The 43,930-nt window shown below is 45.2% G+C and carries 42 protein-coding genes, 1 other RNA gene and 1 pseudogene; 6 read left to right on the forward strand and 38 right to left on the reverse strand.

Going from position 1 to position 43,930, the window contains the following annotated elements; all coding sequences use genetic code 11:
• The 27 genes and pseudogenes from dxs to GPK58_RS06915 all read right to left on the reverse strand — a co-directional run.
• Positions 1-1,375, reverse strand: a 1,375-nt coding sequence (dxs, locus tag GPK58_RS06785; RefSeq protein WP_215638396.1) for a 1-deoxy-D-xylulose-5-phosphate synthase, incomplete at its 3' end; no start/stop codon positions are given.
• Between the two features lie 22 nt (positions 1,376-1,397).
• On the reverse strand, positions 1,398-2,285 hold the full coding sequence (locus GPK58_RS06790) for a polyprenyl synthetase family protein (RefSeq protein ID WP_161208615.1): 888 nt from the start codon (positions 2,283-2,285) through the stop codon (positions 1,398-1,400).
• Entirely contained in the window at positions 2,275-2,493 is a 219-nt protein-coding gene (gene xseB, locus GPK58_RS06795) for an exodeoxyribonuclease VII small subunit (protein ID WP_021650691.1), read from the reverse strand. The genes GPK58_RS06790 and xseB overlap by 11 nt, the downstream gene beginning before the upstream one ends.
• Complete coding sequence (gene xseA / locus GPK58_RS06800; protein ID WP_059085482.1) at positions 2,493-3,698, reverse strand: exodeoxyribonuclease VII large subunit; 1,206 nt, start codon at positions 3,696-3,698, stop codon at positions 2,493-2,495. Before xseA ends, xseB begins: the two co-directional genes overlap by 1 nt.
• Positions 3,695-4,171 carry a transcription antitermination factor NusB gene (nusB, locus tag GPK58_RS06805; RefSeq protein ID WP_015524454.1) on the reverse strand — a complete coding sequence of 159 codons (477 nt, stop codon included), beginning with the start codon at positions 4,169-4,171 and terminating at the stop codon, positions 3,695-3,697. The genes xseA and nusB overlap by 4 nt, the downstream gene beginning before the upstream one ends.
• A 32-nt stretch (positions 4,172-4,203) precedes the next feature.
• Positions 4,204-4,590, reverse strand: a complete 387-nt coding sequence (locus GPK58_RS06810; RefSeq protein WP_015524453.1) for an Asp23/Gls24 family envelope stress response protein — start codon at positions 4,588-4,590, stop codon at positions 4,204-4,206.
• Positions 4,591-4,670: 80 nt separating this feature from the next.
• Positions 4,671-6,260, reverse strand: coding sequence for a peptide chain release factor 3 (locus GPK58_RS06815; RefSeq protein WP_173741009.1), 1,590 nt, complete (start codon positions 6,258-6,260; stop codon positions 4,671-4,673).
• 306 nt (positions 6,261-6,566) lie between these two features.
• A pseudogene (locus GPK58_RS06820) lies at positions 6,567-7,172 on the reverse strand (SpoIIIAH-like family protein); the annotation flags it as partial.
• 11 nt (positions 7,173-7,183) lie between these two features.
• Positions 7,184-7,549 (reverse strand): hypothetical protein, encoded by a 366-nt coding sequence (locus GPK58_RS06825; RefSeq protein WP_242872566.1) that lies wholly within the window; start codon positions 7,547-7,549, stop codon positions 7,184-7,186.
• A complete protein-coding gene (locus GPK58_RS06830; RefSeq protein WP_173741007.1) occupies positions 7,467-8,036 on the reverse strand; it encodes a stage III sporulation protein AF in 570 nt (189 codons plus the stop codon). The genes GPK58_RS06825 and GPK58_RS06830 overlap by 83 nt, the downstream gene beginning before the upstream one ends.
• Positions 8,033-9,175 (reverse strand): stage III sporulation protein AE, encoded by a 1,143-nt coding sequence (locus GPK58_RS06835; RefSeq protein ID WP_215638397.1) that lies wholly within the window; start codon positions 9,173-9,175, stop codon positions 8,033-8,035. The genes GPK58_RS06830 and GPK58_RS06835 overlap by 4 nt, the downstream gene beginning before the upstream one ends.
• Positions 9,172-9,558: a SpoIIIAC/SpoIIIAD family protein gene (locus GPK58_RS06840; RefSeq protein WP_021650699.1), complete on the reverse strand. Its 387-nt coding sequence runs from the start codon at positions 9,556-9,558 to the stop codon at positions 9,172-9,174. Before GPK58_RS06840 ends, GPK58_RS06835 begins: the two co-directional genes overlap by 4 nt.
• Before the next feature lie 16 nt (positions 9,559-9,574).
• Positions 9,575-9,769: a stage III sporulation protein AC gene (spoIIIAC, locus tag GPK58_RS06845; protein ID WP_021650700.1), complete on the reverse strand. Its 195-nt coding sequence runs from the start codon at positions 9,767-9,769 to the stop codon at positions 9,575-9,577.
• A gap of 58 nt (positions 9,770-9,827) precedes the next feature.
• Positions 9,828-10,346 (reverse strand): stage III sporulation protein AB, encoded by a 519-nt coding sequence (locus GPK58_RS06850; protein ID WP_215638399.1) that lies wholly within the window; start codon positions 10,344-10,346, stop codon positions 9,828-9,830.
• On the reverse strand, positions 10,331-11,263 hold the full coding sequence (spoIIIAA, locus tag GPK58_RS06855; RefSeq protein WP_015524435.1) for a stage III sporulation protein AA: 933 nt from the start codon (positions 11,261-11,263) through the stop codon (positions 10,331-10,333). Before spoIIIAA ends, GPK58_RS06850 begins: the two co-directional genes overlap by 16 nt.
• A gap of 84 nt (positions 11,264-11,347) precedes the next feature.
• On the reverse strand, positions 11,348-12,496 hold the full coding sequence (locus GPK58_RS06860; RefSeq protein ID WP_215638400.1) for a YncE family protein: 1,149 nt from the start codon (positions 12,494-12,496) through the stop codon (positions 11,348-11,350).
• Between the two features lie 17 nt (positions 12,497-12,513).
• Positions 12,514-13,062: a 4'-phosphopantetheinyl transferase family protein gene (locus GPK58_RS06865; protein WP_022426374.1), complete on the reverse strand. Its 549-nt coding sequence runs from the start codon at positions 13,060-13,062 to the stop codon at positions 12,514-12,516.
• Entirely contained in the window at positions 13,059-14,885 is a 1,827-nt protein-coding gene (locus GPK58_RS06870; RefSeq protein WP_129974469.1) for an ATP-dependent helicase, read from the reverse strand. Before GPK58_RS06870 ends, GPK58_RS06865 begins: the two co-directional genes overlap by 4 nt.
• A 22-nt stretch (positions 14,886-14,907) precedes the next feature.
• Positions 14,908-16,362, reverse strand: coding sequence for a glutamate--tRNA ligase (gene gltX, locus GPK58_RS06875; RefSeq protein ID WP_015524432.1), 1,455 nt, complete (start codon positions 16,360-16,362; stop codon positions 14,908-14,910).
• Between the two features lie 173 nt (positions 16,363-16,535).
• Positions 16,536-16,769 (reverse strand): acyl carrier protein, encoded by a 234-nt coding sequence (acpP, locus tag GPK58_RS06880; protein ID WP_015524431.1) that lies wholly within the window; start codon positions 16,767-16,769, stop codon positions 16,536-16,538.
• Positions 16,770-16,910: 141 nt separating this feature from the next.
• Positions 16,911-18,071, reverse strand: coding sequence for an FtsW/RodA/SpoVE family cell cycle protein (locus GPK58_RS06885; RefSeq protein WP_092070471.1), 1,161 nt, complete (start codon positions 18,069-18,071; stop codon positions 16,911-16,913).
• 116 nt (positions 18,072-18,187) lie between these two features.
• Positions 18,188-18,533: a transfer-messenger RNA gene (gene ssrA / locus GPK58_RS06890) on the reverse strand.
• A 260-nt stretch (positions 18,534-18,793) separates the two neighbouring features.
• Positions 18,794-19,351 (reverse strand): elongation factor P, encoded by a 558-nt coding sequence (gene efp / locus GPK58_RS06895; RefSeq protein ID WP_015524430.1) that lies wholly within the window; start codon positions 19,349-19,351, stop codon positions 18,794-18,796.
• 86 nt (positions 19,352-19,437) lie between these two features.
• Complete coding sequence (locus GPK58_RS06900) at positions 19,438-19,947, reverse strand: shikimate kinase (protein ID WP_015524429.1); 510 nt, start codon at positions 19,945-19,947, stop codon at positions 19,438-19,440.
• Complete coding sequence (locus tag GPK58_RS06905; protein ID WP_215638401.1) at positions 19,944-20,450, reverse strand: YqeG family HAD IIIA-type phosphatase; 507 nt, start codon at positions 20,448-20,450, stop codon at positions 19,944-19,946. Before GPK58_RS06905 ends, GPK58_RS06900 begins: the two co-directional genes overlap by 4 nt.
• 21 nt (positions 20,451-20,471) lie before the next feature.
• Positions 20,472-21,833, reverse strand: coding sequence for a citrate/2-methylcitrate synthase (locus GPK58_RS06910; RefSeq protein ID WP_173739532.1), 1,362 nt, complete (start codon positions 21,831-21,833; stop codon positions 20,472-20,474).
• Positions 21,834-22,080: 247 nt separating this feature from the next.
• Positions 22,081-23,298: an aminotransferase class I/II-fold pyridoxal phosphate-dependent enzyme gene (locus GPK58_RS06915; RefSeq protein WP_173739533.1), complete on the reverse strand. Its 1,218-nt coding sequence runs from the start codon at positions 23,296-23,298 to the stop codon at positions 22,081-22,083.
• A gap of 220 nt (positions 23,299-23,518) precedes the next feature.
• Here GPK58_RS06915 and gdhA point away from each other — a divergent pair, with 220 nt between their 5' ends.
• Positions 23,519-24,853 carry an NADP-specific glutamate dehydrogenase gene (gdhA, locus tag GPK58_RS06920; RefSeq protein ID WP_021650707.1) on the forward strand — a complete coding sequence of 445 codons (1,335 nt, stop codon included), beginning with the start codon at positions 23,519-23,521 and terminating at the stop codon, positions 24,851-24,853.
• A gap of 191 nt (positions 24,854-25,044) precedes the next feature.
• Here the strand turns inward: gdhA and nrdR are convergent, their stop codons facing one another.
• The gene (nrdR, locus tag GPK58_RS06925; RefSeq protein WP_021976805.1) at positions 25,045-25,494 is read right to left on the reverse strand and encodes a transcriptional regulator NrdR; all 450 of its coding nucleotides are present in this window, start codon (positions 25,492-25,494) and stop codon (positions 25,045-25,047) included.
• Between the two features lie 138 nt (positions 25,495-25,632).
• Here nrdR and GPK58_RS06930 point away from each other — a divergent pair, with 138 nt between their 5' ends.
• Both GPK58_RS06930 and sigG read left to right on the forward strand, forming a co-directional pair.
• Positions 25,633-25,887 (forward strand): YlmC/YmxH family sporulation protein, encoded by a 255-nt coding sequence (locus GPK58_RS06930; protein WP_015524424.1) that lies wholly within the window; start codon positions 25,633-25,635, stop codon positions 25,885-25,887.
• A gap of 113 nt (positions 25,888-26,000) precedes the next feature.
• Positions 26,001-26,780: an RNA polymerase sporulation sigma factor SigG gene (gene sigG, locus GPK58_RS06935; RefSeq protein WP_015524423.1), complete on the forward strand. Its 780-nt coding sequence runs from the start codon at positions 26,001-26,003 to the stop codon at positions 26,778-26,780.
• Positions 26,781-26,844: 64 nt separating this feature from the next.
• On the opposite strand, the gene pap is transcribed toward sigG, so the two are convergent.
• Positions 26,845-28,317 (reverse strand): polyphosphate:AMP phosphotransferase, encoded by a 1,473-nt coding sequence (gene pap / locus GPK58_RS06940; protein ID WP_129974468.1) that lies wholly within the window; start codon positions 28,315-28,317, stop codon positions 26,845-26,847.
• Between the two features lie 270 nt (positions 28,318-28,587).
• On the opposite strand from pap, the gene GPK58_RS06945 reads away from it, so the two are divergent.
• The gene (locus GPK58_RS06945) at positions 28,588-28,956 is read left to right on the forward strand and encodes a hypothetical protein (RefSeq protein ID WP_015524421.1); all 369 of its coding nucleotides are present in this window, start codon (positions 28,588-28,590) and stop codon (positions 28,954-28,956) included.
• Positions 28,957-28,976: 20 nt separating this feature from the next.
• Here GPK58_RS06945 and GPK58_RS06950 read toward each other — a convergent pair whose 3' ends face one another.
• On the reverse strand, positions 28,977-30,158 hold the full coding sequence (locus GPK58_RS06950; protein WP_173723194.1) for an ATP-binding protein: 1,182 nt from the start codon (positions 30,156-30,158) through the stop codon (positions 28,977-28,979).
• Positions 30,159-30,372: 214 nt separating this feature from the next.
• Between GPK58_RS06950 and GPK58_RS06955 the strand changes: the two genes are divergently transcribed.
• Entirely contained in the window at positions 30,373-32,505 is a 2,133-nt protein-coding gene (locus GPK58_RS06955; protein WP_215638402.1) for a glycogen debranching protein, read from the forward strand.
• A gap of 59 nt (positions 32,506-32,564) precedes the next feature.
• Positions 32,565-33,389, forward strand: a complete 825-nt coding sequence (gene eutJ, locus GPK58_RS06960) for an ethanolamine utilization protein EutJ (protein ID WP_015524418.1) — start codon at positions 32,565-32,567, stop codon at positions 33,387-33,389.
• On the opposite strand, the gene rlmD is transcribed toward eutJ, so the two are convergent.
• From rlmD to GPK58_RS07000, 8 genes are all read right to left on the reverse strand, one after another.
• Positions 33,386-34,558, reverse strand: a complete 1,173-nt coding sequence (gene rlmD / locus GPK58_RS06965; protein WP_195635168.1) for a 23S rRNA (uracil(1939)-C(5))-methyltransferase RlmD — start codon at positions 34,556-34,558, stop codon at positions 33,386-33,388. The two genes, eutJ and rlmD, sit on opposite strands and share 4 nt — an antisense overlap.
• 102 nt (positions 34,559-34,660) lie before the next feature.
• Complete coding sequence (locus GPK58_RS06970) at positions 34,661-35,506, reverse strand: class II fructose-bisphosphate aldolase (protein ID WP_215638403.1); 846 nt, start codon at positions 35,504-35,506, stop codon at positions 34,661-34,663.
• A 160-nt stretch (positions 35,507-35,666) separates the two neighbouring features.
• Entirely contained in the window at positions 35,667-36,566 is a 900-nt protein-coding gene (gene iolE / locus GPK58_RS06975; RefSeq protein WP_215638404.1) for a myo-inosose-2 dehydratase, read from the reverse strand.
• A 25-nt stretch (positions 36,567-36,591) separates the two neighbouring features.
• On the reverse strand, positions 36,592-37,605 hold the full coding sequence (iolG, locus tag GPK58_RS06980) for an inositol 2-dehydrogenase (protein ID WP_015524414.1): 1,014 nt from the start codon (positions 37,603-37,605) through the stop codon (positions 36,592-36,594).
• Between the two features lie 677 nt (positions 37,606-38,282).
• The gene (locus GPK58_RS06985; protein ID WP_215638405.1) at positions 38,283-39,326 is read right to left on the reverse strand and encodes a LacI family DNA-binding transcriptional regulator; all 1,044 of its coding nucleotides are present in this window, start codon (positions 39,324-39,326) and stop codon (positions 38,283-38,285) included.
• Positions 39,327-39,341: 15 nt separating this feature from the next.
• The gene (locus GPK58_RS06990; RefSeq protein WP_215638406.1) at positions 39,342-40,928 is read right to left on the reverse strand and encodes a response regulator transcription factor; all 1,587 of its coding nucleotides are present in this window, start codon (positions 40,926-40,928) and stop codon (positions 39,342-39,344) included.
• Positions 40,928-42,667 carry a cache domain-containing sensor histidine kinase gene (locus GPK58_RS06995; protein ID WP_215638407.1) on the reverse strand — a complete coding sequence of 580 codons (1,740 nt, stop codon included), beginning with the start codon at positions 42,665-42,667 and terminating at the stop codon, positions 40,928-40,930. Before GPK58_RS06995 ends, GPK58_RS06990 begins: the two co-directional genes overlap by 1 nt.
• A gap of 134 nt (positions 42,668-42,801) precedes the next feature.
• Positions 42,802-43,930, reverse strand: a 1,129-nt coding sequence (locus tag GPK58_RS07000) for an MFS transporter (RefSeq protein ID WP_215638408.1), incomplete at its 5' end; no start/stop codon positions are given.

The following is a 43,930-nucleotide window of genomic DNA, read 5'->3' on the forward strand; positions in this document are numbered from 1 at the left end:
CAAATTTCAACATCTCCTCAAGCTCTTTTCCATTCTTGGGAGCCATAACTGTCATATTGGGAATCATGGACAGATAGGATAAATCAAAGCATCCATGATGTGTTTCACCATCTGCTCCGACAAATCCTGCCCTGTCAATGGCAAAGATCACATGAAGATCCTGCATACATACATCGTGAAGGATCTGATCGATCCCTCTCTGCAGGAACGAAGAATATACCGCAAAAACCGGGATCATTCCCCCAAGTGCCATGCCTGCCGCAAAGGTTACTGCATGTTCTTCCGCAATACCCACATCAAAAAAACGCTCCGGGAATTTCTTCCGGAATCGGTTCAGTCCGGTTCCATCTGGCATAGCAGCTGTAATAGCAACTACTTTTTTGTTCTTCTCTGCCAAAGAACATATTGCACCGGAAAAATGATCCGTATATGTCGGCGCTGTTTTTGCTGCAAGAGGTCTGCCACTCTGGATGTCAAAAGGACCTGTTCCGTGAAAACGCTCCGGATGGGAAGATGCCGGTCCATAGCCTCTGCCTTTTTCTGTAAGGACATGGACAACAACCGGTCCCTCCACTCTCTTTGCCTCATTAAAAAGCTTCATCATCTGACGCATATTATGGCCATCTACCGGTCCCAGATAAGTCAGCCCCATATTTTCAAAAAGCATTCCGGGAATGATCAGCTGCTTGATGCTGCTCTTGGTCTTTCGGACCGTATCTACCACGGCGGTTCCAACATGGGGAATCTTTTTGAGTGTTTTTGTCACGCCGATCTTCATTCCTGTATAAGTCTCAGCTGTACGCAGAGCGCTTAAATAGGTGGACATTCCTCCTACGTTCTTGGAAATAGACATGTTATTATCATTGATGATAATAATAAAATTAGTCTTCAGTTCAGCCGCATTGTTCAATGCTTCATAAGCCATCCCACCGGTAAGCGCACCATCTCCGATCACGGAAACCACATGGTATTTCTCTCCCATCAGGTCTCTGGCACGGACATAGCCAAGTCCTGCGGAAATGGAATTGGAACTGTGTCCGGTATCAAACGAATCACAGTCACTTTCATTCCTTTTTGGAAAACCGCTTAAACCTCCTTCTTTACGAAGATCCTTAAAGCCGTCTTTTCTTCCTGTAAGGATTTTATGTGTATAAGCCTGATGTCCCACATCCCAGATCAGCTTATCCTGTGGAAGATCAAGCACATTATGCAGAGCAAGAGTCAGCTCCACCACACCCAGATTGGATGCCAGATGGCCACCTGTCTCACTTACACTCTGGATCAAAAAGCTCCTGATTTCCTCGGCAAGGCGCGGAAAATCCTCCAATGAAACTTTATGAATATCATTTGGCTTTTTAATTTTTTCCAGAATCATTTGTACCCTTCCTTTGTTCTTTCTATTTCCTGCGGCTGACAAGACTTTCCACAAGAAGATCCAGAAAGCCGTTCTTCCTGTCAAGGTCGTCTAAAAGTTCTACCGCATGGTCAGAAAGTTCTTTAACCCTGCTGGCTGCTGCCGGGGCTCCAACAAGGCTTACATAGGTAACCTTATTGTTTTTTTCATCACTGTGGATCGGTTTTCCCAGTTCCTCCTGGGTACTGGTCACATCAAGGATATCATCCTGGATCTGAAAAGCCAGCCCGATGTTTTCTGCAGCCTGCTCCACAATCTCAAGTTCTTTCTCAGATGCCCCTGCCAGCACAGCACCGGTCATCATGGAAGCCTCGATCAATGCGGAGGTCTTGTTTTTGTAAATATAATCCAGCATCTTGTGTTCCAGAGGTTTCCCATCATTCTCCACATCAACACTCTGTCCACCAAGCATACCGTTGATGCCGGTCTTATCTGCAATGATCCGCATGGCGGCTATCACACGGTCTTTATCCTCGGTCAGATCAAAGGCGGAAAGCATCACTTCATAAGCTCTGTTAAGGAGTGCCACACCGCTTAAAACGCCCATGGCCTCTCCGTATACTTTATGTGTGGTCAGCCTTCCCCTTCGGTAATCATCGTTATCCAGTGCAGGGAGATCATCATGAATCAACGAATGTGTATGGATCATCTCCATAGCCGCCATAAAAGGCTCACAAAGCTTATCCTTTCCTCCAAACAGCTCGTAGGTTTCCCTGATCAGGATCGGGCGGAGTCTCTTTCCACCTGCCGTCATACTGTAATTCATAGCCTCTGCCATGGTTTTTGCAAAACCGGATTCTTCCGGAAGATATTCCCGGATCACATGTTCTGCTTCTTCTGTTCTTCTTTTCAGTTCTTCTTTAAAATTCACGAAATGTCCCATCCTCATTCATCTGAAGCATCTTTTTTTCTACAGTATCCAGTCTTCCGTTCAGATCCTTTAGGAGCTCCATTCCCTGTCTGTAGAGGCGGAAAGACTCCTCAAGAGGTGTTTCTTTATCCTCCAGCTTCCGGGCAAGCAGATCAAGCTCCCCAAAAGTATCTTCTATGGATTTCTCTTCTTTCTTTGCTTCTGCCATTATCGCTCTTCCTTCCTGATGCGATCCGCAACTGCTTCTATGACTCCATCGGTTACTGCAATGGAGATCCTGTCACCTTTTTTTATCTGACTGATCTCTGTCACCGCATGTCCGCCTAAGTCGGACACAAATGCATATCCTCCATTTAGCTTTCTTAATGGAGAAAGTCCCTCAAACCGCTGGATCCATATTGCCAGTTCATGTCTTTTCTCTGTAAGCTTTTGTTCCATGGAAGAACGCAGGCATTCCTCCAGCTCCGATGCATACTGACGTTTTTCACGTAACATGGACTCCGGGCTCAGATACTGGAATCTGTTCTCATAGGCCTTAAGTTTTGCGGCAAAAAGTTCTGTCTTACTGTTCATGGCACGCTGCAGACGGTCTCCGTACATATGAAAGCTCTCCAGAACACTGCGAAAATCATCCACTGCCAGCTCTGCTGCAGCAGATGGTGTAGGTGCCCGCAGATCTGCTACAAAATCCGCAATGGTAAAATCCGTCTCATGTCCCACTGCCGAGATCACCGGTGTCCTGCACTCAAAAATAGCACGGGCAACGCTCTCCTCGTTAAAGGCCCAGAGATCTTCAATAGAGCCACCTCCACGGCCGACGATGATCACGTCCACCCCTGCTTCATCCAGCATCCGGATTCCCTTTACGATACTCTGCGCCGCTCCCTCTCCCTGCACAAGTGCCGGATAAAGGATCACCTGCAGATATGGATTCCTTCTGCCTGCAATATTGCGGATATCCTGTACTGCTGCACCAGTAGGTGCTGTCACCACGCCAAGGGTATGAATAAAATGAGGAATGGGCTGCTTATATTCCTGGGCAAACATCCCCATATCCTCAAGTTCCTGTTTCAGTGCCAGATACCGCTCATAGAGGGCACCAGCACCCTCCAGTGTGATCTCTTTTGCATAAAGCTGATAACGCCCGTCTCTCTCATATACGTCTACAATTCCGCCTGCAACTACCTTATCCCCGTCCTTCATGCGAAAAGCAAGACCCCTACGGTGTCCCGCAAACATCACACAGCTTAATGTGCCTGTTTCATCCTTCAGGGAAAAATAAATATGTCCGCTGGTATGGTATTTACAGTTGGATACCTCTCCCTTTACATAGACTTTCCGGAGAAAGTAATCCTGGGTAAACATATTTTTGACATAATGGTTTACCTGACCGACAGAATAGACATTTCTCATGCGTTCTCTTCCGGGGCTTCTGCTGCCTTCTCTTCTGTGTCAGCAGTCTCCTCCTCGTTTTTCTTTTCATCCTTCTCAGATGCGATCTTACCCAGTACTCCATTTACAAAGGAGCCGGAAGCATCTCCGCCAAATCTTTTGGCAAGTTCTACCGCTTCGTTGATAGCTACTCCTGTCGGTACGTCTGCATCATATTCCATCTCATATACTGCTAGACGAAGTGCCGCAAGATCCACACGGCTCATACGCTTTGTCTTCCATCCACGGCTTGCACTGTTCAGCTGTGCATCGATCTCTTCCAGATGTTCTTTCACATGTGCGTACTTCTTCTTCATATATTCCTGGTCCTGTTCTGAAAGTTCTCCAAGACCTTCAAAATAAAGAGAGAGCTGTTCTGTCATCTCTTCTTCTGAATTAAACTCTGTCATAAACATAAGTTTAAATACATGTTCTCTCTGTTCTCTTCTTCTCATAATTTCCTCCTAAGACGGAAAAAAGGAAAGGTTTACTTTCCTTTTTCGTTCTCCATATCCACGCTGGCAATATGAATATTTACATCTGCAACCTCAAGTCCTGTCATATTCTCAATAGCGGATTTAACCTTCTCCTGAACCTTCTTGCTTGTCTCAAGAATGTTTCTGCCATACTCGATATTCAGTGACAGATCCACGGTAACGACTCCTTCCAGAATGGTTACTCTCACGCCCTTGGACAGATTCTTCTTTCCAAGTTTACTTACCAGCTCATTGGTGATATTTCCTGCCATGGAAGCAACTCCATCCACATCTGTTGCTGCAAGTCCTGCAACGATCGCAACAACTTCATCTGCAATGTGAACTTCACCGATTCCGCCCAAATCCTGTATCTTATATGTTGTTCTTTTTTCTGCCATGGGAAACCCTCCTACGGATATAATATTTTTGTTCGTAATTTTATACTATTATATCAAAAAAAGTTATGAAATAAAAGGGCTTATTTACTGAATTCTGTCAGTACCAGATCAGGGTTTCTGTCCTCAACCATGCCAACACTCCATGCATTGACAAAGAGCAGCAACGGATTTCCCTTAAGGTCTGTGACTTTCTTCATATCAGAAGTTCCCACGATCTTGTCTACTTTTACAGTCTCCTTGTTGGCAATCCAGCGGATATGCTCATATGGAAGTGTTTCCAGGCGGATATCTACATTATACTCATTCTCCAGACGGTATTTCAGGACATCAAATTGCAGGATACCTACAACACCCACAATGATCTCTTCCATACCGGTGTTAAACTCCTGGAATATCTGGATTGCACCTTCCTGAGCGATCTGGTTGATACCTTTTACAAACTGTTTTCTCTTCATGGTATCGATCTGACGCACACGTGCGAAATGCTCCGGCGCGAAGGTCGGGATCCCCTCAAAGGCAAATTTCTTTCCAGGTGCGCAGATGGTATCTCCAATAGAAAAAATACCCGGGTCAAAGACACCGATGATATCACCTGCATAAGCCTCCTCCACAACATGACGGGCTTCTGCCATCATCTGCTGCGGCTGAAGAAGTCGCATCTTCTTGTCTCCCTGCACATGATAAACCTCTTTGGTCGCATCAAACTTGCCTGAACAGATCCTCATAAATGCGATACGGTCTCTGTGAGCCTTGTTCATATTCGCCTGGATCTTAAATACAAAGGCTGAAAAATCATCACTCATAGGATCTACCGGTCCGCAGTCTGCAGTTCTCGGAAGCGGAGAAGTGGTCATCTTCAGGAAATGCTCCAGAAATGTTTCCACACCAAAGTTGGTAAGAGCAGAACCGAAAAATACCGGTGTCAGCTGTCCTTTGCTGACCTCTTCCTGAGAAAACTCCGCACTTGCGCCATCCAGAAGCTCGATTTCTTCCATCAGCTGCTCTTTCTGCTCAGGATCCATGACCTCATCTGCACGGGGATCATTAATATCAATCTCTTCTATCACACCTTCCTTGGTGCCCTTCTGTGTATCGGAGAAGGTAAGAATCTTCTTTGTATTACGATCAAACACACCCCGGAATTTCTTACCGGAACCGATTGGCCAGTTGATCGGACAGGTTGCAATACCAAGCTCTTTTTCGATCTCATCCAGAAGATCAAAAGTATCGTTGGCATCTCTGTCCATCTTATTGATAAAAGTAAAGATCGGAATGTGTCTCATAACACAGACCTTGAAAAGCTTACGGGTCTGTGCCTCAACACCCTTGGATCCATCGATGACCATAACTGCTGAATCCGCAGCCATCAATGTACGGTAGGTATCCTCGGAGAAATCCTGATGTCCAGGTGTATCCAGAATGTTTATACAATATCCGTCATAATGGAACTGAAGAACGGATGAAGTAACGGAAATACCCCTTTCCTTCTCGATCTCCATCCAGTCTGATACTGCATGGCGGGCCGTAGCCTTACCCTTTACACTTCCGGCCAGATTGATGGCCCCTCCATACAGCAGAAATTTTTCTGTTAATGTTGTTTTACCAGCATCCGGATGAGAGATGATGGCAAATGTTCTTCTTTTTTCTATTTCTTTCGTATACTTCGACACGTGAGCCTCCTGTATATTCTCTGATATCTCTATTTTACTATAACCTTTCCTATTCTAGTATAGACAAGGCTTTGCTGTCAAGGCAATTCAGTCGTAAATTCCCTCTGTATCAATAGTCTGATCGTTCTGGATATCTGCAGCCGTCTCTGCGTCCTCAGATGTTTGATCCGCCGAATCGCTTTCCACAGATGCAGCGGTATCCTGCACCTCCTCACCTGTACTTTCCGCATTATCCTCTGCACCTCCCGTATTTTTTTCAGCTTCATCTGCAGTATTTATGACATCCGATGCATTTTTACTTTGACTCAGAGGCGTGATCACAATGCTCTCTGCTGCCACACCGGTTTTCCTCTTTACAATATCCTCGATCTGTGCACGTTTTGCATCCTCCAGATCTGCATCCGGCACCACAACATCCGCAGTTTCACCCGTTAGATTTACGATCACATTTTCAAAGCCCTTCGCCTCCAGAAGAAGCTCTGCAGCCGCCTCTTTTTCTGTAAGATCTGTCATGGAAACCATTGTGTTAATAGCATTCTGTTTTTCCTCTTCGCTGATGTCTTTATTACTGATGATCGCCTGCAGGTCCGCTTTGTTCTGGGAACGCACCTGCTCCCTGCTGACTTTTGCCTGTGCTGCAAAATCCGAAGCACCGGTAAGTACGGCCTCGCCCGGGGATGCGGTATCCATCACCTCCGACTGGGTTGTGCCATCTGCCCCGTTCTCATCCAGAAGGGCTGTTTCATCGGTCAGGTCATAATCCACGTCATCCAGGATACTGCTGCTGTCTGTACTCGTCTCCTTATCCTTAAATCCCAGATCCACATCTGCGAAATTCAGATATCCGGCCACAGCAATGAGAATGGCCAGCGAGGTGATGATTACCTGATTTTTCTTCATGATCTTTTTCACTTCTACTCTCCTCATTTCATTTTCATTATTCTAATTTTATTAGCGTCGATCTGAAATAATGCCATAATTGCCTGCTGAATATTCTGGACTGTCACTGCGCTGCCTGCTCCCTGGGCCGCCACCAGCACACCGGTAACTTCATTTTTGCTGCTTATGGAAAAGTTTTCCGTATTTCCCTCATCCCCGGTCATAATGATCACTTCCACTTCTCCGACTCCTTCCACATTGGAAAGCAGTTCCTCAAGGCGGCTCTCCAGGCGGGTTTTCTCCGCATTCTGATCCTCTGCTGTTTTACTATTCTTTCGGGTTACCGGAAGTCCTGCCACCAGAAGAAGGATTCCCAGAAGAAGGAAAACTCCCCACTCCTTCCATCCCATCCTCAGAAGCCAGGATCTGATACTGTCCTTTCCTGAGTCCGCAGATTCTTTCGAGCTCATTTTTCACCGCCTCCCTCTGTTTTTCTGTGACTGTTCCATAAAGTGTTATGGTCAGCTGAAGCTCTTTCTCCATATCTACTTCTGTTTTTGCCGAAAAAATCCCTTCTTTCCTGAGGATACCCTGAACCTGATCCTTCAGTTCCTGTTCATATGCTCCTTTAAGAAATGTTTCCCTTATTCCTTCTGCTTCTGTCTCCATACGTACCTGTTCTTCTCTCCCATAATTATTGCTGAATCCGGACAGAAGTTCTTCACTTTTTCCCACTACGGCAAATATAGGTGTACAGATCAAAAGCACCAACAGAAGCCCCATAAACAGCCGTATATACTGCTCATAACGCTTATCAGGCAGAATATGCAGAAGTGCTGTAGTAAGTACATGAAAAAAAGCCAGGCTTTTCATCCACTGATAAAGTTCTGTTCTCATCCCAAGCCTCCTCCTGCCATCAAGATCAGAAATGTAAGCATACATAAAATTTCCGCAGTAAACAGGATTCTCATCAGAAGTGCACATCCCTCTGCCATGGTGCCAAAGGCTTCTACCAGCCGTTTGTCTGATACAGGCTGCGCCGCAGCCGCCAGAAAGCGATAGGTCAGTGACAAAAGTCCATATCGGACCAACGGCCCCGCCCCCACCGCCAGGATCACCAGTAAAAGCGCAATGCCCAGACTGTTTCTTACAAGAACAGCTGTGGTAAGGACCAGTTCCGTAACTGCATTTACCGCGCTCCCGATCCCAGGAAGAGCACCTGCAGTTTTTCCTACAGCACTCCGCTTCAGAGAATCCATTACCGGAGCTACAAGCCCACGCACCACCTGCAGTCCTGCTGCCACTCCAAGTAATGTCCGAAGCCCCCAGGAGATCACAGTCTCGATCAGCTCAGCCATTTTTCCCAGCATTTCTTCCCTGGAAAGATGATTCACAAATCTCAGAAGAATATATAAACTCACTCCGGGAAGCAGTACTCGTTCCAGGATCCATTGAAAAAGCCACACCAGAAGCAGTACTCCCTGATAAAAAGCAGCTGCACTGGATGCACCTGACGCTGCTGCCACTGCCATAAAATACACCGGTGAGAGTTCCTTCATAAACTCCGTGATCCACGCAAGCATTGAAAGCAGTGATGCACTCAAACCGGAAAAACTGTTCATCAGAAGAGTAAAAACAAGAAGATACACCACATAAAAACTGATTTCTCCCACCTGCCCGTTATCAAAGGCACCGGCAAACCCGGAAAAAACGGCAGCAAACAACAGCAGAAGCAGCAACTTCACGATCAGCTCTTTTTCTCTTTCAATACCATAAAAAAGGAGACTGTGCAAAAATTCCCGCACACTCTCCTCCGAAAGCACCTCTTCCCCTGACAACAGTCTGTGAAACGCTTCTGTAACAGAAAATGTTTTTTCTCCAAGCATCTCATCTACCATGGACTGCAGGTCGGTAAGCTCCATCTGATCTGTGATCTGTTGTTCCGCCGAAGAAGCATAAACGATCACACCGCCAAAACAGTTTATAACTACAGCCAGAAACAGGGCTGCACAAATCTCTGACCAATATCTTTTCATGCAAGAAATCCCTGTATGGTATCCAACAGTGCCAGAAGAACCGGCATACTTAAGACCATTACAGATAACCGGCAGAACAGTTCGATCTGTGCACCAGTGGAGGAATATCCTGCATCTCTGCATATGCCGGATGAAAATTGTCCGATATAGGTGATCCCGATCATCTTCAGCAAAGTAGTGATATAGCTTCCATCAATCGGGAGACTCTGTTTCAGTCTCTCCAGGGACTGGAACAGATAGCTGATCTTCCCTACCGCTAATCCCAGTATCACAAGACCTATTCCCATCGTAACAAGGCTTACATACTCCGGTGCACGGTCTTTCAGAAGAATCCCCAGAAGAACCCCTGCCGCTCCCAGAACAGAAATCTTCAGAATATCCACGGTTCTTTCCCTCCCCCTACAGTACAAAAAGCTGCTGGATATTTTTAAAAAGCTCATAAATATACGGCACAATCCAGAACAGTACTAAAAGAAGTCCTGAAAAACTCACCAGAAAAGCCTGTTCCTCTCTTCCGCTATGTTTCAGGATCTGAGAAAGAACAGAGACCAGGATCCCTACTGCACCGATCTTAAATATGATACTGACCTCCAAATGATCCCTCCTTTTCTTCTGAAAGCCTGTCCTTCTTACTACTGTCTGATAAACAATACTATACCAGGAGAACCGCAAGCAGCAGGCCTCCAAGAATCCCAATTCCCTGGTACAGTTTTTTCTTTCCGGAAACCTCCGCTTTCCGCTTCAAGATCTCTGCTTCCAAATTATTTTCATACAGGGAAAGCTGTCGCATCTGCATTTCCAGATCCATGTAGCCCAGATATTCTCCGAAAGAAAAAAAAGCGTCCTTTTCCCCATGGGTAAGGCAGCTTTTTTTCAGGGCGTTTTCCGCACATTCCCTGCATATCTGTGAAAGTTTTTCTCCTGTTCCCGCTTTCATCCTGTCCGCGGCACTGATGAGAAACTCTCTGTATTTTCCATTCATTCTTCCTGCTGCTCCATAAAAAGCATCCGGCAGTGATGCATTCCCGCAGCGGATCTCGCCTTTCAGGCAGATCACCATCTGAAGCAGTTTTTCCAGTATACGAATCTGCTCCGAAAGTCTCATACTTCCGGAAAATCCCATTCCGGCTCCTGCCGCCACTACCAGAATACAGCCTACAATCCGGTACATAGGCATTTCCCATTTTCATCATAGATTCCTTCCACGATTCCTGCACGTTCATGCTTTCCCAGAAAAATATATCTCTGGAAAACCCGCGCTTCCCACAATTTCCGGAAAAACGGCTGGGATAATGTTTCTTCCATGGAAGCTCCATGTGCAGTTGCGATCAGACGACATCCACAGTGGATAACTGATTCCACAGCCTTGAAATCTTCTTCTTTTCCAAGTTCATCCACAGCAACCACAACCGGCGACATTGACCGGATCAGCATCTGCATCCCTTCTGCTTTCGGACAGCCGTCCAGGATATCCGTACGCATTCCAAGGTCATTCTGAGGGATCCCCTGATAGCATCCGGCCAGCTCACTGCGCTCATCGACTACTCCTACCGTAACACCGGAAATATTTCCCCATCCATTACTCATCTGCCGGATGATATCCCGAAGAAGCGTGGTCTTCCCACATCTGGGCGGAGAAACGATCAAGGTATGCATGATCTGCTCTCTTGTCTGGATATATGGCAGCACTTCTTCTGCACATCCCTGGATCTCATGTGCCAGACGGACATTGATGCAGGAAATATATTTCATCCCACGGATACGGTTTCCGTCCAGGATCACCTTTCCAGTAACTCCTACACGGTGCCCACCCTGTACACTCAAAAACCCCTGGCGAATCTCATCTTCATAAGCATACAGGGAATAGCCGCTGACATACTCCAGTGTTTCCTTAAGATCCTCCCGCGTAACCAGATAAGGTTCTGTATCTTTTTGCCGGAGGAAACATTCTCCCCCATCATAAGTGAGGAACAGAGGTCTTCCCACGCGGAGACGTATCTCATATAATTTATCATAATCAAGGTCTGCATCCACCAGAAGCTGGCGGACATTACTGGCAAACAGGTTCTGGATCTGGTTTGCGTCCATGTTTTCACCTCTTACACTTAAATATATTGCGGACATGCCGGATTTAGTACCTGTTGTCTTTTTTGATGCTCTCTCGTTTTTTCTTTATTCCGACAGAAAAAAAAGACTTTCTTCTTCGTCATAGGTCTCCATCTTCGAAAGATTCAGCTTCAGGACCCGATCCACAATATTTACGGAGGACGCACGGTATGCATAGGCACAGGATTCAAACATCACATAAAGGCTGTCACCTTCCACCACGATCTGTTCCAGTCGTTCCGGAAAACGATATGTTCTGGCAGAATTCTCGTTTACATACAAACGCTTATCGGATTGTTCATAAAACACCAGCCTGGATGGCAGGATTCCAAAAGAATGAGAGATCAAAAGCTTATCATTATAAAAAGCAATTCCCTGAACCTGCTCCGATATGGTGGAATAATCCAACGGAACTGCCATTTCAAAATCCATGCCCAGTTTCTCGTCCATGGTATTGATCAGTTTTCCCTCTTCGTCAACTCCGTATCGTGCAATTACACTTTCGTTATATTTTTCAAAGCAGCCTACATACAGACACCCCTTATAAAAGGTCATAAAAGAGTCTCTCACGATCCCATAAAGACTGACTATCTGGAAAGTATCCACCGGCAGATGGCTGTCATCATAATCGTAGGCTTCTATTGTATCCATCTTTATACTCACTGCCTGTGCAATCCCGTTGATATTGGAGGAATACCATAATAACTTATGCTCCGGGTCATAGGCAAGTCCTCCCACATGAGGCTGTCCAGGCAGTATCACTTCTTTAATAAAATTATGATTTTCCTTATCGATCACATAAATGACCGAATTATGTTTCTGTGTGCTGCAGTAAGCGCTGACCAGCACATAATCCTCTGTAACCGCCAGTCCCTGAGGCGTCATGGATGTACACATGGCAGGAGTGGCACCCTTTTTTGTGAGCAGCGTCCTGGTATTCTTCAGCCCGGGAATGACATATGTTCCATATTCCTTCTCTTTTTCTCTCCCATCAAAGGCAAAATAAGAAAAATCCTCTTTCTGGGAAAGCATCTGTTTCTGTCCCCGCAGTGTATACACTGCAGCACCTCGATTTGTCACCACAGCTTTTGTGGGCAGCTCCGTTTTTGCACGGTAAACAAATGCATATAAAAAATAACATATGCACAGCACAAAAACAACTGCCAGGATCTTCAGAATGAAAATCCTGAAGCTGCGTTTCATCTCTTTGTTCATTTCATCGTCTCTATTTGCTATTTCAAAATGATGTCTTCGTATTCAAATCGTAATTCCAGGCTGTCCCTGGACCAGATTGCACCACTGTATCCCGGTTCCAGCTCCAGCATTATGTAATTTCCCTTATCCATGGAAATCGTACGCAGATCCCTGGACAGTCCCTCTCCGGTCCATTTGATATATGCCTCTCTCAAAACCCACTGGGCAAAAAAGGCTTTCTCCATATCATCTGCATCCAGGATTTCCCGTATCATATCTGCCGGCACCATTCTTTCAAGGAGCCGTTCGTAATTTACCTTCTTGTGGATCTGCACATCAATGCCCACCTCTTCTCCGGCAAACAGACACATCACATATTTTCCGGAATGTGTGATATTATAATGAATTCTTGGAAGCAGGGTAAAAAACGGTTTCCCATGTTCCCCCTTTGACCGAGGCTCAAAAGCAAGCTTTCGTCCAAATTCCCGCTCAAGTCCGATTTCCAGAAGTTTTTCCCCGATCATATGCTCCATATTCTTGCTGTTATATTCATCTCTGATCTTCGTATAATAAATAATCCCATTCATAATCCGGCCTCCTCAAGAAAACGGGACGGTTCCCGTTCCTTCTCATACTGCTGTCTTACATAATACAGGCAGAGTTTCTTCTTTGCCCGTGTCATACCAACGTAGAAAAGCCTCCGTTCTTCCTCCAGATGTGCCTCCAGGACTGCCTTCCGATAAGGCATGCTGCCTTCATTTACATTCATGATATATACATTGTCATATTCCAGACCTTTGACCGCATGAAGAGTGGATATCACCACTCCTTCCCGTTTCACATCCTGTTTCTTCGCCTGTTCTTCAAGCTTTCTGGTATACTCGTCCATATAGGCCATCCATTCTTCCAATGTTTTCATTCCTCTGGCACTTTCATGGATCCGGTTCAGGGTTTCCATAAGCTCTTCCGGTTTTATTTTACGATACCTTGCATATTCCTGCAAGTATTCTTCGTATCCCATGCCATTCCGGATAAAATTAATGGCTGCATAAGGGGCCATAGTCTTTAAGATCCGAAGATGTGTCTCCATCGTTGTGATCCTGTCACACATCCAGTCTTTGTCTTTGTAAAACTCTCCCAATGCTTTAAAATCAACGTTTTTTTCTGTCAGAGCATCTCTGGCTATGTATCGGTTTGGCCGGTTCATGATCTCCAGAAATGTACTGCGGCTCCGGTCTCCTTCTGCCATTTTCAAATAAGCGATCATATTCCGGCAGATCCAGTGTCGGAACAGGTTGGGCAGTTTTTCCTTCATAGTGAAAGGAACCCCATACTCCATCAACGCAGCGACCAGTCCTTCGGCTTCCTGATTAGTCCTGAAAAGCAGCGCTGTATCTTCAATATTATCCCCTTCTTCCATCCGATTCCGCAGCAGGCCTGCAACTGCCATATATTCGTCTCTGGGATTTCGAAATTCTTTTATCTGCACCGGCTCTCCCGGTTCATTTGGTGTGGAAAGTTTTTTCACATAACGGTTTTCATTATGATCGATCACCTTCATGGCTGTATCCAAGATATTTCCACTGCACCGGTAATTGATATTCAGGATCACCGTCTCCGCATTTTTAAAATCTTCCGGGAAATTCAGCATGATCTCCGGGTGAGCGCCGCGGAAATGATAGATAGACTGATCATCGTCTCCCACCACAAACAGATTGTTCTCCGGTGCTGCCAGCATCTTCACGATATCATACTGAAGATGATTGATATCCTGAAACTCATCCACCAGAATATAGTGAAACTTCTTCTGCCATGCAGATAGGATATCTTTTCGCTTTTTCAGAAGTTCATAACAGCTTAACAGCATATCATCAAAGTCAAGTTTTCTTCTTTCATTCAGGACTTTTCGATATCCCTGAAAAATCTGTCGGAATACTTCATCCGGGCAGCAGGAAGAATAATAATGTTCCAGAGAGATCCTTCCACCTTTTACAACACTGATCTCCTTGGCAATATCTTCCACAAAATCCCCTTCCTGGGACTGTTCTGCAGCACAGTTTACCACCAGTTCTCTTAAGATCGCATATTTTTCTTCTTCTGACAGGATATTTCCTCCATTCAGACCATAAGCCTGTTTGAGGATCCCGTAAAACACTCCGTGAAAAGTCCCGAAAGTAACGCCGGTTCGCTGAACACTGGTAAATTTCAGAAACCGTTCTTTCATTTCCACTGCTGCTGCCCTGGAAAAAGTCACAACAAGAACAGAGGAAGCCGGTATCTTCCCTTCCTGGATCATATGTGCTGTTCTTTCTACTATGACGGAAGTTTTCCCCGAACCGGGGCCTGCCAGAACCATCATAGGTCCTGACAGGTGGGCGATTGCCCTTTTCTGAGATGGATTTCGTTTCATAACTGGATTATCGATCACACTCTTATTTATTTTCAAGCTTTTCGATTGCTGCATGTACACGTTTCAGTGTCTCTTCCTTGCCAATGATCTCCATGATCTCTGTTGCACCGGCCGGTGTCATCTGCTTGCCGGATACTGCTGTACGAAGCGGCCACATAACATAACCATTCTTATATCCGTGCTCCTTTACAAAAGCGCTTAAAGATGCATACAGCGGATCATTGGTATAATCCTCCTGTGCTTCCAGTACCGGAAGCACTTCCTTGAGAACTGCAAGAGAAGTCTCCTCTGTTGTTTTCATCTTTTTGTGGCGGTACATCGCACTGTCATACTCCGGAACTGCCTCAAAGAAATCTACAAGCTCCGGAATATCCGGGAATACTTCAATTCTGGTCTGAACCATTCCTGCAATCTTCTTAAGATCAAAGTCTTTTTTCAGAACTTCTTTCAGATACGGAAGTGCTCTCTCATAGAATGCCTCCGGATCCATCTTCTTGATATACTCACCATTCATCCATTTCAGCTTGGCAATGTCAAAAACTGCCGGTGATTTGTTGATATGATGATAATCAAATGCCTCCACAAGCTCCGGAAGAGAAAAGATCTCACGGTTGTCTGCCGGGCTCCATCCAAGGAGTGCAACATAGTTGATCACTGCCTCTGTCACAAATCCCTGATCGATCAGATCTTCATAGGAAGAATGTCCACATCTCTTGGAAAGCTTTTGATGTGTCTCGTCTGTGATCAGCGGACAGTGAACATAGGTCGGGATTTCCCATCCGAATGCCTCATAAATACGATTATACTTCGGTGAAGAGGAAAGGTATTCGTTACCTCTTACAACATGTGTGATTCCCATAAGGTGATCATCAATTACATTTGCGAAGTTGTAGGTCGGATAACCGTCAGATTTGATCAGGATCAAATCCTCCATCTCCTCATTGTTAACGGTGATATCTCCGTAAATAACATCATGGAATGTAGTGGTTCCCTCTGTTGGCATATTAAAGCGGATAACATGCGGCTCACCTGCATCCAGACGGCGCTGAACCTCTTCCTTGGAAAGATGGAGACATCTCTTGTCATAAATAGAGATCTCCTTACCTGCAACAGTACGTTTCATGCTTTCCAGTTCTTCCTTGCCGCAGAAGCAGTAATATGCATCTCCCTGCTCAATAAGCTGTTTGGCATATTTCAGATACATGCCTGTTGCCTGACGCTCGCTCTGTACATACGGGCCAAATCCGCCATCCTTGTCCGGTCCCTCATCATGGAGAAGTCCTGTTTTCTCAAGAGTACGGTAGATGATATCTACAGCTCCCTCCACATAACGTTCCTGGTCTGTATCTTCAATACGGAGGATAAAATCTCCGCCTTCATGTTTTGTGATCAAATAAGCATAAAGAGCTGTTCTTAAATTACCCACATGCATTCTTCCTGTAGGGCTCGGTGCAAATCTTGTTCTGATCTTTGTCATTTCTTTTCTCCTCGTTTTTGTTGTTTCTCTTTATAGGTGCTATTATATACCCAAATCCTTCAAAATGTCCATAGGTTTTCCGGCGGAATACCCTGCCATCCCTCTCATGTATCTTCGCATATACAAAAAAATCCTCTGAGACACTGTCGTCCCAGAGGATCCTAGATTTCTGCTTATGCTTCTACGCCTTTGTTCTTAAGATAATCGATCACATCTCCAACTGTGTTCAGATCTGTAAGCTCCTCTGCCGGGATCTCAACATTGTACTCATCCTCAAGAGCCATGACCAGTTCAAACAGGTCAAGAGAATCTGCACCAAGATCATCCTTGAAAGATGTCTCCGGTGTGATTGTAGATGCCTCACAATTTAACTGCTCTGCAAGCATTTCTTTCATTTTTTCTAACATGTCTTATTCTCTCCTTTAATCGTTACAGATCGAATCTGTTTCCTCTTTTTGAGCAAAGTATATAGTCTGCAAAAACAGTTGTCAAGAGGATTTTCCCAAAAAATGGCTCCAGGGCAAAAATATTTTGATTTTAAAACTATTTTACTCTTGAAATTTTATCTGACGGGCCACGCTGAGAGCTATTGCCATCTCCAGCATCAGGAACACAATGGACGTTCCTCCGTAACTGATAAAGGGCAAGGTGACACCTGTATTGGGCATCAGATTCAGTACAACGGCAATGTTAAGGATCACCTGCAGCGCAATATGTATAAAAATCCCGGTAACGATCAGTGAGCCAAACAGATCCGGTGCATTCTGCGCAATAAAAAACAACCTGTACAAAAGATATCCGAACAGGATCAGTACAAAAATCCCTCCGAAAATTCCAAGCTCCTCACAGATAATGGAAAAGATCATATCATTTTGTGCTTCCGGAACACTTCCAAGCTTCTGGATACTATTTCCAAGCCCGCGGCCAAAAAGCCCTCCGGAGCCAATGGCATACAATGCCTGCAGCGTCTGATAACCGCCTTCATCGGAATATTTCTCAGGCTGAAGCCATACAAGTACTCGCATAACACGGAAGCTGTCACTATTCTTGGTCGTCGCAACCAGAAAAAGTACTCCGATCACAATAAGGATCACTCCTGCCGCTGCCACAGCAATAAACGGACGCATATCCGGATGTGCCACAAACACCATTCCAACTGTTATTCCCAAAATGATCATGGCTGTACTCAGGTTATCTGTAAGTATATAAGCCGCAAGCGCAAGTCCTGCCCCCGGAAGTCCCAGGATCATACAGCTCTTTAAAGTTTTCACCTTTCGTCCCATTTTTCCGATCATGTAAGCCATCATGATAATAACCGCGATCTTTGCCAGCTCGGCAGGCTGAAAGTTGATCGGTCCGATATACAGCCATCTGGTAGCACCATGAGAGGAATGTCCCAGCGGAGTCCGCACAAGTCCCATAAGGATCAGCGAAGCCACATACAACGCAGTTGTAAAAGGAAGAAGGATATGATAATCCAGTATTTTTGAAATAAATAACGCTCCGATCAGACATGCTGCACTGATCAGTGCCTGTTTCTTAAAATAAAACATATCGTTGCCATAATTCACTTCTGCCATATATGAACTGGTGCTGTAAAGCATGACCAGTCCAAAGCACACCAGCAGTACAATAACAGCTACCAGATTATAATCATAATAATCAGATTTCTTATTCTGCTTTTTTCTGTTAAGCAGAGTTTTTTTCATTCTATCACCATCGCTTTCTATATCTGCGAAGAATTTCCTGATATCCACGAGTAATAAAGAAAGTAAAAAAAATTCCCGGAAAGCCGCATAAATGCTGTCTTTCCGGGACGTTCCATAAATGGACCTGAGGGGAATCGAACCCCTGTCCGAAAGCCTATCCCTTAAGGCATCTCCCATCACAGTCGCTGATTTAACATTCCCTCAGCAGTACGCCCACCGACAGGCTTACTGCTTCAGTAGCTTCATGATACATCTACCGGGGCAAAGCTTACCCGGCAAGGTTTCTCACATGGTCGACGCCAGATTCCCGATGTGTGAGTGCAACGGGGCTGACGAGCAGCTTAGGCTGCTAACGCTAACTTTTCGTCTGCGTTTATATTTAGTTCCCGGTTGGTACGCAGTCCAGGAGTCTGCGGATGGCTTCCCTAACTTCAAAGCCCCCGTCGAAACCAGTACAAGCCCTTAAAAGACTTCTGTGACAGGATCATTTCCGGTCATCTCTGGTGGACAGACGAACTTCTTAGTCAGTTTTTTGACTGGGTTTAATTATACCAGAATGATTTTTCGTGTCAAGGATATTTCAAAAAAAGTCCAGACTGTACAGTTTTTCTTACCTGTACAGTCTGGAATATGCATTCAAACTTTGGTATTTTAAATACTGTCAAAATGATCTTTTAATTTTATGGCACAAAAAAACCCGCTTACGCGGGTTTTTTGCTGCATTATACACGTGAGAGATACTCACCTGTTCTTGTATCGATCTTCAGTTTGTCGCCCTGGTTTACGAACAGAGGAACCTGAACCTGTGCACCTGTCTCAACAGTTGCCGGTTTGGTAGCACCCTGTGCTGTATTTCCTGCGAATCCTGGCTCTGTCTCAATAACCTCAAGCTCTACAAAAAGAGGTGGCTCGATTGCGAATACCTCTCCGTTATGAGAGCAAACCTTAACCATCTCATTATCCTTAACAAATTTCAGAGAATCGCCAACCTGCTCCTCTGTAAGACCAACCTGATCATATGTCTCTGTATTCATGAAGTAGTATAAACCACCATCCTGATACAGATACTGCATATCTACACGCTCAATACGTGCTGCCGGGAATTTCTCTGTAGGACGGAAGGATTTCTCTACTACAGAGCCTGTGATAATGTTCTTGTATTTTGTTCTTACAAAGGCTGCGCCTTTTCCTGGTTTTACATGCTGGAATTCAACGATCTGACATACGTTTCCATCAATTTCAAGTGTGATACCATTTTTGAAATCACCTGCTGAAATCATAAATATTTCCTCCTTAATATATGCGGTTCTTTTTCGCTATGGATTATTCTATAATACCTTTTGCCATTTTTCAACTGTTTTTTTGTTTAAGCCTTCAATTTTTCTTCAATTTCTGCGATCAGCTCATCAAAAGGCTTCACTCCTGTGACAACTTTAATGTCCGCAAACTTCTCATAAACTGGATCTCTCTGTTTCAGAAGTTTCTTGATCTTCTCTTCTTTATTCTCAGTTCCTTCCAATGTGGGATTGTTACTTCCTTCCAGACGTTTGATCAACGTTGCAGCAGATCCCTTCAGATAGATGATCGTTCCCATACTCTGGAGATATTTCTGGTTCTGCTCCTGAAGAGGCAATCCCGCACTTACAGAGATTACCTTCCGTTCGCTGTCTGTGGACAGTTCCTTGACTGCCATAGTCTCCAGCGCACGGTAAAATGCTTCTCCAAAGCGTTCAAATACCTCCTTTACTGACATGTTCATTTTTTTCACGATCAGTCTGTCCACGTCAATAAACGGAAGCCCCAGGTCCTTCGCCAGTCTCTTTCCAACTCGTGTCTTTCCTGAACCCATAAAGCCGATGATTACAATATGGTTCATGAATTCTTTCCCTCCTCTTTTTGGTAAAAATGTAATACTATTTTTTCCAGATAACGCTTCAGCACGATCTGGATCTCCTCTTTTGGATGAATCGGTTTCACAAGGATCGTCCGGATCCCCGCCCTCTTTGCTCCATAAATATCCGTAAACAACTGATCTCCTATAAAGATCGTCCTGTCAAGATCGATTCCGATCACCTGGCAGGCTTTTTTATAATTTTTCCCAGCCGGTTTATGGGCATTTTCTATAAAATCCCCCTCTACTGCTTTGGCAAAGGGCTCCACACGAGGTTTCTGGTTATTGGATACAAAACAGTATCGAAACCCGAGAGTCCTTAGCTTTTCAAACAGTTTCTTTGCCCGGTCATCTGCCGGTGCCCCGTGGGGAACAATAGTATTATCGATATCGAAGAGCAACCCTCTGTATCCTTCTTTGTACAGCTTCTCATAATCGATCCCATACGCAGAATCCAGATATTCATCCGGAAAAAAACATCTGAACATCTATTCCACCTCAGTCCTTTCCTATCGCTCGCAAAGAGGAATATACTCTGCTTCCGGAAGGACATTCTTATATGCGGGACGGATGATCTTATCCACATTGATAAGCTCTTCCATACGATGTGCGCTCCAGCCTACGATACGTGCAATAGCAAACATCGGTGTGTAAAGCTCCAGCGGCAGATCCAGCATGCTGTAAACAAATCCGCTGTAAAAATCCACATTGGCACTGACACCCTTATAGATCTTACGCTCCTCTGCGATAACCTTTGGTGCAAGACGCTCTACTGCAGCATACAGCTGATAATCCTTCATTCTGCCCTTTTCTCTTGCAAGCTGTTCCACATAGCCTTTAAAGACTTCTGCACGTGGATCTGAAACAGAATAGATCGCATGTCCCATACCATAGATCAGTCCACGTTTATCAAAGGCCTCTTTATGAAGAAGCTTCTTAAGGTATGCACTGATCTCCTCTTCATCACTGTAGTCATGTACGTGTTCACGCATATCGTTAAACATTTTTACGACTTTGATGTTGGCACCGCCGTGTTTCGGGCCTTTCAGAGAACCTAGTGCTGCCGCGATCGCAGAATACGTATCTGTCCCGGAAGAGGAAACCACATGTGTAGTAAAAGTAGAGTTATTACCACCGCCATGCTCCATATGAAGGATCAGAGCAATATCAAGGATCTCTGCCTCCAGTGCCGTATACTTCTTATCCGGTCTTAACAGACGCAGGATATTCTCAGCTGTGGAAAGCTCCTTTTTAGGCTGATGGATATAAAGACTCTTGCCTTTCTCATAGTGGTTATAGGCCTGATATGCATAAACAGATAACAGCGGGAAAACGCTGATCAGGTTGATACACTGACGGAGCACATTCTCCAGTTCAATATTATCCGGGTCTTTGTCGTAGGAATAAAGTGTCAGCACGCTTCTTGACAGAGCGTTCATAATATCTCTGGATGGTGCCTTCATAATGACATCCCTTACAAAATTCCGCGGAAGCATACGCTGGTTCGCAAGAATCCCGGAAAATCCATTCAGTTCTTCCTGATCCGGAAGCTTTCCGAAAAGAAGCAGATAGGTTACTTCCTCAAAACCGAAGCGCCGGTCATTGATAAAACCATTTGTCAGATCCTTAATGTCATACCCGCGATAAGAAAGCTTACCTGCGCAGGGAACCTCTTTTCCGTCCACGATCTTCGTTGCCTGGACATTGGAGATCTGGGTCAGTCCTGCAAGGACACCCTTTCCATTCAGGTCACGCAAGCCTCGCTTGACATCGTATTTGCCATATAAAGACAGATCCAGTTTGTCATTCTCACGACAGATCTGGGTAAGTTTCTCAATCTCAGGTGTCACTTTCATGTTGAATTTGCTCATCAGTTATTTCCCCTTTCGATTTCTGTTTTATTGCTGTTCGATAACGGTCCCTCCTCATTCCCCTCTCAAGCAATTCTGGTCTTATTTGTATATCCCGGCGTAGCTGGCCGGGATATTTCAGATATATTATAACATTTTTTTCGGTTCCGGTCTATGCCGAAAATATAACCGAATACCTGCTTTACAGTTTATCGGTTATGAGCAGGCAGCGAATGCGGATCGCAAATCTCTTCTTGTCTATCTGCGATCAGCCCTGCTTATATGTAGCAAAGAACTCTTTCATCTTCTTCATTGCCTTGTCAAGCTGGCGGATATCCGGCAGATAAACAATACGGAAGTGATCCGGCTGGTTCCAGTTGAATCCCTTGCCCGGAACAACAAGCACCTGTTTCTCATGAAGAAAATCCAAAGCAAACTGTTCATCATTGAAAATATTGAATTTCTCAGTATCGATCTTCGGGAATATATAAAATGCCGCATGTGGTTTTACAACGGAAATTCCCGGAATATCATTCAGTGCCTTGTAAACAAAGTCTCTCTGCTCATAAACACGTCCGCCCGGCTGCGTATATTCATTGACACTCTGATATCCGCCAAGTGCAGTCTGTACAATGGACTGTGCCGGAACATTTGAACAGAGACGCATGGAAGAGAGCATATTGATTCCCTCTATATAACCCTTCGCCTTACTTTTTGCACCACTTAAAATCATCCATCCGATGCGGAAACCTGCGATCATATGAGACTTGGACAATCCTGAAAATGTTACACAGAACACATCGGGTGCAAGGGATGCAATCGATGTATGTTTATATCCATCCATAACAAGACGGTCATAGATCTCATCAGAAAAGATGATCAGCTCATTTTCTCTTGCAATGTCTGCAATCTGTTCCAGGATCTCCTTCGGATATACTGCACCTGTAGGGTTATTGGGATTGATGATAACGATCGCCTTGGTCCTTGGTGTGATCTTGCTCTTGATATCCTCAATATCCGGATACCAGTCAGACTGTTCGTCACAGATATAATGAACTACATTTCCGCCTGCCAGTGTTGCAGTAGCTGTCCACAGCGGATAATCCGGAGCCGGGATCAGGATCTCATCCCCGTTATCAAGCAGCGCCTGCATACAGAGGTTGATCAGTTCACTGACACCATTTCCCGTATAAATATCATTAATGGTAACTCCCGGGATCCCGCGAAGCTGTGCATACTGCATGATCGCTTTTCTTGCAGAAAAAATGCCCTTGGAATCGGAATATCCCTGGGAAGTACGAACATTACTCAGCATATCCAAGATCACTTCCTGAGGTGCTGAAAACCCAAATGGATACGGATTACCAATATTCAGCTTCAGAATCTCCATTCCATCTTCTTCCATTCTGGCAGCCTCATCCACAACCGGTCCGCGCACATCGTACAGCACGTTGTCAAGCTTTGATGATTTCCCGAATGTTCTCATAAAAACCACTCCTCTTCTAATTTTCACTATTATTTAACCATTTTAATTTCATAGTCAAAAAATATTTATTCTATATCATCTCACATTTAGGCTTTCAACGCAAGAAATAAAAATTTAAAAAAATCAAATTTAGCACTTCCCTTTTTTAGCATGTTAATGTATAATAGCACTCGAATTTAGTTTTCAACGCAATTTAATATGTGATGAGGAGGAAACAACAATGTCTTACACAGAAGAAGTTTATGAAAGAGTTGTAGCACAGAATCCTGGCGAGCCAGAATTCCATCAGGCAGTTAAGGAAGTTCTCGATTCCCTTAAAGTCGTAATTGACAAAAATGAGGAAGAGTATCGTAAACTTTCCATCCTTGAGCGTCTTGTAGAGCCAGAGAGGATCATCTCCTTCAAAGTACCGTGGATCGATGATAACGGAACTGTACAGGTTAACAAGGGATATCGTGTTCAGTTCAACAGCGCCATCGGACCATACAAAGGCGGCTTAAGATTCCATCCTTCTGTAAATCAGGGTATCCTGAAATTCCTTGGTTTTGAGCAGACCTTTAAAAACTCTCTTACAGGTCTTCCGATCGGCGGTGGAAAAGGTGGCTCCAACTTCGATCCTAAGGGTAAATCTGACAGAGAGGTTATGGCATTCTGCCAGAGCTTTATGACAGAGCTTTGCAAATATATCGGCGCAGATACAGATGTTCCGGCTGGTGACATCGGTGTCGGCGGACGTGAGATCGGTTATCTCTTCGGACAGTATAAGAGAATCCGTGGCCTTTATGAGGGTGTCCTTACAGGAAAGGGTCTTTCCTTCGGAGGTTCCCTGATCCGTACAGAGGCTACCGGTTACGGTGTTGTATACATGCTCAACGAGATCGCCAAAGCTCACAATGATTCCGTAGAAGGAAAAACAATCGTTGTAACAGGTTCCGGTAATGTAGCTATTTACGCTGTTGAGAAAGCTACTCAGCTTGGTGCCAAGGTTGTTGCAATGAACGACTCCAACGGATATGTCTACGATCCGAACGGAATCAACCTTGACGTCGTAAAGGATATCAAAGAAGTAAAACGTGGACGTATCAAAGAATATGCAGACCGTGTTGAGGGTGCTACCTACACTGAGGGACTTGGCATCTGGAATATCAAATGTGATATCTACCTTCCATGTGCTACTCAGAACGAGCTTGGTCTTGACGGAGCTAAAACACTGGTTGCAAATGGCTGCAAATACGTCGTTGAAGGTGCAAACATGCCTACTACTCTTGATGCAACAACATACCTTCAGGAGAACGGTGTTCTCTTCATGCCTGGTAAAGCCGCAAACGCTGGCGGTGTTGCCACATCTGCACTTGAGATGAGCCAGAACTCCATGAGACTTTCCTGGACAAGAGAAGAGGTTGATGAGAAACTCCACCACATCATGATCGATATCTTCCACAAAGCTGATGACGCTGCTAAACGTTACGGTATGGAAGACAACTATGTTGTAGGTGCAAACATCGCCGGCTTCGAAAAAGTTGTTGACGCTATGAAAGCTCAGGGTATTGTTTAATTAAGTTTCCTGAATCATTAATATATATTTATAGCAGGGACCGCAGAGGATTTTTCCCAGGCGGTTCCTGTTTTTTTGTATCCACTTTTACGATCTCTGAAAAATCGAACATTCATGTTTCAAAAAAGGCCGGTTGTCTTTTGACAATCGGCCTGAAATCTCCTGCATTTGCAGTCTATTCATTTAATCTCTTAATTGATCAGCTTCTTCAGCTCATCCATAAAGGTACTGACATCTTTAAACTCTCTGTATACAGACGCAAATCGTACATACGCCACCGCATCCAGATCCTTCAGATGCTCCATAACGATCTCTCCGATCTTGGTACTGCTGATCTCACGGTCTTCTGACCGGAAAATATCTCCTTCTATGGAATCGATCATCTCTTCCACTCTCTCAATGGGAATGGGGCGCTTATAGCAAGCACGAAGAACACCATCCTGGATCTTGGAACGTTTATAGCTTTCCCGGTTCTGATCCTTCTTGATCACAGTCAGCGGAATCGTTTCCACCTTCTCATAAGTTGTAAAACGCTTTCCGCAGGCATCACAGAGACGGCGGCGGCGGATGGAATTGGTATCCTCTACAGGTCTGGAATCTACAACTCTTGTATTATCCTGGTTACAGAACGGACATCTCACAGAACTCTCCCCCTTTCCGGATCAGTAAATCATTACTAAATTTGTTTTTATTATAAAATAAATGCACATAATGTGTCAATAATCGGACTTGCATAAATTTTACAGATTTTCCATAAAATCATACCAGGTGATGAATTTATGCGCATCTGTGAGCTGAAACAAAAAGAAGTGATCAATATCCATACCTGCCGCAGTCTTGGCTGCCCTCTTGATGTGGAATTCTGCTGTGAAACCGCACGTCTGAAAGCCCTGATCATGCCGGAACCGGGAAAATTTTGCTGGTGTTTTTCCAAAGAAAATGAATATTCCATTCCATGGGACTGCATCCGCCAGATCGGCGAAGATATCATCCTTGTTGATTTCCGTAATGAAAAACTGCTGTCCGGAGAATAAATACCTCCTTATTGTCAAGGCCCTTTATTTTTTATATTTTCCCTGAAAAAGTATATTTCAACCGCCCTCTGAGAATCATCTTAATGTACTGACAAGACAAGGAGGATTCTAAGATGGCACTGAATAAAGTTGAAATCTGCGGAGTAAATACCTCAACCCTTCCCGTTCTCGATCAGGAAGAAAAGGCGGAGCTCTTTAAAAGAATCAAAGCTGGCGATGAAGAAGCCAGGGAATTGTACATCAAAGGCAATCTGCGGCTTGTTTTAAGCGTGATCCGGCGTTTTCAGAACAGCAGTGAAAATCCGGATGACCTTTTTCAGATCGGCTGCATCGGCCTGATCAAAGCGATCGATAATTTCGACACCACTCTTCAGGTAAAATTTTCCACCTATGCAGTTCCCATGATCATCGGAGAGATCCGAAGATATCTCCGTGATAACAACAGCATACGGGTCAGCCGTTCTCTGCGGGATATCGCTTACAAAACCATCTATACCCGGGAAAACTATATGCGGCAGCATCTCAAAGAGCCTACCATTGCAGAAATCGCTGATGAGATCGGTATCGACAAGGAAATGATCGTCTATGCCATGGATGCGATCCAGAGCCCGGTAAGCCTTTTTGAGCCCGTGTATTCCGAAGGCGGAGATACCCTATATGTTATGGATCAGATCAGTGATAAAAAGAACCTAGAAGAAAACTGGGTGGAGGATATTTCTCTTCGAGATGCCATGAACCGGCTTGGAGAGCGTGAACGTCACATTATCGATCTCCGCTTCTACGAGGGAAAAACCCAAATGGAGGTAGCTGATGAGATTGGTATCTCCCAGGCTCAGGTCAGCCGACTGGAAAAACATGCTCTTCGCAGTATGCGAAACTATCTCCGGAATTGATTCATCTCTCTTCAGACAAAAAGCTGCAGCAGAATATCTGTTATCCTGCCGCAGCTTTTATCTCTTATTTCAGCGCTTTCTCAATTTCTTCGATCACGATCCGAAGCGCCTTCAGCCTTGCATATTTCTTATCTACGGATTCCAGAATGTGCCATGGTGCATAAGCAGTGCTGGTTTTCTGAAGCATCTCATCTACTGCTGTTTCATACTGATCCCATTTTTCACGGTTTCTCCAGTCCTCATCCGTGATCTTCCACTGTTTTTCCGGATTGCTCTGGCGGTCGTTGAACCTGGCAAGCTGGGTGTCCTTATCAATGTGGACCCAGAATTTCACGATCACAGCGCCCCAGTCAGAAAGCTCCTTCTCAAATTCATTGATCTCATTGTAGGCACGTCTCCAGTCATTCTCGCTGCAGAAGCCCTCCAGACGTTCTACCATCACTCTTCCGTACCACGTCCGGTCAAAGATGGCAATGTGACCATCCTTGGGAAGCCTTGTCCAGAAACGCCACAGATAATGACGGGCTTTTTCATGAGGCTCCGGACTTGCGATAGGATGTACCTCAAATCCACGGGGATCAAGAGCCTCCGTGATCCTCTTGATATTTCCTCCCTTTCCGGCAGCATCCCAGCCTTCATAGGTGATGATCACAGGCACTCTTTTTCGGTAAAGACGGTTATGCAGGCTTCCAAGCTTTGCCTGCAGTTCCTTAAGCTCTGCCTTGTATTCTTCATCCCCCACTTCTTTTCCATCCAGAGGAATCTCGCTTAATCTGGGCATCTCCACCAGAGGAAAAACATTCTGCAGGATCGGCACGGCATGTTTGCTGTTTTCCATGGCAACCTCTATATTGCTGATCATGGTTTCCAGCACCTGCAGTTCTGCCCACTTCCGGTCACCGGCATCGACAATATACCATGGAGCCGCAGATGTATTGGTATCCTGCATATACTGGTCAAAAATCTTTCTGCACTTCTTATAATGATCATTCTGCCAGAGATCATATTCATTGACTCTCCATCTGGTATCCTTGCTTTCCAGAAGAATGCCCATACGTTTTTCTTGTTCTTTCCGGTCGATCTGCATAAAAAATTTCAGGAGCACATATCCATTATCCGTCAGCTGACGTTCAAATCTCCGGATACTGTCAATCCGTTTTACATAATTGTCACCCTTCAGCTTTTTATCCATACGTTCACGACAGGTCTGATCCATCCATCCTGAATCCAGAAATGTAAACTTGCCCGCTTCCGGGATTTCCCTGAAATATCGGTAAAGAAATGGTTTCCGAAGGTCTTCCTCTGTAGGCGCTGACATAGTCGCAACTTTGAAGAAACGAGGATCGATATTCTTGATCACCTTGCTTATGGTACTTCCTTTTCCGGAAGCTCCCCAGCCTTCAAACAACACGATCACCGGAATCTTATGCTCTTTCAGAGCCATCTGCAATTCATATAATCTGGTTCTTGCAGCGCTTAAACGCACTTTGATATCCTCTTTTTCCGGAATCTGTTCCGGGTTCCAGTTTTTCAACATCTGCATCGTCCTTCCTTGAATTTTTTGAATATTCATATTATACCACAGAAGATCTTATTTTACGATAATTTTTACATAATTTTAACCTTTAATCCTCACAAAAGCAAACAAATTGCACAACAAAAATCATTCATAAGCATCGAAAATCTTTTTAACCTCTTGACATTTTTGTCGCCGCTTCATACAATAGACGCTGATTGTTATTTTTTTAACTTCATAAAAAAGCAGTGCCTGAAAACTGTTGAAATAATAAAGATCAAGGAGCCGATCATGAAACTCACAGAAAAACTTCTGCAGAAAATGGAACAGAAAAAAGAACTCTATGGCGATGGCATCATCATGCCGGACGGGGATTACCGTCTGATCCAGGATGGACACTTAAAAACTCTCATGTCCCTTCTTCCATATACAGAAAACGAAATCTGGAAAATGATCCCCGATGATGATTCCGCACTTTTCTGGCTGGTAGAAAAAACAAGCTGCGTACTGACCGATGTCAATTCCACGATCGGAATGAAGATGACCCCCGCACAGCAGAAAACCTACGAAGCACTTTCCAGTCGCGGGATCATCTCTGATGAATATTATGATCTTACCAAACAGCGGGAAAAAGTAAAAGCTGCCCGGGCTAACGCCTGAGCAGCTTTTATTTATATCTGTCAGTCCTCATACCCTTCCAGAAAAGAATGTTTCACTCCATCTTTTTTGTATGCGATAACTGTATGAAGATTAACATTTTCCACACTTCGGAAAATATTACTTTCTACATGTGGATTTACCTTCTTAAGTTCTGCGATCAGATTCTTGATCTCCATTCTCTTGGAAACACTGGTACCATCTGTACGACAGGTAGTACAGGTATCGGTAAATTTACATGCACACTGGATAAAATGAAGGTCATTATAATCTCTCCAGTGTTTGATATCTGCCTCCCGGATCAGATACATAGGACGGATCAGCTGCATTCCCTCAAAATTTGTACTATGGAGCTTCGGCATCATAGTCTGTACCTGCGCTCCGTAAAGCATTCCCATCAGGATCGTCTCGATCACATCATCATAGTGATGTCCAAGAGCGATCTTGTTGCAGCCAAGCTCCTTTGCCTTGCTGTAAAGATAGCCCCTTCTCATACGGGCACAGAGATAGCATGGGGATTTTTCTATATTATAAACCGCATCGAAGATCTCAGTCTCAAACACTGTGATCGGAATCCCGAGAAGCCTGGCATTGTGCTCGATCACCGCACGGTTTGCCTCATTATATCCCGGATCCATCACAAGAAACACCAGTTCAAAGGGAAACTTGTTATGACGCTTCAGTTCCTGGAACAGTTTGGCCATCAGCATAGAATCCTTACCACCGGAAATACAGACTGCTATCTTATCTCCCGGCTTCACCAGCTCATAATCGTTGATTCCCCTAGCAAATCTGGAAAACAGCTGCTTATGGAACTTTTTGCGGATACTCAGCTCGATATCCTTCCGCCGCTGTTCCATTGCATCATTTTCCTCTTCTTCACTGTCCTCTTTACCGGATTCTTTCTGCATCTGCTGAAAAAGCCATCCTGTATATCCACCTTTCAGGCTCAGTGCGGGAATTCCTTTTTCCCGGAGCATCTCTGCACCCTCCTGGCTGAAAAGCCCTCTTGTACAGTAAAGGACCGGTATCTTATCCCCCCTCAGTTCTTCTGCCCGCTCTTCCAGTTCCTGTTCCGGAACAGAGATTGCTCCCGGGATCATTCCATATTCTACAGTTACTTTATCACGGGTATCTATCAGAAGATATTTCCCCCGTTCTTTCTCTATCTGGTCAAAAGAAATCTCCAGTGTTTCTTCATTCATACTGCTATTATTCCTTTCCTTACATTTTCAAAGTTTCTGGTTCATATTGTAAGCCTTCCCGTCAAAAACCTCAAGAAGATTTTCCCGAAGGTTCCCGCGTTATTAGAATGCTGCTGTTCACTTTGTTCTCAACAACCCAGCCTGTACTTTTTTCTGAAAATCAGTTATAATATTTTTGTTTGTAAAAAAATTTTCACCAAGGAGGATACCGGAAATGAAAACACAGAATCAGACTATGCTCTCTGAGAATACACTGACATCCCGGCCCACAGATATTATTGCGGGATTTCCTGTACGTCCCGGGTTTTTTGAATTAAATGGCGCTACTCCTCTTTCCAACGGAGTCAACTTTACCGCACATACCCGCCACGGTACATCCTGCGAGCTTCTTCTTTTCCACTCCGGAGAAGAGGAACCCTTCGCAGTCCTTCCTTTTCCCAATGCCTGTCGTATCGGTGATGTCTACTCCATGATCGTCATGGGACTGGACATCGAAGATCTGGAGTACGGCTACCGCATTGACGGTCCTTACGAACCGGAAAAGGGTCACATCTTCGATAAGACAAAGGTTCTTCTTGATCCTTATGCCAAAGCCGTTGCCGGTCAGCGTGAATGGGGCCAGCAAAAGATCGGAAGCTATCATGCCCGTGTGGTACGTGATTCCTTTGACTGGGAAGACATGCCGCAGTCCACCCGTAAGATCAGTGACCTGATCATCTATGAGCTTCACGTCCGCGGCTTTACACAGGATTCTTCTTCCGGTGTTATGCACCCGGGAACCTTTGCCGGTCTTCGTGAAAAGATCCCTTATCTCAAGGAACTGGGGATCAACGCCGTAGAGCTGATGCCGATCTTCGAGTTCGACGAGAATATGAATGCCCGTACTGTAAATGGCAAACGGCTTCTGGAATACTGGGGATACAATTCTGTCAACTTCTTTTCTCCAAACACCAGCTATGCTTCCAAGCCGGAGCATAACTGTGAGGGAACTGAGCTGAAAGAGCTGATCCGTGAGCTCCACGAAAATGGCATCGAAGTAATTCTTGATGTTGTATTCAATCATACCGCCGAAGGAAACGAGCTGGGAAAAACCTTCTGCTTTAAGGGCTTTGACAATAAGGTTTATTATATGCTAACTCCAGAGGGAAATTACTACAATTTTAGCGGATGTGGAAATACTCTGAACTGTAACCATCCCATTGTACGTCAGATGATCCTTGAATGCTTACGTTACTGGACCATCAACTACCGTGTGGACGGCTTCCGCTTCGATCTTGCCAGCATTCTCGGACGCCATGAGGACGGTTCTCCACTTAACAATCCGCCCCTTCTGGAGCTTCTCGCTTACGATCCGGTCCTTAGAAATGTCAAACTGATCGCAGAAGCCTGGGATGCCGGCGGGCTGTATCAGGTTGGTTCTTTCCCTGCCAGCCGCAGATGGGCTGAATGGAATGGCCGTTACCGTGACTGCCTCCGTTCCTTCCTAAAGGGAGATTTCTGGAATGCCTGGGACGCTGCATGGAGTATTTCCGGTTCCGGTGATCTGTACGGAGGCTTTTATTCTGATCATAATGACAATTATGCAGGATACAATTCCTGTGTCAATTTCCTTACCTGCCACGATGGCTTCACCATGTATGATCTTTATTCCTACAATGAAAAACACAACGAAGCAAACGGCTGGAATAACACCGACGGTTCCAACGATAACCGCAGCTGGAACTGTGGAGAAGAGGGCGATTCCACCAACCCCGAAGTGCTCTCCCTCCGCTTCCGCATGATACGAAATGCCTGTGCTGTACTGATGTCCAGCCGCGGAACCCCGATGTTCCTTGCAGGTGATGAATTCGGAAACACAAAACACGGAAATAACAATACCTACTGTCAGGATAACGAAACCTCATGGATCAACTGGAAGCTTCTGGAGAAAAATCACGATCTTTTTGAATTTTTCAAATTTATGATCCGGTTCCGTAAAGACCACCCTGTTATCTCCCGGAAGCTTCCCAACGCTGTATGCGGTATGGAAAATATCCACACCCATAACATTGACGCAAGGGATGTGACCATTCCAAGAGATGCCCACACCTTCGCTGTAAGCTTTGCAGGCTATGATAAGAGCAAAGGCACCGATGACCTGATCTACATTGTGATCAACGCATACTGGGAGGACGTAACGGTCACACTTCCGGAGCTTGCCCGTCCCGGTGCATGGTATCTCTGTGTCAACACGTTCGGTGACGGAAATGGCCGTTATTTCTACGAAAAAGGCCAGGAGCCACGCATTGAACACGATTTTTGCATGCGGCCCAGATCCGTTGCCATCTTTACCGGCCGCAATTATTAAAATTCATATCAGGGGCAAAATTCTTTTTGTCCCTGTCTGAAAGAAATGGAGTATTTTGAATGGAATTAAAAAACAGAACTTTATCCAATTTTGCAGAACTTGTAGAGACAGGTGAATGCAAAAAATTCCGCGGTCGTCTGAAGACAGGCATCGACCTTGGTACTGCCAATACCGTTCTTGCCGTTGTCGACCGAAATAACCGTCCCATAGCCGGAATTTCCGCACCATCCCATGCGATCCAGGATGGAGTGATCGTCAATTACTATGAATCTGTCCAGCTTGTGACAAAGCTTAAAAATGAGCTGGAGGAAAGGCTTGGCACAGAACTTACTTACGGTGCTGCTGCCATTCCTCCCGGAGTTTCCGAAGGCAGTGTCAAAAGCATCGGCTATGTTCTGGAGGGTGCCGGTTTCGAAGTTACAAATATCGTAGACGAGCCTACTGCCGCAGCTGCTGTCCTTAAGATCACAGACGGTGCTGTTGTGGATGTGGGTGGCGGCACAACCGGTATCAGCATCCTGAAAGACGGAAAAGTTATCTACACCGATGATGAGGCTACTGGCGGCAGCCATATGACCATGACAGTCGCCGGTCACTATAAGATTCCTTATGAGGAAGCCGAAGTATTGAAAACTACTCCGGAAAAAGAAGACGAAATTTTCCCTGTGATCAAGGCCACTGTAGAAAAAATGGCTGTGATCACCGAGAAATTTCTAAAGGGCTATCAGGTTCCGGCTGTTTATGTAGTTGGCGGTTCTTCCATGTTTAAGGAATTTACTACCGTTTTTGAAAAGAGGCTGAAGCTTCCGGTATACCGTCCGGTCCATCCGCTTCTTGTTACGCCCCTTGGCATCGCATATCACTGTGAGCTGCCAAAAATCTAAGCTCTTCCCGGTCTGATCCTACGATTCTCCAGAAGGCAAACAACCTCCACTGAATCGGTGAGCGGGAACATATCAACCGGCTGCATCTTCTTTACCAGGTAATCTCTCTTAGTAAGGCAGGCAAGATCTCTTGCTAGGGTTTCCGGGTTGCAGGATACATAAACAATTTTTTCCGGTGAAAGAGTCAAAAGGGAGTGAAGGAATTTACGGTCACTTCCGGAACGTGGCGGATCCATGAGAACAACCTCCACCTTCTCTCCCTCTGCTGCCATTCCTTCCATAAACCATCCTGCATCTCCCGGAACAAAACGAACATTACGGATCTTGTTTTCCCTGGCATTCATTCTGGCATCACGGATAGCATCACGGTTCAGTTCTACACCAATGACATCCCTGGCATTCCCGGAAGCGATGATCCCGATAGTACCTGTGCCGCAGTAAGCATCGATCACCCTCTCTTTTCCTGTCATTGCCGCAAACTCCATAGCCTTTCCGTAAAGTACTTCTGTCTGCACAGGATTTACCTGATAAAAAGAAGATGGAGAAATACGGAAGGTCAGTCCCATAAGTCGATCTTTGATGAATCCCGGTCCGTAAAGTACGATATTGCGGTCTCCAAGTACCATGCTTGTCTGTCTGTCATTGACATTGAGAACCACCGTAGTGATCTCCGGATGCTCTTTACGGAGAGCTTTTACAAAGTTATTCTTAGATGGAAATATTGGAGAAACCGTAACTAATACCACCATGATCTCTCCTGTGGAAAAGCCTCTCCGCACAAGCACATGGCGGAGAAGTCCATATCCTGTATCCTCATCATAGGTCTTGATCTTAAAGGATTTCAGCATACCACGTATGGTACGGATGATCTCCTGACTTTTTTTATCTTCGATCATACAGTCATCTACGGAAACGATCCTATGACTCTTCTCCTCATAAATCCCGGAAATTACGTTTCCCTTCCGGTCACGGCCAAAAGCTGCATGAACTTTGTTTCTGTAATAATAGGGATCTTCCATTCCAATAATCGGCTCTACTTTTCCGAATTTTTTCAGAAGGCCTTCTGTAATTCTCTGTTTCCTGCGAAGCTGCTCCTGGTAGGATACACCCTGATAACGGCAACCGCCGCATTTCTTCGCAACTGAACAGACAGTCTCTTTCTGTTCCATTTTTATCTCTCCTCTTTTATGGGCACAAAAAAGATGTTCCCAGTTATTTTCACTGAGAACATCTTATCAGACCTTTTCTTTTTTTACAAGAAAATCCTTGGCCTACTCCTGATATGGCTCATTAAATACAAGAATATGTTTCTTCACATTCTCGTAAGTACCCTGGACCATAGCCTCATTGAGGTCAAAGAAATTATGCTTGTCTGTTGATTCCATATATTTCTCCACATGAGCTGTCAGGCTGTTAAAGCTTGCTGTGGCAATATTCACCTTACGGATGCCAAGAGAGATCGCCCTCTGGAAATCTTTATCGGTGATGCCACTGCCGCCATGAAGAACCAGCGGAATATCCACTTTCTCATGGATCTTCTCCAATACATCAAAAGCAAGCGTCGGCGCTACCGGATAATTACCATGGGCATTCCCGATGGCAACTGCAAGCGCATCAATACCTGTCTCTCTTGCGTAAACGACCGCATCATCCGGATCTGTGCAGCGGATACCGTGGTCACAACTTCCATCCTCACTTCCGCCCACAAGTCCCAGCTCAGCCTCAACTGTAGCGCCGTATTTACGTGCTTTCTCCACAACGGCCTTTACTCTGGCGATGTTTTCTTCAAAAGGAAGCGTAGAAGCATCCAGCATAACCGATGTAAAGCCAAGCTCCAGAGCCTTGTCAACCGTCTCAAAAGTAAGACCATGATCCAGATGGACAGCCACATCCACCTTAGCCTCCTTTGCAGCCTGTACCATCATCGGTCCCATCAGGTGAAGCGGAGAATTTTTCAAACGCACCTCCGCGATCTGAAGGATGATCGGAGTATCCAGTTCTTCTGCTGCACGGATCGCACCTCTTACCATTTCCATATTACCAACACTGAAAGCACCGCAGCCAATATTTTTCTCTTCGGCACGTCTCAGCAGATCTTTCATTTTCACAAGTGCCATGATTCGGCCCTCCTGTCCTGTTTATCGTACACTGTTTGCATCTTCTTACAGAAAAAAGCGGTGTCAAAGCACTACTGGCTGATACCGCTTTTTCTATGCAAAGCGGACATCTTTATTCCGCTTAACTGTACATCAGCATGCACCTATTTTCCTGTCGTAATTATAAGCCTGTCTTCTCAGCAATGAATTTTCTTGCACGGATCGCATACTCAAGCGGATTAGCCTTAGCCGGATCCTGCTCAGCCTCAACAACCATATATCCTTCGTAGCCTGCATCCTCGAGAACCTTGAAGATCGGATCATAATTGATGCATCCATCTCCCGGAATCGTGAAGGCACCGGCTCTTACGCCTGCAAGGAAGCTCATGTTTTCTTTCTTAACCTGCTCAACAACTTCCGGACGGATATCCTTCAAATGAACATGTTTGATCCTGTGAACATATTTCTTTACAACCTCAAGAGGATCCTCTCCACAGTATGTAAAGTGACCGGTATCAAAAAGAAGACTTACATATTCAGGATCTGTATTCTCCATCATACGATCAACCTCATCAAGGCTCTGTACAACAGTACCCATATGATGATGGAAAGTAAGAGCAATACCATACTCCTCTTTTGCGATCTTACCAAGCTTGTTCATACCTGTGCAGAAGGTATCCCACTCTTCGTCATTCATCTCATATTTATGTCCGAAAATCGGAGTATCCATCTGGCCCTGAACACTGTGGCTCTGCTCAGATGCGCCGATCACTTTCGCACCCATAGCTTTCAGGAAAGTAAGCTGGGCACGGAACTCCTTCTCAACCTCCTCAAACGGTTTGGTAATCAGGAAGCTTGAGAACCACTGGTTACAGATCTCAACACCACGAAGCTCAAGAGCCTTCTTAAGAACCTCAGGATCCTTCGGATACTTGTTGCCCACCTCGGAGCCTGTGAAACCGGCAAGAGCCATCTCACTGACGCACTGCTCAAAAGTATTCTCTTTGCCAAGATCCGGCATATCATCATTTGTCCATGCAATTGGTGCAATACCAAGCTTTACTTTATTCTTATCAAACATTGGTCAATTCTCCTTTTTATTTGAATTATTCCATAATCTCAGAAATCTTAACCGGTCTGTGCTCCTCGCTGGATTTCTTAGCTGCAAGACCCATTAACACCGGTTTCAAACCATCATAAACATTAAGAGGTGTCTCTTTGTCATTAACGATCGCATCAATAAATGCTGCAACCTCTTTACCATAAGCGTCCATGTATCTCTCAAGGAAGAAGAACATCGGCTTCTCACCTGTAACACCCTCAGCATTGCTGATCACTGTGGAAGACTGGCTGTCATTGGAAATAGCAGCCATACCATCAGAACCGAAAACCTCAGCTCTCTGATCATAGCCATAAGAAGCTCTTCTGCAGTTATCGATAACAGCAATAGCACCATTCTCCATCTGAAGAGTGATAACAGCTGTATCAACATCCCCAGCCTCACCAATAGCCGGATCAACCAGATTTGCGCTCTGAACATAAACCTCTGTAGCATCGCAGCCTGCAAGATAACGAACCATATCGAAATCATGAATTGTCATATCCAGGAACATGCCACCGGAAACCTTAACATAATCAATGCTAGGCGGCTCAGGATCGCGGGAAGTGATCTTGATGATCTCCGGTTTACCAACCTTACCAGCTGCAACAGCCTGCTGAAGAGACTCAAAGTTATGGTCGAATCTTCTGTTAAAACCAACCTGATATTTCAGATTTGTGCCCTCAAGAGCATCGATAACCTCTTTGATCTTGGCAATGTCATGATCGATCGGTTTCTCACAAAAAACATGCTTGCCAGCCTTGATAGCCTCTACAGAAATCGGAGAATGAGTATCTGTAGAAGAACAGATCAGAACTGCGGAAATCTCAGGATCATTGATGATCTCCTTATAATCCTTAGTCGTGTGCTCAACACCCATGCTCTTAGCCCATGCAGCAGTCTCATCATTTAAGAAAGGATCTGCAACCGTCTTGATCACCGCATCCGGCACCCTTGTTGTAATACTAGTAATATGAACTCTACCAATTCTACCTGCTCCGATAATACCAACTTTAATCATAGTTTTGATCTCCTTTTGATTTATTTTCCCAATGTAATCTCTTTGCGTGTCCGAACACGCTCTTTATGCTTAATATAATATCATCGCAACACACAAATCGCAACCCCTAATATTGTACAATATTACCATCTTTTTTCTATTAAAAATGACGAGAACTATTTTTAGCCACAATATGCAATATTTTTAGGTCAACTTCACCGAAAACATCTCCAACACATCCCCATACAATTACCCCAAACCTCTCACACCCCACCACCCTCCAAACATCCAGCACAGCATCACAGCTTACATCCCTTCAAGCATCCAGCGCAGCGCCGATGCCCACAACTCTCCCGGCAAACAGACGCAAACTCAGCCCTTGCAGTCGTCCAGCGCAGCGCTGCCGACCCACAACCTATCGTCAAACGACATTTTTTCTCGCTGGAAACACCAGCCGCGGAAGGGGATGCTGTCTGGCTCTGCTTCTGCAGGAGGGGAGCTGATTCTTGGACGGCGGGAATCTGCGTTGTTTTTCAAAAGTCCGCTGTCTGAGCGGCAGCAGGCCGCGAGTTCGGACTTTTTAAAAACGCTTTTAGCAGATTTCCGGCGTCCTAGAAGCCAGCCCCCGACGAAGCCGCAGACCAGACAGCATCCCCTTCCGCGGCGTCCCTCCGCACAAAAAAAGGAGACACCCCACTTCAGTGTCTCCCCTCCGGAATCGTATACTCATTCCTTATATATATTTCCGTAAAAATCTTCGCCCTCTCCGGCGCTTCCCCATTAAACAGCAGCCGGAACAAAATCATCACCGGCTCATACCCCTGTATCCTGGCATCCTGCCCGATCAGGAAATGAATAAATCCTTCCCTCATCAGCTCATAATTCCGCCCCATAAAATCATTGGCAACCATCTTCACCTGACCAGCTTTCCCCGCTCCGACAATTGCCTCACACACCCCCTCCTCCCCATGAGAAGTAAGATATATCCCGTCAAGATCCGGAACATCCTTAAATATCCCTTCCGTAATTTCCCTGGCCCTGCCATTCTCCTCAAAGCAATACTCCGGCCCAATGATCTCAATCCCAGGATACTTCCGCGCAATTTCCTCACGGAATCCAACCACCCTGCTGCTCAGAGAAGTATTGGTACTATAGCCGGAAATCACAACAACCTTTCCTTTTCCACCGGTCAGCTCCCCCATAAGCCCCGCAGCCGCACGGCCACACTGCACACCGTTCTGCCCTACAAAGCAAAGCCGTTTCGTATCCTCCACATCCGAAGTAAACGTCACCACCGGGATCCGAAATTCCTCTACAAACCGGTCAATTTCCCTTTTCACACGTTCCTCATCCAAAGGAACCATTGCAATACCACTAACCTCTTCCATCCGCATCTTCTCCATAGCGAGAATAACATCCTCCGCATTCTGATGCTCGATCTTATGGACCAGGACTGTACCACCAAGATTATCCACCTCAGCGCACGCCTCCTGGATTCCCTTCAGAACTTCTTTCATAAAAGGTGTTTCCGCACCCTGCAGGATCACGCCGATCTTAATATTATTTCTGCTCATGGATAGAGCACGGCCCAGTTGATTCGGCTTATACCCCATCTCATCAGCAATGGCACGGATCCTCTCAGCAACCTCCGGACGGATCCTGCCCCTGTTATTTAACGCTCTGTCAACAGTACCTCTGGAAACACCGGCAGCTTCCGCGATCTGCCTTATAGTAACTCCCATACTAAGCACCTCTTTCTATGATAATCCGGATTCTTTTCTGTATTCCGCAGGACTTAAGCCCGTAAACTTCTTAAATATCTTGGAAAAATAATGATAATCTCCAAACCCGGAACGCAACGCCACATCCTTAACTTTACAGTTCGTCTCTGAAAGAAGCTTCTTTGCACAGTCGATCCGAAGCTCCTGCACATAATTGGAAAAACCGATCTTCATCTCCTGTTTGAAAAGATAACTGAGATAAGCAGGATTTACCTCCGCCGCATCTGCTGCATCCTGAAGGCTGATCGGCGCTTCATAATGTTCCCGGATAAACTCCAGTGCTTTTTTCACAGCAGCAGAGATCCCCTCCGGAACAGCATCCTCTTCCCCCACAAAAAGCTGTGAAATACAGGCACTGCCCTTTTCCCTGAATTTCTCAAAGCTTTCGATATCTCCATACCAGATGGGCTCTTTCTCAATTCCGGCTATCTGATTCAATTTCTTAAGCCACTGTACCAAAAGTCTTCCATCGGTATAGCGATCCTGACAGTCAGCGAGAACCTGTGTCCAAAGCTCCTCAGCTTTCTTTCGGTCTTTCCCTGCCTTCAGCTTGGAAATCTGCCCTTCCAGCTTCTCAGCACTTTCCGGTAAAACACTGTCCGCTTTCTTCCGCCCTTCAAAATAAAGGATCTCTTTTTTCTCATAAAAATGCAGCTTCATCATTTCTCTGGCCTGCTGATAAGCCTGGCGGATCCCATCCTCTCCCATGCAGACACTGCTGACACTGATACCAAAATCACAAAGATTCTCCTGACAGTGCCGGTAGCAAATCGCTACTGCCTCAGTCAGTCTCTGCTGCATAGCCGATGTCCTGCAGTCTCCGGAAAGATCAAGAAAACAGCAAAAAATCCCTGCGCCAAGATAGACCACTTCCGTAAATTCACTTTCTGTCCCAAGAAGCTCCTCCGTACGTTCCAGCAGTCTGTGACGGAAATGATGGGAATACTGTTCCACTTCCAGCGGCGTCCATTGTCTTTCCCTCTCTGCCCAGTTCTCCATAAACATACAGATCACAGCACTGTTAAAATATTTCCCGGCGATTCCGGCTTCCACACGCTTTTCCTCACGTGCCTGATTTTTCAGCATCCCCGAGATCAGTCCGTTAAAAAAATAATACTTCAGAGCGTGACTTCCCAGATGGATCAGCTTTCTCGTCCGTGCCTGTTCCTGACTTTTTTCTCTGCGCTTCTCGATCAGCCGGGCTGATTTTTCCAGAGTATCATAAAGACTATCCTCGTCCAGACTGTTCTTTAATACATATTCATCCGCCCCAAGACGCATGGCCTCTTTTACATATTCAAAATCATCATGACAGCTGAGCACGATAATATAGATATCCCTGTTTTCCTCACGGATCTTTCTGATCAGCTCAATTCCATCCATCACAGGCATGGTAAGATCCGTCACAAGAACATCGATTTTTTCTTTCTGAAGGAATCCATAAGCTTCCTCCCCGTCTTCTGCATCATCCACGATCTCATATCCTGCTTTTTCCCAGGAATCCAGGGTTTTGAGATAGCTCCTTACAAGAAAATCATCATCTGCCACCAGTGTTCTGTACATTAATTTTTTCTCCCTTCTTCAGGCATATCATAGATCGCAGGCAGAAATACCGTGACCTCTGTACCGTTTCCACTGCTTACGTATTCCATTCCTCCCTGCGTCCCGTAATAAAGCTCCAGGCGTTCTTTTACATTTGGAATCCCCACTGCGGAAAGTCCGTTTGTTTTTTTTGCATGACTGTTAAAAAGATCTCGGATCTGCTCTTTTGTCATTCCTCTGCCGTTATCCTTTACTATGAGGATCAGCTTTCCTTCACTTACGTTTCCGCTGATCCAGATTTTTCCTGTTTGCCGTTTGATGTCGATCCCGTGAAGAAGAGCATTCTCCACAAGCGGCTGAAGGATCAGTCTTGGAATATAGCACCGGTATGCTTCCTCAGAGATCTCATATTTCACCTGAAAGCTTCCCTGATAGCGAAAATCCTGCAGATGGATATAATTTTTCAGTATATGGATCTCATCGGCAACAGAAAGGAAGCTTCCCTTTTTGTTGATACTGGCCTGCAGAAGCTCCACGAAATCTCCAATAAGCCCCGCCAGCTCTTTTTCCCCTTTCAGAAATGCCGCAAATTTGATGGAGTTCAATGTATTATACATAAAATGCGGTGTGATCTGATACTGCAGTGCTTCCAGCTCTGCATCTTTTTTCTGCTGTTCCTCTTCGATCACCTGGGCGATCAGAGCTTCGATATAATCCAGCATGTGGTTGAATTCTTTTCCGAGGGTTCCGATTTCATCAGCAGTAGTCACTTCTGTACGGAGGCTCAAATCTCCCTCACCAACCTTCTCAACCGTGCCAGTCATGGATCTGAGCGGTCCGCAGACTACTCTGGAGAGCCACAGTGCCAGCAGCACAGCTGCCACAAAAACTGCACCAAATATTCCGATCAGAAAGAGCCGCATCCGGGAAAGTCCGCTTAAAACTTCTTTTTTCGGTACCTCCAGATATAAGCCGCAGTCTGAAAAGCTACCTCTGCTGAAAAAAGAGATCACACCGTTTTTTTCTGCATAGCCTTCTATTTTTGGAACATTCTGGCCTGCAATCTCCGGAAATGTTTTTCCAATGTCACTGTAGTCTCCGGATGTCACGATTTCATCATTTCTGTCTACCAGAACTATTCTGGTGATCTTTTCATCATTGACAGCTTCCAGATATTCGTAATAAATTGCCCGTTCCCTGATATCTGCGACAACATACCCCAGAATCTCTCCGTTATCATCCTCTACCTTCTGGATCACAGAAAGAAAGCTGCCGCCTTCATGGATCGGAGATTCCACAAGAACCGGAAAGGAATCCAGTTCCTGTATTTTTTCCAATTCCTCGATATGTTCTCCTGAAATCCCCTGCTTGTTTACCGGAAATTCCTCAGAAGTCACAGCCATTTTTTTGTCTGGAAAGACAAAGTAAAGGGAGTTGATATCTTTATATTCCCGACTGTGTTCCCGGAGAAGCCCGGCCATATTTTCCAAGCTGTTTTCATTTCCTGTACAGCTGTAGTCCTTCGCATTATTCCGTATATCTGTATCCCAGGCAGTTCTCGTATTCACATAATAAATCTCTTTCAGGGATTCGTCCAGATCTTTTATAGTCTGCTGCATCCGTCCATACAGGATCCCGGAATAATTTTCTTCGATCATCCCTGCTGCCCGAAAATAAAATACCCCCGTAAGAGAACAGGCAGTAAACATGGTTACTGTCAGGATCGCCAGTAATATCTTTGCCCGGATACTTTTTAACATAGAACTCCTCCCTTCCGTAAAGCGGATATACGCCTCTCTATGCTATATGCCCATAAACGCAGGAAACAGCAGGAGTATCCTACCCCTGCCTGATTTCCTGTTTGCGGTTGAATATATGTTTTACAATAAAATATTTATAACTGTCCGTGTGCCTCGCGCTCGGTAAGCTCCTGCATGATCGCCGGATACATTTTGTCAAGCTTATATCCAAAAAGCGTTACAATGATCACTGCTGCAATGAGGATCGGTCCAAATTTATAAAGAGAAACGATCATCTCCAGTGCTGTTTCCGGCTGTGCAGTTATTCCTGCCGATGAGCTTACATATCCGGAACTGCTTAAAAGACCTGTGATCACTGCGGAGGCAAGACCTGCGCCAACTTTTGTTCCGATGGAACCACCTGCAAAGATCAGACTTTCCTGACGGATATGGTTTTTCCACTGTCCGAACTCTACTACATCACCAACCATACTGAATACAACTGCGTTCAGTGGAGCAAGTCCGATGGCACGTGTGACACAGCTCATAACCATGAAGCCGAAGCTGTATGGATTCAGGAAAAACAGAATCTGGCCGCCAAGTGCAACAAATCCGCCGACAAATGCGATATTTCTTTTTCCGAATTTCTTGATCAACGGTGAGCAGATGAAGATTCCCACTACCAGAACCAGGGTTTCTGTAAGGAACAGTGCGCTGTACATCCATGTATCATTGTTGAAAATATATTTGCAGTAGTACGGAAGAATGGTTCCTGTGATCGTAAAGGATACACTCTGTACTGTCCACAGAAGCATTACTGCCCAAAAATACTGATTTGCAAAAAGTGCCTTCAGCATTGTCGGAATCGGAAGCTTCTCATCTTTCTTTCTTGCTTCGATCTGAACCTTTTCCTCACATCTGAAGAAGCAGAGAAGCAGAAGTGCAAGTGCAAGCACTGCCCATACACTCATAACCTTGATCCATGCAGCCTGATCATTTCCAAGAAGCTTTACAAGCGGCAGTGTACAGGTTGCTGCAACGATCTTTCCGATAGGTGACAGTCCCATTCTCAATACACTGAGTTTATCTCTCTCTGATGATTCGCGGATCATCATTGAAGAAAGGCTTCCATATGGAAGATTGATCGCTGTATAGCATATGGTCGTACAGAAGTTATAGGTTACAAAGAGATACAGAAACTGAAGCATCCCTGTTGTACGCGGCACTGTGAAAAGCAGTACTGCTGACAGCGCAAATGGAATGCTCATCCACAGAAGCCAGGGT

It is taken from the genome of Blautia sp. MCC270, assembly GCF_018785605.1.
Taxonomy (GTDB): domain Bacteria; phylum Bacillota; class Clostridia; order Lachnospirales; family Lachnospiraceae; genus Blautia_A; species Blautia_A fusiformis.

Bases quoted from the DNA above. Each gene is read 5' to 3' on its own strand.
- GPK58_RS06915 (WP_173739533.1), bottom strand. From the start codon at position 23,298: ATGAGAACATTCGGGAAATCATCAAAGCTTGACAACGTGCTGTACGAT.
- GPK58_RS06865 (WP_022426374.1), bottom strand. From the start codon at position 13,062: ATGAATGGGATTATTTATTATACGAAGATCAGAGATGAATATAACAGC.
- GPK58_RS06835 (WP_215638397.1), bottom strand. From the start codon at position 9,175: ATGAAAAGATATTGGTCAGAGATTTGTGCAGCCCTGTTTCTGGCTGTA.
- GPK58_RS06970 (WP_215638403.1), bottom strand. From the start codon at position 35,506: ATGGCACTTGTGAAAATGAAAGATCTGCTGAGACGTGCCGAAGAGAAA.
- gdhA (WP_021650707.1), top strand. From the start codon at position 23,519: ATGTCTTACACAGAAGAAGTTTATGAAAGAGTTGTAGCACAGAATCCT.
- spoIIIAA (WP_015524435.1), bottom strand. From the start codon at position 11,263: ATGGACGCAAACCAGATCCAGAACCTGTTTGCCAGTAATGTCCGCCAG.
- nusB (WP_015524454.1), bottom strand. From the start codon at position 4,171: ATGAGAAGAAGAGAACAGAGAGAACATGTATTTAAACTTATGTTTATG.
- GPK58_RS06910 (WP_173739532.1), bottom strand. From the start codon at position 21,833: ATGAGCAAATTCAACATGAAAGTGACACCTGAGATTGAGAAACTTACC.
- eutJ (WP_015524418.1), top strand. From the start codon at position 32,565: ATGGAATTAAAAAACAGAACTTTATCCAATTTTGCAGAACTTGTAGAG.
- GPK58_RS06825 (WP_242872566.1), bottom strand. From the start codon at position 7,549: ATGGGATGGAAGGAGTGGGGAGTTTTCCTTCTTCTGGGAATCCTTCTT.
- GPK58_RS06950 (WP_173723194.1), bottom strand. From the start codon at position 30,158: ATGAATGAAGAAACACTGGAGATTTCTTTTGACCAGATAGAGAAAGAA.
- GPK58_RS06955 (WP_215638402.1), top strand. From the start codon at position 30,373: ATGAAAACACAGAATCAGACTATGCTCTCTGAGAATACACTGACATCC.
- GPK58_RS06810 (WP_015524453.1), bottom strand. From the start codon at position 4,590: ATGGCAGAAAAAAGAACAACATATAAGATACAGGATTTGGGCGGAATC.
- GPK58_RS06985 (WP_215638405.1), bottom strand. From the start codon at position 39,326: ATGGGAGTTACTATAAGGCAGATCGCGGAAGCTGCCGGTGTTTCCAGA.
- sigG (WP_015524423.1), top strand. From the start codon at position 26,001: ATGGCACTGAATAAAGTTGAAATCTGCGGAGTAAATACCTCAACCCTT.
- xseA (WP_059085482.1), bottom strand. From the start codon at position 3,698: ATGAGAAATGTCTATTCTGTCGGTCAGGTAAACCATTATGTCAAAAAT.
- GPK58_RS06990 (WP_215638406.1), bottom strand. From the start codon at position 40,928: ATGTACAGAACACTGGTGGCAGATGATGATTTTCTTGTAAGGAGCTAT.
- rlmD (WP_195635168.1), bottom strand. From the start codon at position 34,558: ATGGAACAGAAAGAGACTGTCTGTTCAGTTGCGAAGAAATGCGGCGGT.
- GPK58_RS06860 (WP_215638400.1), bottom strand. From the start codon at position 12,496: ATGAACAAAGAGATGAAACGCAGCTTCAGGATTTTCATTCTGAAGATC.
- GPK58_RS06870 (WP_129974469.1), bottom strand. From the start codon at position 14,885: ATGAAACGAAATCCATCTCAGAAAAGGGCAATCGCCCACCTGTCAGGA.
- GPK58_RS06905 (WP_215638401.1), bottom strand. From the start codon at position 20,450: ATGTTCAGATGTTTTTTTCCGGATGAATATCTGGATTCTGCGTATGGG.
- GPK58_RS06885 (WP_092070471.1), bottom strand. From the start codon at position 18,071: ATGAAAAAAACTCTGCTTAACAGAAAAAAGCAGAATAAGAAATCTGAT.
- efp (WP_015524430.1), bottom strand. From the start codon at position 19,351: ATGATTTCAGCAGGTGATTTCAAAAATGGTATCACACTTGAAATTGAT.
- GPK58_RS06995 (WP_215638407.1), bottom strand. From the start codon at position 42,667: ATGTTAAAAAGTATCCGGGCAAAGATATTACTGGCGATCCTGACAGTA.
- GPK58_RS06930 (WP_015524424.1), top strand. From the start codon at position 25,633: ATGCGCATCTGTGAGCTGAAACAAAAAGAAGTGATCAATATCCATACC.
- GPK58_RS06850 (WP_215638399.1), bottom strand. From the start codon at position 10,346: ATGTACCGGATTGTAGGCTGTATTCTGGTAGTGGCGGCAGGAGCCGGA.
- pap (WP_129974468.1), bottom strand. From the start codon at position 28,317: ATGTTGAAAAACTGGAACCCGGAACAGATTCCGGAAAAAGAGGATATC.
- GPK58_RS06945 (WP_015524421.1), top strand. From the start codon at position 28,588: ATGAAACTCACAGAAAAACTTCTGCAGAAAATGGAACAGAAAAAAGAA.
- acpP (WP_015524431.1), bottom strand. From the start codon at position 16,769: ATGTTAGAAAAAATGAAAGAAATGCTTGCAGAGCAGTTAAATTGTGAG.
- GPK58_RS06830 (WP_173741007.1), bottom strand. From the start codon at position 8,036: ATGAGAACAGAACTTTATCAGTGGATGAAAAGCCTGGCTTTTTTTCAT.
- xseB (WP_021650691.1), bottom strand. From the start codon at position 2,493: ATGGCAGAAGCAAAGAAAGAAGAGAAATCCATAGAAGATACTTTTGGG.
- gltX (WP_015524432.1), bottom strand. From the start codon at position 16,362: ATGACAAAGATCAGAACAAGATTTGCACCGAGCCCTACAGGAAGAATG.
- iolG (WP_015524414.1), bottom strand. From the start codon at position 37,605: ATGATTAAAGTTGGTATTATCGGAGCAGGTAGAATTGGTAGAGTTCAT.
- iolE (WP_215638404.1), bottom strand. From the start codon at position 36,566: ATGTTTGATAAGAATAAAGTAAAGCTTGGTATTGCACCAATTGCATGG.
- GPK58_RS06900 (WP_015524429.1), bottom strand. From the start codon at position 19,947: ATGAACCATATTGTAATCATCGGCTTTATGGGTTCAGGAAAGACACGA.